The sequence below is a fragment of the Saccharothrix sp. genome (assembly GCF_031180885.1).
Classification (GTDB): domain Bacteria; phylum Actinomycetota; class Actinomycetes; order Mycobacteriales; family Pseudonocardiaceae; genus Actinosynnema.
In genome coordinates, this window is the sequence record NZ_JAPSLK010000035.1 from 1 (window position 1) to 57,671 (window position 57,671).

General features: G+C 69.9%; 40 protein-coding genes and 1 pseudogene (1 of these 41 running past the window's edge). 27 read left to right on the forward strand and 14 right to left on the reverse strand.

Annotation, left to right across the window (positions count from 1 at the left end; genetic code table 11):
* The coding region (locus RIN75_RS29790; protein ID WP_309115361.1) for an endo-1,4-beta-xylanase at positions 1-475 on the reverse strand (475 nt) is incomplete at its 3' end.
* 326 nt (positions 476-801) lie between these two features.
* On the opposite strand from RIN75_RS29790, the gene RIN75_RS29795 reads away from it, so the two are divergent.
* Positions 802-1,758 (forward strand): hypothetical protein, encoded by a 957-nt coding sequence (locus RIN75_RS29795; protein ID WP_309115362.1) that lies wholly within the window; start codon positions 802-804, stop codon positions 1,756-1,758.
* A gap of 71 nt (positions 1,759-1,829) precedes the next feature.
* Here RIN75_RS29795 and RIN75_RS29800 read toward each other — a convergent pair whose 3' ends face one another.
* Together RIN75_RS29800 and RIN75_RS29805 are read right to left on the reverse strand one after the other, a co-directional pair.
* Complete coding sequence (locus tag RIN75_RS29800; protein ID WP_309115363.1) at positions 1,830-2,360, reverse strand: hypothetical protein; 531 nt, start codon at positions 2,358-2,360, stop codon at positions 1,830-1,832.
* A 75-nt stretch (positions 2,361-2,435) separates the two neighbouring features.
* Positions 2,436-3,473, reverse strand: a complete 1,038-nt coding sequence (locus RIN75_RS29805; protein WP_309115364.1) for a LacI family DNA-binding transcriptional regulator — start codon at positions 3,471-3,473, stop codon at positions 2,436-2,438.
* A gap of 140 nt (positions 3,474-3,613) precedes the next feature.
* On the opposite strand from RIN75_RS29805, the gene RIN75_RS29810 reads away from it, so the two are divergent.
* The 6 genes from RIN75_RS29810 to RIN75_RS29835 all read left to right on the forward strand — a co-directional run bounded on the left by RIN75_RS29810 (position 3,614) and on the right by RIN75_RS29835 (position 11,737).
* Positions 3,614-4,870, forward strand: a complete 1,257-nt coding sequence (locus RIN75_RS29810; protein ID WP_309115365.1) for an extracellular solute-binding protein — start codon at positions 3,614-3,616, stop codon at positions 4,868-4,870.
* A 7-nt stretch (positions 4,871-4,877) separates the two neighbouring features.
* The gene (locus tag RIN75_RS29815; RefSeq protein WP_309115366.1) at positions 4,878-5,828 is read left to right on the forward strand and encodes a sugar ABC transporter permease; all 951 of its coding nucleotides are present in this window, start codon (positions 4,878-4,880) and stop codon (positions 5,826-5,828) included.
* Positions 5,825-6,655: a carbohydrate ABC transporter permease gene (locus RIN75_RS29820; RefSeq protein WP_309115367.1), complete on the forward strand. Its 831-nt coding sequence runs from the start codon at positions 5,825-5,827 to the stop codon at positions 6,653-6,655. Before RIN75_RS29815 ends, RIN75_RS29820 begins: the two co-directional genes overlap by 4 nt.
* 15 nt (positions 6,656-6,670) lie before the next feature.
* On the forward strand, positions 6,671-8,149 hold the full coding sequence (locus RIN75_RS29825) for a glycoside hydrolase family 43 protein (RefSeq protein ID WP_309115368.1): 1,479 nt from the start codon (positions 6,671-6,673) through the stop codon (positions 8,147-8,149).
* An 887-nt stretch (positions 8,150-9,036) separates the two neighbouring features.
* On the forward strand, positions 9,037-10,356 hold the full coding sequence (locus tag RIN75_RS29830) for a ricin-type beta-trefoil lectin domain protein (protein ID WP_309115369.1): 1,320 nt from the start codon (positions 9,037-9,039) through the stop codon (positions 10,354-10,356).
* Positions 10,357-10,420: 64 nt separating this feature from the next.
* On the forward strand, positions 10,421-11,737 hold the full coding sequence (locus tag RIN75_RS29835; protein ID WP_309115370.1) for a PHB depolymerase family esterase: 1,317 nt from the start codon (positions 10,421-10,423) through the stop codon (positions 11,735-11,737).
* Positions 11,738-11,815: 78 nt separating this feature from the next.
* Here RIN75_RS29835 and RIN75_RS29840 read toward each other — a convergent pair whose 3' ends face one another.
* Complete coding sequence (locus RIN75_RS29840) at positions 11,816-15,319, reverse strand: ThuA domain-containing protein (protein WP_309115371.1); 3,504 nt, start codon at positions 15,317-15,319, stop codon at positions 11,816-11,818.
* 99 nt (positions 15,320-15,418) lie between these two features.
* A complete protein-coding gene (locus tag RIN75_RS29845; protein ID WP_309115372.1) occupies positions 15,419-16,888 on the reverse strand; it encodes an arabinofuranosidase catalytic domain-containing protein in 1,470 nt (489 codons plus the stop codon).
* A gap of 296 nt (positions 16,889-17,184) precedes the next feature.
* On the opposite strand from RIN75_RS29845, the gene RIN75_RS29850 reads away from it, so the two are divergent.
* The 6 genes from RIN75_RS29850 to RIN75_RS29875 are packed head-to-tail and all read left to right on the forward strand — an operon-like array spanning position 17,185 to position 24,088.
* A complete protein-coding gene (locus RIN75_RS29850; protein WP_309115373.1) occupies positions 17,185-18,696 on the forward strand; it encodes a sugar ABC transporter ATP-binding protein in 1,512 nt (503 codons plus the stop codon).
* Positions 18,693-19,697: an ABC transporter permease gene (locus RIN75_RS29855; protein ID WP_309115374.1), complete on the forward strand. Its 1,005-nt coding sequence runs from the start codon at positions 18,693-18,695 to the stop codon at positions 19,695-19,697. Before RIN75_RS29850 ends, RIN75_RS29855 begins: the two co-directional genes overlap by 4 nt.
* 27 nt (positions 19,698-19,724) lie before the next feature.
* A complete protein-coding gene (locus RIN75_RS29860; protein ID WP_309115375.1) occupies positions 19,725-20,750 on the forward strand; it encodes a substrate-binding domain-containing protein in 1,026 nt (341 codons plus the stop codon).
* Between the two features lie 32 nt (positions 20,751-20,782).
* Entirely contained in the window at positions 20,783-21,922 is a 1,140-nt protein-coding gene (locus tag RIN75_RS29865) for a Gfo/Idh/MocA family oxidoreductase (protein ID WP_309115413.1), read from the forward strand.
* 16 nt (positions 21,923-21,938) lie between these two features.
* Complete coding sequence (locus tag RIN75_RS29870) at positions 21,939-22,955, forward strand: sugar phosphate isomerase/epimerase family protein (protein WP_309115376.1); 1,017 nt, start codon at positions 21,939-21,941, stop codon at positions 22,953-22,955.
* Complete coding sequence (locus RIN75_RS29875; RefSeq protein ID WP_309115377.1) at positions 22,952-24,088, forward strand: inositol-3-phosphate synthase; 1,137 nt, start codon at positions 22,952-22,954, stop codon at positions 24,086-24,088. The genes RIN75_RS29870 and RIN75_RS29875 overlap by 4 nt, the downstream gene beginning before the upstream one ends.
* Before the next feature lie 46 nt (positions 24,089-24,134).
* On the opposite strand, the gene RIN75_RS29880 is transcribed toward RIN75_RS29875, so the two are convergent.
* The 5 genes from RIN75_RS29880 to RIN75_RS29900 all read right to left on the reverse strand — a co-directional run bounded on the left by RIN75_RS29880 (position 24,135) and on the right by RIN75_RS29900 (position 31,783).
* Positions 24,135-26,969 (reverse strand): glycoside hydrolase N-terminal domain-containing protein, encoded by a 2,835-nt coding sequence (locus RIN75_RS29880; RefSeq protein WP_309115378.1) that lies wholly within the window; start codon positions 26,967-26,969, stop codon positions 24,135-24,137.
* Between the two features lie 35 nt (positions 26,970-27,004).
* The gene (locus RIN75_RS29885) at positions 27,005-28,702 is read right to left on the reverse strand and encodes a trehalase family glycosidase (RefSeq protein WP_309115379.1); all 1,698 of its coding nucleotides are present in this window, start codon (positions 28,700-28,702) and stop codon (positions 27,005-27,007) included.
* Between the two features lie 10 nt (positions 28,703-28,712).
* A complete protein-coding gene (locus RIN75_RS29890; protein ID WP_309115414.1) occupies positions 28,713-29,474 on the reverse strand; it encodes a carbohydrate ABC transporter permease in 762 nt (253 codons plus the stop codon).
* 167 nt (positions 29,475-29,641) lie between these two features.
* Positions 29,642-30,529, reverse strand: a complete 888-nt coding sequence (locus RIN75_RS29895; RefSeq protein WP_309115380.1) for a sugar ABC transporter permease — start codon at positions 30,527-30,529, stop codon at positions 29,642-29,644.
* Between the two features lie 3 nt (positions 30,530-30,532).
* Positions 30,533-31,783: an extracellular solute-binding protein gene (locus tag RIN75_RS29900; RefSeq protein WP_309115381.1), complete on the reverse strand. Its 1,251-nt coding sequence runs from the start codon at positions 31,781-31,783 to the stop codon at positions 30,533-30,535.
* 153 nt (positions 31,784-31,936) lie between these two features.
* Between RIN75_RS29900 and RIN75_RS29905 the strand changes: the two genes are divergently transcribed.
* The 6 genes and pseudogenes from RIN75_RS29905 to RIN75_RS29930 all read left to right on the forward strand — a co-directional run.
* The gene (locus RIN75_RS29905; protein ID WP_309115382.1) at positions 31,937-32,947 is read left to right on the forward strand and encodes a LacI family DNA-binding transcriptional regulator; all 1,011 of its coding nucleotides are present in this window, start codon (positions 31,937-31,939) and stop codon (positions 32,945-32,947) included.
* 554 nt (positions 32,948-33,501) lie between these two features.
* Positions 33,502-35,271 (forward strand): RICIN domain-containing protein, encoded by a 1,770-nt coding sequence (locus RIN75_RS29910; protein ID WP_309115383.1) that lies wholly within the window; start codon positions 33,502-33,504, stop codon positions 35,269-35,271.
* A gap of 101 nt (positions 35,272-35,372) precedes the next feature.
* Positions 35,373-36,818: an endo-1,4-beta-xylanase gene (locus tag RIN75_RS29915; RefSeq protein WP_309115384.1), complete on the forward strand. Its 1,446-nt coding sequence runs from the start codon at positions 35,373-35,375 to the stop codon at positions 36,816-36,818.
* 31 nt (positions 36,819-36,849) lie between these two features.
* The gene (locus RIN75_RS29920; RefSeq protein ID WP_309115385.1) at positions 36,850-39,669 is read left to right on the forward strand and encodes a PQQ-dependent sugar dehydrogenase; all 2,820 of its coding nucleotides are present in this window, start codon (positions 36,850-36,852) and stop codon (positions 39,667-39,669) included.
* 125 nt (positions 39,670-39,794) lie between these two features.
* Positions 39,795-41,381, forward strand: a complete 1,587-nt coding sequence (locus RIN75_RS29925; protein ID WP_375296044.1) for a ThuA domain-containing protein — start codon at positions 39,795-39,797, stop codon at positions 41,379-41,381.
* A gap of 110 nt (positions 41,382-41,491) precedes the next feature.
* A pseudogene (locus RIN75_RS29930) lies at positions 41,492-42,706 on the forward strand (RICIN domain-containing protein); the annotation flags it as partial.
* Positions 42,707-43,189: 483 nt separating this feature from the next.
* On the opposite strand, the gene RIN75_RS29935 reads toward RIN75_RS29930, so the two are convergent.
* Positions 43,190-44,530, reverse strand: a complete 1,341-nt coding sequence (locus RIN75_RS29935) for a PHB depolymerase family esterase (protein WP_309115388.1) — start codon at positions 44,528-44,530, stop codon at positions 43,190-43,192.
* A gap of 118 nt (positions 44,531-44,648) precedes the next feature.
* Here RIN75_RS29935 and RIN75_RS29940 point away from each other — a divergent pair, with 118 nt between their 5' ends.
* Positions 44,649-45,560, forward strand: a complete 912-nt coding sequence (locus RIN75_RS29940; RefSeq protein ID WP_309115389.1) for a PaaX family transcriptional regulator C-terminal domain-containing protein — start codon at positions 44,649-44,651, stop codon at positions 45,558-45,560.
* A gap of 1 nt (position 45,561) precedes the next feature.
* On the opposite strand, the gene RIN75_RS29945 is transcribed toward RIN75_RS29940, so the two are convergent.
* On the reverse strand, positions 45,562-45,822 hold the full coding sequence (locus tag RIN75_RS29945; RefSeq protein ID WP_309115390.1) for a hypothetical protein: 261 nt from the start codon (positions 45,820-45,822) through the stop codon (positions 45,562-45,564).
* Positions 45,819-46,625, reverse strand: coding sequence for a phytanoyl-CoA dioxygenase family protein (locus tag RIN75_RS29950; RefSeq protein WP_309115391.1), 807 nt, complete (start codon positions 46,623-46,625; stop codon positions 45,819-45,821). Before RIN75_RS29950 ends, RIN75_RS29945 begins: the two co-directional genes overlap by 4 nt.
* 70 nt (positions 46,626-46,695) lie before the next feature.
* On the opposite strand from RIN75_RS29950, the gene RIN75_RS29955 reads away from it, so the two are divergent.
* The 5 genes from RIN75_RS29955 (at position 46,696) to RIN75_RS29975 (ending at position 54,163) form a co-directional block, all read left to right on the forward strand.
* Positions 46,696-47,457: a helix-turn-helix transcriptional regulator gene (locus RIN75_RS29955; protein WP_309115392.1), complete on the forward strand. Its 762-nt coding sequence runs from the start codon at positions 46,696-46,698 to the stop codon at positions 47,455-47,457.
* Positions 47,458-47,625: 168 nt separating this feature from the next.
* The gene (locus RIN75_RS29960; protein WP_309115393.1) at positions 47,626-49,044 is read left to right on the forward strand and encodes a cellulose binding domain-containing protein; all 1,419 of its coding nucleotides are present in this window, start codon (positions 47,626-47,628) and stop codon (positions 49,042-49,044) included.
* Positions 49,041-51,098 (forward strand): alpha-galactosidase, encoded by a 2,058-nt coding sequence (locus tag RIN75_RS29965; RefSeq protein WP_309115394.1) that lies wholly within the window; start codon positions 49,041-49,043, stop codon positions 51,096-51,098. The genes RIN75_RS29960 and RIN75_RS29965 overlap by 4 nt, the downstream gene beginning before the upstream one ends.
* A 183-nt stretch (positions 51,099-51,281) precedes the next feature.
* Positions 51,282-52,727 (forward strand): non-reducing end alpha-L-arabinofuranosidase family hydrolase, encoded by a 1,446-nt coding sequence (locus RIN75_RS29970; RefSeq protein WP_309115395.1) that lies wholly within the window; start codon positions 51,282-51,284, stop codon positions 52,725-52,727.
* A gap of 95 nt (positions 52,728-52,822) precedes the next feature.
* Positions 52,823-54,163 (forward strand): cellulose binding domain-containing protein, encoded by a 1,341-nt coding sequence (locus RIN75_RS29975; RefSeq protein ID WP_309115396.1) that lies wholly within the window; start codon positions 52,823-52,825, stop codon positions 54,161-54,163.
* Positions 54,164-55,360: 1,197 nt separating this feature from the next.
* Here the strand turns inward: RIN75_RS29975 and RIN75_RS29980 are convergent.
* Positions 55,361-56,137: a FadR/GntR family transcriptional regulator gene (locus RIN75_RS29980; protein WP_309115397.1), complete on the reverse strand. Its 777-nt coding sequence runs from the start codon at positions 56,135-56,137 to the stop codon at positions 55,361-55,363.
* A 128-nt stretch (positions 56,138-56,265) separates the two neighbouring features.
* Here RIN75_RS29980 and RIN75_RS29985 point away from each other — a divergent pair, with 128 nt between their 5' ends.
* Both RIN75_RS29985 and RIN75_RS29990 read left to right on the forward strand, forming a co-directional pair.
* Complete coding sequence (locus RIN75_RS29985) at positions 56,266-57,528, forward strand: extracellular solute-binding protein (RefSeq protein ID WP_309115398.1); 1,263 nt, start codon at positions 56,266-56,268, stop codon at positions 57,526-57,528.
* Between the two features lie 35 nt (positions 57,529-57,563).
* Positions 57,564-57,671: the 5' end (the start) of a sugar ABC transporter permease gene (locus tag RIN75_RS29990; protein WP_309115399.1), read on the forward strand. The gene runs 855 nt beyond the window's last position; only the first 108 of its 963 coding nucleotides appear in the window; its start codon is at positions 57,564-57,566; the stop codon falls past the right edge of the window.

Here is a 57,671-nt window from a genome sequence, read left to right on the forward strand (position 1 = left end):
CCACGTCCCAGGCGTAGATCTTGCCCCGGTAGTAGCTCGCCACCTTCGTGACGTGGTTCAGCATCGCCTGGCGCAGCGCGGAACCCTCCATGCGCTGCATCCAGCCCGGCTGCTGCGAGTGCCACGCGAGCGTGTGCCCGCGGACCCGCTTGCCCTGGGACAGCGCGAGGTTCACGATCCGGTCGGCGTTGCCGTAGGTGAACTGGTTCTGGTTCGGCTCGGTCGCGTCGATCTTCATCTCGTTCTCGGCGGTGACCATGTCGAACTCGCGGCTGAGGATCCCGGTGTAGGTCGAGTCACCCAGCCTGCCCGCGGCGACGGCGGTGCCGAAGTACCGTCCGGTCTGCGCCGCCGCCGCGCCGAGCGTGGTCGCGGCCGAGGCCGATGGGGCCGAGTAGATCACCGCGCCACCGGTGACGGCCACCAAGGCGGTCACGAGCGCGGCTCGTGACACTGACGTCGCTGTCAGCTTCATGTGTGTGGACACCTTCTGGAGGACACCCGTCCGCCTGTCGGGCGGGTGTGGGGTGTGCGAACTCGTGAAGTTTCGAAACTCTGGCGGAAGTTTCGACGAGCAATTCGGAGTGTGGCACCAGAAGTTTCGGTCCACAAGACCGTGGCGGACGCGCGTGGAATCGCGCTCACACCCGTGGCACCCGGACCCCGGGCGATGGCCTGGATCGGGCAGCGGCCGCGGCCGTAGGGCCGAAAAAACCCCGCGGGGGTATCTGCGCGGCGGCTCGACCGCTCCCGTGGCATGGCGCCGGGACATCACCCGGCGCCGCTGACGAGGAGGCTTTGGTGCGAAGAATCACGGGGTTGACGGCGGCGTTGGGCGTCGCGGGCGCGATGCTGGTGGGCTCGCCGGCGACAGCTCAACCGACGGTCGGGACTGCTCGGACCGCCGACGTGTCCTGGCAGGGCTGGGCGGAGGTGCCGGGCGGGCAGTTGATCACCTCCAGCCCGGCGGTGGTGAACTTCCGCGACCACGAGTACGTCTTCGCCCGCCGCGCCGACGGCCAGATCGTGCACAACGCCCGCAGCGACCGCACGGTCACCTACTGGTCGGGCTGGAACCCGGTGCCCGGCGGCCGCACCACCCCCAGCGCACCGGCGGTCGCCGTGCACAACAACATGCTGTACGTCTTCGTGCGCGACGACGCCGGCCGCCTCTTCTTCACGACGAGCACCCGCACGGCGTGGTCCGCCTGGACCGAGGTGCCCGGCGGCGGCACCACGCCGAGCGCCCCGACCGCCGCGGTCGTCGACGGCGCGCTGCACCTGATCGTGCGGGCCGGCAACGGTTTGCTCGCCGAGAACGTGCACAGCGCCACCGGCTGGTCGGGCTGGAGCGTGCTCCCCGGCGGCGGTACCACCCCGGACGCGCCCGCCGTGACCGCGTACAACGGCACCCTCCGCCTGGCGGCGCACGCCGACGACGGCCGCATCTACCTCAACACGTTCGCGTCCGGCGTCTGGACGGGCTGGATCCTGGTGCCCGGCAACGGCTGGACCGCCGGCCCGCTCGGCCTCGCCGCCTACGGCGGCGAACTGCGCCTGTTCGCCCGCGGTGGCGACGACCGCCTGTACATGATCTCCTACGACGGCACGGCTTTCGACAGTTGGACCCCGTTGCCCGGCAACGGCCTGACCCGGAGCGGCCCGGCCGCCAACGACTACAGCGCCTACAACGGCGACCTGCACCTGTTCGTCCGCGGGCTGGACGACAAGGTCTACTTCAACACCGCCCGGCCCTGACGCCGACCGATCATGTGGCCGGGTACCCCCTTCCCGGCCACATGATCACTGTCGCGCGTACCGGCGGGTCGTCAGGCGAGGAACTCCCGGAGCTGCTCTTCCGTGGCGCCCGCGTCGCGCAGCCATCCCAAGGTCTCCTTGCGGAGGTAGGCGATCAGGTTTCGCTGCCACTCGACCACCACGTCCGGCGGTGCGTTCCTGGTGCAGACCGTGATCGGCAGGCTCGTGCCCCTGTTGATGGCCTTCGTCCCGGTGTGGTGCTTCGAAGCCTTGCTCTCGGCGGTGGCCTTCTCGTACGTGCCGTCGCGGCGGGTGGTCGGGGGGTCGACGGTCTTGGTGCTGATGTCGACGTCGGTGTCCTGGTCGATGAGGTGCAGGTGCTCCCTGTCCCGGAAGTGGTCGGCACCCTTGCCCACGACCTCGTGGGACTTGTACCACACGTAGAGGTGGCGTTCGGACTCGCCCTTCGCGTAGGCCAAGTCCTCTTCCTCGTTGTCGGCCTTCTTCTTGATCGTCCGTAACAGCCATTGCGCGAAGGGCAGGCTGATGGCGTCGTCGTCGTCGGACGGGAAGAACGGGATCGTGCCGGTGACCGCACCCATGGGATCTCCTGACGTAGTCGGGTTACCGGCGTATCGGCCTGCCGCCACGGGCGTTACGTAGTTCGACGATGTACGTCAGCGCGCCGGCGGTGCGGTGCTGGCGCGGACGACGAGGTCGGTGGCCAGGACCAGGCGGCTCTGCCGCGGGGGTTCGTCGCGGGACAGGGCCAGGACGGCTTCGGTGGCGGCGGCGGCCATGTCGCGCAAGGGTTGGCGGACCGTGGTGAGCGGCGGGATCATCTCGCGGCTCGACGGGATGTCGTCGAAGCCGACCACGCTGAGATCCGTCGGTATGCGCAGCCCCGCTTCGTGGGCCGCCTGGTACACGCCCAACGCGGTGCCGTCGTTGCACGCCACGATCGCGGTCGGCGGGTCGGGCAGGCGCAGCAGGTCGCGGGTGTGCTCGCGGCCGTCGGCGATCTGGAAGTCGCCCTCCCGGATCAGGGCCGGGTCGACCTTGACGCCCGCGTTGTCCAGCGCGGCCCGGTAGCCGTCCAGGCGCGCTCGGCCGGACAGCGTGCGGAACGGGCCGGTGATGGTGGCGATGCGGCGGTGGCCCAGCTCAAGTAGGTGCCGGGTCGCGGACAGGCCGCCGCTCCAGTTGCTGGTGCCTACCGACCACACCCCGCGGTCCGGCTCGTCGGTCGGGTCGACCAGCACGATCGGGATGCCCCTACTGTGCAGCCGCTCCTGCTGGGACGGGGTGGGTCCGGAGAACACCGCGACGACGCCCGCCGGGCGGCGGGCCAGGACGCCCTCGATCCAGTCCCGGTCGGGGGTGTGCCGGCCGTGCAGTTCGGAGACGACGACGGCCAGGCCGTGCGCCGCCGCGACCTGCGCGGCGCCGTTGAGGATCTCGGTGGCGTAGTCGCCCGTGATCGCGTGCAGGACGACCTCGACCAGCTGGGACCGGGTGGCGCGGCGCTTGCGGCGGTAGCCGTGCGCGCGGATGACGCCCTCGACCGTCGCCCTGGTCTCGGGCGCCACGTCGGGGTGGCCGTTGACCACCTTGGAGATCGTCGCGACCGACACGCCGGCCAGTTCGGCGAGCTGGCTGATCGTCGCGCCGGCCTGGTCGTTCGGTTCCGCTGCGGGTCGGCGCGCCGGGCTCATGCGGCGAGTGTAACCGTCGAAACGTTTCGGTCTGCTTGCGCAAACCCTTGACGGTCAGTGGATCTGCGGCCTACTTTCGCTGCCGAAAGATTCCGGCGATCCGCCGAATATTTCGAACCGCCACGGTCTGGAGGCAACACATGAAACTCCGCGCCATCGTCGCCGCGGTGCTACTGGTCACCGCCGCGTGCTCACCGGGCAGCGGCGAGGGTGGCGGTGGGGACGGCAAGTCCTTCGAGTTCTGGTCGTTCAGCGGGATCAACCAGAAGGCCGCCGTCGAGGAGTACAAGAAGAAGCGCCCCGAGGTCGAGGTCAAGCTCACCGAGGTCGGCAACGCCCAGGAGACCGCGCAGTCGCTGACCACCGCGCTGGCCGGCGGCAAGGTGCCGGACCTGGTGCTGATCCAGGGCGACGACCTGCCCAAGTTCGTCGAGCAGCCGCAGAACTTCGTGGACCTCAAGACGCTCGGCGCGGACGAGATCAAGGGCGACTACCTGGACTGGGTGATGGCGCAGAGCGTCGCCAAGGACGGCCAGATCCTCGGCATCCCCACCGACGTCGGCGGCATGGCGATGGCCTACCGCACCGACCTGTTCGCCGCCGCCGGCCTGCCCACCGACCGCGAGTCGGTCGGCAAGCTGTGGCCGGACTGGAACGCGTTCATCGAGACCGGCAAGCGCTACACCGAGAAGACCGGCCAGCCGTTCGTGGACAACGCCGCCACGAGCGTCTTCTACCAGGCGGTCAACCAGGGCAGCCAGAAGTACTACGACGACAAGCGCGAGCTGGTCTACTCGACCAACCCGCAGGTGAAGAGCGCCTTCGACCTGGGCATCAAGGCCGCGCAGGCGGGCATCACGGCCAAGCTGGCCTCCTTCGCCGAGGGCTGGAGCGCCGGCATGGCGCAGGGCAGGTTCGCCGTGGTCGCCGCGCCGTCGTGGATGCTCAACGCCATCCGCAGCAACGCCCCCGACACGGCCGGCAAGTGGGACCTCGCCACGGTCCCCGGCAAGTCCGGCAACTGGGGCGGCAGCTACCTGGCCATCCCGAAGCGCGCGAAGAACCCGAAGGCCGCGTGGGAGTACATCCGCACCATGCAGTCGCCGCAGGGCCAGTTGGAGCACTTCGTGAAGTCCGGCGCCCTGCCCACCACCCCGTCGGTCTACCAGGACCCGCAGCTGACCGCGCGCAGCGAGCCGTTCTTCTCCGGCGCCCCGATCGGCACCATCTACACGCAGTCCCTGCTGGGCCTCAAGCCGTTCTACATCGGACCGGACAGCACGACCATCGGCACCGAGTTCCTCAACGCCATCACCAACGTCGAGGAGAACGGCGGCAACGCGGCCACGGCGTGGGACGACGCCGTCCGCAACATCAAGACCGCCATCGGCAAGTGAGCCGCCCGTGAGCACCACGCTGGCGCCCGTCCCGGTCGCTCCCGCAGAGCCGCCCGCCCCTCGGGTCGGCACCCCGCTGCGGGAGCGGCTGGCGCCCTACGCCTACATCGCGCCGTTCTTCGTGCTGTTCGCCGTGTTCGGGCTGTTCCCGTTCCTGTTCACGTTCTACGTGGCGCTGTTCGACTGGAACCCGATCGGCGACCAGACGTTCATCGGCCTGGACAACTTCACCCGGATGCTGGACGACCCCAGGTTCTGGAACGCCACCCGCAACACGGTGAGCATCTGGTTCCTGTCCACGGTGCCGCAGCTGTTCATCGCGCTGCTGCTGGCCCACCTGCTCAACCACGCCCGGCTGCGGGCCGCGCTGTTCTTCCGGATGTCCGTGCTCGTCCCGTACGTGACGTCGGTGGCCGCCACCGCGATCGTGTTCGCGCAGCTGTTCGACCGCGACTTCGGCCTGCTCAACTGGCTGCTCGGCCTGGTCGGCGTGGACCCGGTGGACTTCGTCGGGTCCACGTGGGGCAGCCACGTCGTCATCGCGGCCATGGTCACGTGGCGGTGGTTCGGCTACACCACGCTGCTCTACCTGGCCTCGCTCCAAGCGGTGCCGCGCGACGTCTACGAGTCCGCCGCCATCGACGGCGCGGGCGGGTGGCAGCGGTTCCGGCACATCACCGTCCCGGCGCTGCGCCCGGTGATCATCTTCACCGTGATCACCTCCACCATCGGCGGTCTGCAGATCTTCACCGAACCGCTGCTGGTGTCCCCGGGCTCGTCGCTGACCTGCGGTTCGGTCCGGCAGTGCCAGACGCTCACGCTCATGCTGTACGAACAGGGCTTCGGCCGCTACGAGTTCGGCTACGGGTCGGCGATCGGCGTCGCGCTGTTCCTCATGGTGGTGTTCGTCGCCGCGGTGAACTACCTGCTGTCCAGTCGCATCAAGGCGGATCGATGAGCGCGCGCCACAACAACGTCCGCTGGTGGCAGTACGGGGTCCTGGCCGTCGCGTCGGCGGTGTCGCTGTTCCCGCTGTACTGGATGTTCGTGGTGGCCACCACCGACACCGCGGCGGCCACGCAGATGCCGCCGGAGATCGTGCCGGGCGGCAACTTCTTCCACCTGGCCGGGCTCGTGTTCACCACGGTCCCGTTCCTGCAGTCCATCGTGAACAGCGTCGTGGTGGCCACCGCGATCGGCGTGGGCCAGGCCCTGCTGTGCGCGCTGGCCGGGTTCGCGTTCGCCAAGCTCCGGTTCCCGGGGCGCGGCGTGCTGTTCCTGGTGGTGCTGCTGACGATGACGGTGCCGACGCAGCTGGCCGTGATCCCGCAGTACCTGATCATGTCCGAGCTGGGCTGGGTGGACACGTTGCAGGCCCTGGTCGTGCCGGGGCTGGCGAGCGCGTTCGGGATCTTCTGGATGCGGCAGCACATCGTGGCCACGATCAACGACGAGCTGATGCAGGCGGCCTACCTGGACGGCGCTTCGACGTGGCAGGTGTTCTGGCGCATCGTGTTCCCGATCGTGCGGCCGGCGGCGTTCGTGCTGGGCCTGTTCGGGTTCGTGACCGCGTGGAACGACTTCCTGTGGCCGTTCATCGTGCTCAAGTCGCCGGAGCGGTTCACCGCGCAGATCGCCATCAAGGCGTTGCAGAACAACTACGACATCGACCTCGGGCTGGCCATGTCCGGCTCGTTCCTCGCGACCGTGCCCGTGCTTTTCGTGTTCGTCCTCGTGGGCAGGCGGATGGTCGCGGGCATCCTCGAAGGTGCGTTCAAGGGCTGACCCGGAAGGCGGAACATGACGCGGAGCTTCGACAACCCGGTGGTCCCGGGGTTCTTCCCGGACCCCAGCGTCTGCCGGGTCGGCGACGACTACTACCTGGTGTGCTCCAGTTTCGAGTACTTCCCGGGCGTGCCGATCCTGCACAGCCGGGACCTGGTGCACTGGCGGCAGATCGGCAACGTCCTGGACCGGCCGTCCCAACTGCCGATGCCGGCCGAGGCGCTGGCCTCGCGCGGCATCTACGCGCCGACGATCCGGTACCACGACGGCCTGTTCTACATGATCACCACCAACGTCTCGGAGGGCGGCAACTTCGTCGTCACCGCGGAGGACCCGGCCGGCCCGTGGTCGGACCCGGTGTGGATCGACCTGCCCGGCATCGACCCGAGCCTGGTCTGGGACGAGGACGGCAACTGCTGGTGCACCGTGCACGGCGTCCAGCTCGCGCGGGTGGACCCGTTGGCGGGCAAGGTGTTGGAGGGTCCGTGGCCGATCTGGTCGGGCACCGGTCTGCAATGGCCGGAGGCGCCGCACCTGTACCAGATCGGCGACTGGTGGTACCTGATGATCGCCGAGGGCGGCACCGAACGCGGCCACACCGTGGCCATGGCCCGCGCCCGCCACCCGCGCGGCCCCTACGAACCCGCGCCCGGCAACCCGATCCTCACCCACCGCGGCACCGACCGTCCCATCCAGAGCACCGGTCACGCGGACCTGGTGTCCACTCCGGACGGTGAGTGGTGGATGGTCCTCCTGGCCACCCGCCCGCGTGGCTTCACCCCGAACTACCACCCGCTGGGCCGGGAAACGTTCCTCACCCCGGTCGAGTGGGTCGACGGCTGGCCCCGGGTCGGCCCGGTCGAACTCACCGAGCGCGCCCCGAACGCGTGGCACCCGTTCGACCCGCCACCCGTCCGCGACGACTTCACCGGGCCGGCGCTCGGCTTCGAGTGGATCTCCCCGCGCGTCCGCCCCGACGAGTCGTGGTCGCTGACCGAACGCCCGGGCTGGCTCACCCTGCACGCCACCGGCCCGACCCTCGACGAACCCGGCCACACCTTCATCGGCCGCCGCCAGCAGCACCAGGAGTCGCACTCGGAAGTGTTGCTGGACCCCGGTTCGGCGCGGGCAGGCCTGTCGGTGCGCTTGGACGAGGCCCACCACTACGACCTCGAAGTGGCCGGAGGCCGCGCCGAGGTCATCGCCCGCATCGGCCCGCTGCGCCACACCGTGGCGGCGACAGAGGTGCCCGACGGCCCGGTGACCCTGACCGTCACGACCCGCCTGCCCACGCAAGAGGACGAAGCGACAAGTGGTGGCAAGGCTTTGGGACCGGACCTGGTCGGGTTCCACGTCAACGGCACGCTCCTGACCGAACTGGACGGTCGCTACCTGTCCACCGAGGTGGCCTCCGGCTTCACCGGCCGCGTGATCGGCATGTACGTCACCGAGGGCACAGCGTCCTTCGACTGGTTCGACTACCGCCAACGCTAGCTCGCATTCCAAAGGTGAGGTGACCACCCGTTTTCCGCCGCGCAGCGGCGCTCTTCCGCCGCCTCCGCGCGGCGGGCCGGGCTCCCAGCCACAGGTGGGGCTTCGGTTCCCCCACCGTATGGCCTGCCCGAAGGGCTACCACAGATTTCCCGGGTGCAGCCAAAAAGTTTTGCGAGGAACGAGCAAAAGTTTTCAGCGGCACCCGGGAAATCTGTGGTTGGCTTTGCCAGGCCATGCGGTGGGAACCGACGCCCTTCCCTCCCCCATTGGCGGCCTCCAGGCCGCTTTTCGCTTGAGAGCGCGCAGCGCGTCGAGCTTGCGAGCGCGTCAGCGCGTTCAAGAGCGCGAAGCGCGTTCCTCCTCCAGTAGCGCGGAGCGCGTTGCGTCTACACGCGCGCAGCGTGGGCTTGAGCGCGTAAGCCAATTTCAAAGATTAAAAGCGCCTCGCCGGCGGGCGAGCCGCCAAGGATGGCACAACTACAACTGCGGGGGCTTCTTGCTTGTGTCATCCCCGCATGACCCGGCAAAGCCGACCACATTTTTGGTCGGATGCCGCTAAAAATTTTGCTCGTTCCTCACAAAATTTTCGGCTGCGCCCGACCAAAAATGTGGTAGCCCTTCGGGCGGGCCATACGGGGATGACACAAGCAAGAAGCCCAGGTTGAGGTGTGTCCGCTCGGGCGGACTGCCCGCCCGGCAAGGCGGACTGCCTCGCTTGGTTGCGGAGGAGACTCGGTTGTTCGAATTGGTTCGAAGGCCGGCATCGCTAGTTATTCGACGGTGTCGCGCGTAGGCTGACTGCCTGATCGAACCGGTTCGACAACCAGCGTCCGATCCGCCGCGGATGCCGCGATCCGGTCCCCTCACAGGAGAATCGGAGCACATCCATGCGACACACCGGCCGCCTCCGCCGATGGCGGGGGCTGACCACGGCCTTGGCCGCGTTGGCCCTCATCGGTGCGGGCGTCAACGGCCCGGCGTACGCCGCCCCCGGCGACGCCGCCCCGGCGGGAGGCACCACGCTCGCCGCCACACCCGGCTGCGGCAAGGCCCCCGGACTGGCCAGCGGCACGCACAACATCCAGAGCAGCGGCAAGAACCGCAGCTTCATCCTCAGCGTCCCGGCCAACTACGACCCCAACCGCCAGTACCGGCTGATCTTCGGCTTCCACTGGTGGGGCGGCACCGCCAACGACGTCGCCTCCGGTGGCTCCGACGGTGACGTCTACGCCTACTACGGCCTGCGCCGCCTCGCCGACAACAGCGCCATCTTCGTCGCGCCGCAAGGGATCGGCAACGGTTGGGCGAACTCCGGCGGCGAGGACGTCACCTTCACCGACGACATGATCCGGCGGATCGGCGACGCCCTGTGCGTGGACACCGCCCAGGTCTTCTCCCTCGGCTTCAGCTACGGCGGCGCGATGAGCTACTCGCTCGCGTGCTCCCGCCCGACCGTGTTCCGCGCCGTCGCGGCCATCGCCGCCCCGGGCGAGATCAGCGGCTGCAACGGCGGCACGCAACCGGTGGCGTACATGGGCATCCACGGCATCTCCGACAACATCGGCGCGGGCCGCGGGATGCGGGACCGGTTCGTCCGCAACAACGGCTGCACGCCGCAGAACGCGCCCGAACCGGCCCGCGGCAGCCTGACCCACATCTCCACCACCTACTCCGGCTGCCGGGCCGGCTACCCGGTGGTCTGGGCGGCCTTCGACGGCGGCCACCAGCAGGGCCCGGTGGACGGGTGCTCGGGTTGCGAGTCCGGCGCGCGCAGCTGGGTCAAGGGCGAGGTGTGGAAGTTCTTCACCGGTGAGACCCCGCCGGCCCCGACCACGTTCCGCCTGCGCGGCGAGGCTTCCGGTCGGTGCATGGACGTCGAGGGCGCGAACTCGGCCACCGGCAGCCCGATGATCATCTGGGACTGCCACGCCAACGCCAACCAGCAGTTCTCCCAGAACGGCCAGACGCTCCGGGTGCTGGGCAAGTGCCTGGACGTCCCGGAGAACGCGACCGCCGGCACCCGTGCCCGGATCTGGGACTGCACCGGCGGCACCAACCAGAACTGGACGTTCAACACCAACGGCACGATCAGCAACGTCCGCACCGGGCTGTGCCTGGACGTCAACGGCGCGGCGACCGCCAACGGCTCGACCGTGATCGTGTGGACCTGCCACACCGGCGCCAACCAGCGCTGGGCCAAGGCCTAGGCGTCAGCAGCACGACGGCGGCCGGGCACCTGCCCGGCCGCCGTCTTTCTTCGAGGAGCCACTGATGAGACGACTGCTCTCGACCGCGCTGGCCCTGGCCCTGCTGGCGGCCACGCTGATCACGTCCGGCACGGCGTCCGCGGCGACCCTGACCCGCGTGACGAACTTCGGCACGAACCCCACCAACCTCAACATGTACGTCTACGCGCCCGACACCGTCGCCGCGCAACCCGCCCTGCTCGTCCTGGTCCACTACTGCGGCGGCTCGGCGAGCGCGATCTTCAACGGCAACGGCCGCGACTTCGCGACCGCGGCGGACCGGTACGGGTACGTCGTGGTGGTCCCGGAGGCCACCCGCGAGGGCCGCTGCTTCGACGTGTCCACCCAGGCCGGGCTGACCCGCAACGGCGGCAGCGACTCCACCGGCATCATGGCGATGGTCACCTGGGCGCGGCAGCGCTACAACGTCGACCCGGCCCGCATCGTGGTCAGCGGCTTCTCCTCCGGGGCCATGATGACCAACGTCCTGGCCGCCCAGTACCCGGACGTCTTCGCGGCCGGCGCGGCGTTCTCCGGCGTCCCGGCGGGCTGCTTCGCCACCACCAACGGGTCTTTGTGGAACAGCCAGTGCGCCGGCGGCAACATCACCCGGACTCCGCAGGAGTGGGGCAACACGGCCCGCAACATGTTCCCCGGCTACACCGGCCGCTACCCGAGGATGCAGTTCTGGCACGGCGACCAGGACACCACCCTGGCGTACCGGAACTTCGGCGAGGAGATCAAGCAGTGGACCAACCTCCACGGCTTGAGCCAAACCCCGTCCTTCACCGACCGCCCGCAGTCGAGCTGGACCCGCACCCGCTACGGCGACACGACCACCAAGGCCACGGTCGAGGGCATCAGCATCACCGGCACCGGCCACACCCTCCCGCAGGCGGGCATGCTCGCGTACGCGATCTCCTTCCTCGGCTTGGACAACGGCGGTGGCAGCGCACCGGTGGCCGCTCCCTTGCGTTCGGCCAGCGGCAACAAGTGCCTGGACGTGGCCGGACAATCCACCTCGCCCGGCACGCGGGTCCAGCTCTGGGACTGCCACGGCGGCGCGAACCAGCAGTGGACCGCCACGGCGGCCGGCGAACTCACCGTCTACACCGGAGACTCCCGCCGCTGCCTCGACGCGGAGGCCGGCGGCACGACCGCGGGCACCCCGGTGATCATCTGGACGTGCCACGGCGGCGCCAACCAGAAGTGGCGCGTGAACACCGACGGCACGATCACCGGCCAGTCGCTGTGCCTGGAACCCGCCGGCACCGCCAACGGCAGCCAGGTCCGCCTGGCGACCTGCACCGGCCAGCAGAACCAGCGCTGGACCCGCACCTGAGGTGAAGACGCCGCCGGCGCCGGGGGTGTGGACCCGGCGCCGGCGGCTTTCCCAGTGCTTGACTACCTCCAGGGCCCGCTACCTGAGGGTCCACCTCTGGTTCGTGCCGCCGTTGCACGACCAGATGATCAGTTGCGTGCCGTCCGCCGAGCTGGCGCCGTAGGCGTCGAGGCACTTGGTGCCGTTGCGGATGGTGCCGTCGGCCTGCACCGACCAGTTCTGCCCGGGCGCCCCGCTGCACGACCACAGCTGCACCAGCGCGCCGTCGGTCTGGCTGCTGTTCGCCACGGTCAGGCACTTGCCCAGCGACTGGAAGGTGGACCCGACCTGCGTCCACTTCTGGTTGTCACCGGTGCCGCACGTCCACAGCTGGACCTTCGTGCCGTCCGTCGTGGCCGAGCCGTTGACGTCGACGCACTTGCTGCCGATGCCGACGATCTGCTTCGCCGTGGTGCCACCGCCGCCGGACCCGATGCCCGCCCCGACGTAGGTGATGGAGTCGAGGTCGAAGCTGTTGTTGGCCGACGACTTGAACACCACGAACAACTCGACCGTCCCCGAAGGCCGGGTCACGTTCACCGCGGGCAGGCTCACGTAGTTGTCCCAGCCACCGGTGGAGGTCACCGGCGCGGACGCGATCAGAGTGCCGGTGGGCGAACCCGCCCGCAGCTCGATCGTGCCGCCACCCGAGGGCGAGGACACCCGGAAGGACACCTGGTCGATCCCGGTGAAGTTGACCGGCTTGAACGAGATCCAGTCGTTGTTGGAGATGTCGCCCACGCGCCCGCCGGACTCGGCCCCGGACTGGGCCACCACCCGCACGCCCGACGAGCCGTTGTAGTGCTCGGCCTGCTTGCGCTTGGGTTGCAGCACCACCGACGCGCTGCCGGTCAGCGCCGGCAGTCCGTTGCCGCCGTTGTCGGTGTACTCGGCGGAGCCGATGATGTGCGCGTTGCCGTTCTGGTGCTCGGCGTCCGCTTCGGCCCGGAACGAGCCCGAGCACCCGGTGATCGGGCTGCCCAGCGGGTGCTTGTGCGAGTCGTGGCCGATGTTGGGCTGGGTGACCACCCGTGCGCAGTTGATCGTGCCGTCCTCGGCGTCGGTGACGGACAACGCGTAGGGGATGGTGTCGCCCCACCCGAACATGCCGCCGTCGACCGGTCCGGTGAACCGCACCGTGGGCGCGGTGTTGCCGGAGGTCACCGTGAGGTTCGCGGTGCCGGTCTTGCCGGTCGGGTCGGTCACGGTCAACTGCACGTTGAACGTGCCCGAGGTGGTGTAGGTGTGCGAGGGGTTGGCCTGGGTCGACGTCCCGCCGTCGCCGAAGGTCCAGCGGTAGGTCAGCGCGCCGCCCTCGGGGTCTCGCGAACCCGCGCTGGAGAACGCCACCGTCAACGGCGTCCCACCTGAGGACGGAGTAGCGGACGCCTGCGCGATCGGGCTGCGTTCACCGGCGTTGTAGTCGATGCGCCACAGGCCCGCGCCCGGCAGGTGGACGTTGTCGTCCCAGCCCGTGCCCCACGTCAGCAGGTACATCGAGCCGTCCGGGCCGAACTTCATGTCCATGGGCGAGGCGAAGGACATGTTCGGCAGGAAGCTGTTGATCTTCAGCAGGTTCCCGTTCGAATCGGTGCGGAACTCCCACATCCGGTTGCGCGACCAGTCGCCCAGGAACGGGACGTTGTCGTAGTAGGCCGGGAACTTCGTGGGTGACGGGTTGTTGGCGTTGTACTGGTAGATCGGGAAGCCCATCGGCCCCTCGCCGCCGGTCCCCATCTCCGGGAACTTGTTGCCCTCGGTGGCGCTGTTGCCGTACCAGACGTCCGCGGCGCGTGCGGCCGGGAGGGTGGTGAGGCCGGTGTTGTTGGGCGAGTTGTTGGTCGGTGCCGAGCAGTTGAACTTCGAACCCGACCGGTTCGTGGCGAAGTCGTAGTCGTTGTAGGGGGTGTTGTTGCCGACGCAGTACGGCCAGCCGTAGTTGCCCGGCGACTTCACGATGTTCCACTCCACCAGGCCACCCGGTCCGCGGTTGGCGTTGTCCGCGCCCGCGTCCGGACCGTAGTCGGCCACGTACAGCACGCCGGTCGTCGGGTGCACGCTGAACCGGAACGGGTTGCGGAAGCCCATGGCGTAGATCTCGGGCCGCGTGCGCGCCGTGCCGGGGGCGAACAGGTTGCCCGACGGGACGGTGTAGGTGCCGTCCGCTTCGGGGTGGATGCGCAGGACCTTGCCGCGCAGGTCGTTGGTGTTGGCGGCGGTGCCCTGGGCGTCCCACCACTTGCGGCCGGCGCGCTCGTCGATCGGCGAGTAGCCGTCGGAGGCGAACGGGTTGATGTCGTCGCCGACGCCGATGTAGAGGTTCTTGCCGGGGCCGAACGCGAGGTAGCCGCCGGTGTGGCCGGGTTCGTTCTCGCGCCAGGCGGGGATGGTGAGCAGGACCTTCTCGGTGGACCGGTCGAGGGTGTCGCCGTTCATGGTGAACCGGGACACCCGGGCGATCTGCTCGCTGGTGTCACCGGGGGAGTAGTTGAGGTAGACCCACCGGTTGGTGGCGAAGTCCGGGTCCAGGGCCAGGCCGGTGAGGCCGTCCTCGGAGTTCTGGCCGCTGCCGTAGACGTTGAAGGTCGCGGCGGTCACCGTGGTGCGGGTGTTCGGCTTGAAGATCTTGAGCTTGCCGCCGTACTCGGTGAAGAACACCCGGCCGTCCGGGGCCACGTCCACCGCGCCGGGCGCGATCGTGGTCTCGTCCAGCGCGACCTTCTCGAAGCTGCCCCACACGGTCGGCCCGCAGTCCGCCGGCACGTGCCCGCCCGCCGACTCCACGCCGCCCGCGACGTGGGCCTTGAACAGCGGTTCGGAGTAGGCCGAGGCCTGGTGGCCCATCGCGGTGGCCCAGAGCCTTCCGCCCTCGAAGTTGCGGCACCAGGAGATCGGGTGGTCGAAGCCCATCGCGTTCGAGCCGGGGTTGTAGGTGGTCTCGTCGGCCGTGACCAGGACGTGGGCGTTGCCCCGGACGTTGCGGTCGAAGTTGTACCACTCCTCGGTGCGCACCCACCGGTCCGGCAGACCCGCGCCGGAGGGGTGCTTCTTGTCCGCGACCTTGGCGGTGCCCTGGACGATCGCCGAGTGCTGGGTCATGGTCATGCCGAGGAACTGGTCCCACCACGGGAACTGCGCCTCGATGTTCATGTCCGTGGCGTTGTGGATCGCCACCACACCACCGCCGTTGCGCACGAAGGTCTGCATGGCGGAGCGTTGGGCGTCGGTGTCCCAGACCATGCCGGAGGTCTGGAGCATGACGATGACGTCGTAGGTGGCCAGGTTGGCGTTGTTGAAGACCGAGGAGTCCTCGCTCTTGGTCATCTCCCACTGGCGCTCGGCGGCGAGCTGCTCGAACATCGCGATGCCGGCGGGGATGGAGTCGTGGCGGTACGCCCCGGCTGCGGTCTTGCTGAACAACAGGACGTGCAGGCCCTCCGGATGTGCCGAGGCCACCGGAGCCGTCAGTCCCAACACCAGCGCTGCGGCCCCGATGAGCGAGGCCGCGCGCCGCAATCTGTGTCGCACCACTTTGGGGCGCATCACCACTCCCTTCACAGGCTCCCCACGCTGGAAGCCCACATCTCCCCGGCGCGGCCCGCGACCGCCGCGCCGGTCAAGCCCCCGATCGCCGCGCGGCGCTCAGCTCACGCTCCAGCGCTGGTTGGCGCCGCCGTGGCAGGTCCACAGGTGCACCGCCGCGCCGTTGGCGGTCGACGCGTTGGCCACGTCCAGGCACAGCCCCGACTGGACGCCGCGGATCGTGCCGTCCGCGTTGACGGTCCAGCGCTGGTTGGCCTGCCCGTTGCACGACCACGTCACCACCCGGGTCCCGGCGGACGTGCCCGCGCCGTAGGCGTCCAGGCACCGCAGGGTCCCGCCGCTGAACACGGTCAGCTCGCCCGACGCCGTCCGCGCCCACGTCTGGCCCGGCGTGCCCTGGCAGTCCCAGATCTGCACCGCGGCCCCGAGCGCCGTGCTGCCGCCCGCCACGTCCAGGCACTTGCCGGCGCCCACCGCGCGCACCGCCCCACCCGGAGCCGGAGCCTCGGGGGCGTAGCCGGCCGCCACGATGTTGGCCTGCACGGCGTTCTCGGTGGCGTCGGACGGGTAACCCGCGACCATCGCGCCCTCGTAGAACGTGCCCGCGCTGAGGTTCGCGCCGCCGCCGGGCTTGCAGCAGTCGCCGCCGCTGCCCAGGATGATCGCGCCCTGCTTCTTCATCGGGCTGTAGCCGTTGGGCAGCGCGCCGTCCCACAGCGTGGTCAGGGTGCCGGCCTGGGCGTCGCTGCCCTTGAGCGCGAACCGCGTGGTCCCGTTGTTCTTCAGCATGGCCGTGACGAACCTGTTCGGGAACGCGCGCTGGTTGGGGTTCCACTGCTGGCTGCCGCCCGGGAACAGGCCCCACTCGAGGTCGGCCTGCACCCACGGGCCGGTGCCCTGGCACCCGCCGAACCAGCACTGCGTGCTGAAGTTGATCGCGTCCATCGCCCCGGCGGCGTCGGCGGACCGGGTCGTCTCGCTGTTGCCGTAGTCGAAGCAGCAGCCGCTGTTGACGTGCGTGCCGCTGGTCACCATGTACATGCCCTCGGGCTGCGCGCCGGTCGGGACGCCGGTCAGGTGGCCGTCGCGCCAGTAGCTGTTGCCGGGGTTGATGTAGAGCGACCACGCCTTGTTGCCGCCGACCTTCAGCGACTCGCTGGTCGCGATCGCCGGGCGGCTCTGGCTGGAGCCGGGCACGACGGTGGAACCCTGGTACCACAGGTCGTTGCCCCGGCCGGACTGGTCGTAGACCACGGTGATCACGCACGTGGTCGCGGCGCAGAAGGTGTCCTGGAGCGAGGCGTCGGCGGTGCCGCCGGCGGTCAGGACGGTGACGTCGCGGGTGGTGTTGTCCGACGAACGCCGGACTTGGTACAGCTTCCCGGCGTACGACCCGTATAACGCCCGGGTCGTGCTGTGCGCGGCGATGCACGGTGTGCCGCCGGCGGCGTAGATGTCGCACGGCCCGGTGGTGGCGGCGGAGACCGGTGCGGTCCACGTCGTCGCGTCGAACGACAGGGCGGCGGCGCACAGCACGGCGACGGCGAACACCGCGCGCAACCGGGCCACCGCATGTGAACGCCAACGTCGAGGTGCAATGGGAACGGGTGAAGGCTGCATCGCGCGACTCCCTCGTGTCCGACCGCAGTGTTGCGCAACATCGAACCGGTTCGACCGCCTTCGGACGCTACGCGTCAATACATCAGCGATGCAACGAATTGGGAGAGCGAATCGCTTCACTGGCGAAAACTCGCCATTCGCTGTCACCGCGCCTGGCTCCGCGCTAGTCTCGCGTGCCTGTGTGTTAGCGCTCACACTGGGAGCGCTGCCACAACCCCGCCGATGAACCACCGGGAGTGCCGCCGATGACGTCCAGCCCGCCGCCCCTGCTGTCCGTCCGCGGCCTGGTCAAGCGGTTCCCCGGCGTCACCGCCCTGGCCGGCGTGGACTTCGACGTGCGCGCGGGCGAGGTGCACTGCCTCCTGGGCCAGAACGGCGCGGGCAAGTCCACGCTGATCAAGGTGCTCTCCGGGGCGCACCGCCCGGACGAGGGCGAGATCCGCAGCAACGGCGAGGTCGTCTCGTTCGCCAACCCGACCGCCGCGATGCGCGCCGGCGTGGCCACCCTCTACCAGGAACTGGACCTCGTGCCCGGACTCTCGGTGGCGGACAACGTCTTCCTGGGCCACGAGCTGTCCGCCGGCGGGTTCACCCGCCGCGCCGAGACCCGCCGCCGCACCCGCGCCCTGCTGGAGCGGTTGGGCCACTCGGACATCCCGCCCGACCGCGACGTGGGCCGGTTGACCGCCGCGCAGCAGCAGGTGGTCAGCATGGCCCGCGCCCTGTCCCGGGACGCCCGCCTGCTGATCATGGACGAACCCTCGGCCGTGCTCGACCAGGACGAGGTCCGCACGCTGTTCCGGGTCATCCGCGAGCTGACCGCCCAAGGCGTCGCCGTCATCCACATCTCCCACCGGCTGGAGGAGATCCGCGAGATCGGCGACCGCGTCACCGTGCTCAAGGACGGCCGCACGGTCGCCGCGGGCCTGGACGTCTCCGCCGTGAGCACCGCGGAGCTGATCAAGCTGATGACCGGCCGCGAGGCCCGCAACGTCTACCCGCCGCGCCGCCCGGTCCCGCCGGACGCCGCCGAGGCGCTGGTGGTGCGCGGCCTTGCGGTCGGCCGCCGCGCCGGGGTGGACTTCACCGTCCGCGCGGGCGAGGTGGTCGGACTCGCCGGCCTGGTCGGCGCGGGCCGTTCGGAGATCCTGGAAGCCGTTTACGGCGCCCGGAAACCCACCGAGGGCGAGGTCGTGGTCGACGGCCGGCGGCTCAAGCCCGGCAACGTCGGCGCGGCCGTGCGGGCCGGTGTCGGCCTGTGCCCGGAGGAGCGCAAGAGCCAGGGCCTGCTGCTGGATCAGGCCGTCTACCGCAACATCACCGTCTCCTCGCTGCCGCTGTTCGCCCGCATGGGTTTCCTCGACGAGAACGCCGAACGCACCCGCTCGGCCGACCTGACCGCCTCGCTGGACGTCCGACCGTCCGATGTGGACCGGATCGTGCGCACGCTGTCCGGCGGCAACCAGCAGAAGGTCGTGCTCGCCCGCTGGCTGCTGCGCGGCTGCCGGGTGCTGCTGCTGGACGAGCCGACCCGGGGCGTGGACGTCGGGGCGCGCGGCGAGATCTACCGGCTGGTGCGCGACCTGGCCGACCGGGGTGTCGCCGTGGTGGTCGTGTCCAGCGACATCGACGAGGTCCTGGGCCTGGCCGATCGCGTGCTCGTGGTGCGCGAAGGCCGTGTCGTGCACGAGGGACCGGCCGACGAGATCGACGAAGCCCGGGTCCTCGACCTGGTCATGGAGGGAACCGCCGCATGAGCGAAGACACCGCCACCCGCGCCGCGCCGCGCACCAACGGCACGTCGTTCCTGGCCTCCGCGCCCGGCCGCAACACCGGCCTGGTGGTGGCCCTGGTGCTGCTGTGCCTGGTGGGCGTGGTGACGGCGGGGGACCGGTTCGCCGACCTGGACAACGTCCTGACGATCCTGCGCCTGGCGTCGGTGATCGGCGTGGTCAGCGTCGGCATGACGTTCGTGATCACCGGCGGCGGCATCGACCTGTCCGTCGGCGCGATCGTCGCGCTGGCCTCGGTGTGGGCGACCACCCTGGCCACGCAGAGCATGGCGACCAACACGCACTGGCTGATCATGGTGTTCACGGCGCTGGCCGTGGGCGCCGGGTGCGGCGTGATCAACGGGGCCCTCATCGCCTACGGGCGGATCGTGGCGTTCATCGCGACCCTGGCGATGCTCGCCGCCGCCCGCGGGCTCGCCGAGATCATCTCCAACCGCCGCACGCAGATCGTGAACGTCCAGGGGTTCACCGCGTTCTTCGACGCCTCCGTGCTCGGCGTGCCCGTGCTGGTGGTGGTGTTCGCCCTGGTCGCCGCCAGCGGCTGGGTGCTGCTCAACCGCACCACGTTCGGCCGCCGGACCTTCGCCGTGGGCGGCAACCCCGAGGCGGCGCGGCTGGCCGGCATCGACGTGCGGCGGCACACCGTCATGCTCTACACCCTGCTCGGCGTGTGCTGCGGCATCGCGGCGGTCATGCTCGTCGCCCGCACCACCACCGGCAGCTCCACGCACGGCCTGCTCTACGAACTCGACGCCATCGCGGCCGTGGTCATCGGCGGCACCCTGCTGTCCGGCGGTCGCGGCACCATCGCGGGCACCGTGTTCGGCGTCCTGATCTTCACCACGCTGTCGAACGTGTTCACCCTCAACAACCTGTCCATCTCCGCCCAGGCCGTCGCGAAGGGCGCGATCATCGTGGTCGCCGTGCTCCTCCAGCAGCGGCTGGCCCGCAGAAGCACCGCCTGACCACCGCCGCACACAGGAGCGAAAACCATGTCACGCAAGGCGATAACCGGTCTCGTCGCGGCGATGGCCGTCGCGCTCACCGCCTGCACGGGCAACACCGCGCAACCCCCGGCCGGCAGCGGCCAGGGCGGCGCCAAGGTGGCCAACGACGAGCCCGGCGAGAAGGTCGTCATCGGCTTCTCCGCGCCCGCCGCCGACCACGGCTGGATGGCCGCGATCACCAACGCGGCCAAGGCCGAGGCGGGCAAGTACTCCGACGTCGAGCTGCGGGTGGTGGAGGGGACCAACGACGTCAACCTCCAGATCAGCCAGGTGGAGACGTTCATCAACGACAAGGTCGACGCCATCGTGCTGCTGCCGTTCGACGGCGCGGCGCTGACCCCGGTGGCGCTCAAGGCGATGAAGGCCGGCATCCCGGTGATCAACGTCGACCGCGAGTTCGACAGCCCGTTCGCCGCGCGCTCCACCGTGCTGGGCGACAACTACGGCATGGGCGTCTCGGCCGGCACCTACATCTGCGAGAAGCTGAAGGGCAAGACCGGTGCGGTCGTGGCGGAGATCGCCGGCATCGACTCGCTGCCGCTGACCCAGGACCGCAGCAAGGGCTTCGCCGACGCGCTGAGCGAGTGCGGGCTGAAGGTGAACAACCGGGTGGCCGCCGAGTTCACCGTGGAGAGCGGCGAGAAGGCCGCCGCGAACCTGTTGCAGGCCGCGCCGAAGCTGGACGCGGTGTGGAACCACGACGACGACCAGGGCGTCGGCGTGTCCGCGGCGATCAAGAACGCCGGGCGCAGCGAGTTCTTCCTGGTCGGCGGCGCCGGGTCGGCCAACGTGATGCGGGAGATCAAGGCGGACAACGGCCTGCACAAGGCGACCGTGGTGTACCCGTCGACCCAGGGCGCGGACGGCATCCGGCTGGCGCGGCTCGCGGTGCAGGGCAAGGCCCTGGGCGACCTGGTAGAGGTGGAGATCCCGCGGGAAATCCAGCTGTACGCCCCGGTCGTCACCAAGGACAACGTCGACCGCTACCTGCCCGCGGCCTTCGAGTCCTGAGGAGCGCTCACGTGACGGAACTGCGCATCGCGATGATCGGCCACGAGTTCATGGGATCGGCCCACTCCCAGGCGTGGCGCGTGGCACCCCGCTTCTTCGACCTGCCGGTGCGGCCGGTGATGGCCGTGCTGTGCGGCCGCAACCCCGAGCGCACCCGGGCGGCGGCTGCCCGCCTGGGCTGGGAGGAAGCGGTCACCGACTGGAAGACCCTGCTCGACCGGGACGACGTCGATGTCATCGACATCTGCTCGCCCGGCGACACGCACGCCGAGATCGCCGTGGCCGCACTGGACGCCGGCAAGCACGTGATGTGCGAGAAGCCGTTGGCCAACACCGTCGCCGAGGCCGAGGCGATGGCCGCGGCGGCGGAACGGGCCGCCGCGAAGGGCGTGCGGGCGATGGTGGGCTTCAGCTACCGGCGGGTGCCGGCGCTGAGCCTGGCCCGGGACCTGGTGGCGCAAGGCCGATTGGGCCGCATCCACCACGTGCGCGCCCAGTACCTCCAGGACTGGATCGTCGACCCGGCCGCGCCGCTGTCGTGGCGGTTGCAGAAGGACAAGGCGGGCTCCGGCTCGCTGGGCGACATCGGGGCGCACATCGTGGACGCGGCGCAGTTCATCCTGGGCGACACGATCAGCGAGGTCTGCGGCACGCTGGAGACCTTCGTGACCGAACGCCCCCTCGCCGCCGCCCACTCGGGCCTGTCGGGCACCGCCGTGTCCGACGAGACCGGCCCGGTGACGGTCGACGACGCCGCCCTGTTCCTGGCCCGGTTCACCGGGGGCGCGCTGGGGTCGTTCGAGGCCACCCGGTTCGCCAGCGGCCGCAAGAACGCCCTGCGGATCGAGGTCAACGGCTCGACGGGCAGCGTGGCGTTCGACTTCGAGGACATGAACGTCCTGCACTACTTCGACGGCGGCGAGGACTCCGCCACGGCCGGCTTCCGGCGCATCGTGGTGACCGAGCCCGACCACCCGTACGTGGGCGCGTGGTGGCCCGCCGGGCACGTCCTGGGCTACGAGCACTCGTTCACCCACCAGGCCGTGGACTTCGTCCGCGCCGTCGCCGAAGGCACCGACCCGAGCCCGTCGTTCGCCGACGGCCTGCGGCTGCAGCGCGTGCTGGCGGCCGTCGAGGCGAGCGCGGCCTCCCGCACCTGGCACACCGTCTGAGAAGGGGAACCCCGAGATGGCACGTCCGATCACCCTGTTCACCGGCCAGTGGGCGGACCTCCCGTTCGAGGAGGTCGCCCGCCTGGCCGCCGGGTGGGGCTACGACGGCCTGGAGATCGCCTGCTGGGGCGACCACCTCGACCCGTGGCGGGCCGCCGAGGACGACGACTACGTGGCCGACCGGCTCGCGATCCTCGCCAAGCACGACCTGAAGGTGTGGACGATCTCCAACCACCTCACCGGCCAGGCGGTCTGCGACGACCCGATCGACGAGCGCCACAAGGGCATCCTGTCCCCGCGCATCTGGGGCGACGGCGACCCCGAGGGCGTGCGGCAGCGCGCGGCCGAGGAGATGAAGGTGACCGCCCGCGCCGCCGCCCGCCTGGGCGCGGACACCGTGGTCGGCTTCACCGGCTCGTCGATCTGGAAGACGGTCGCGATGTTCCCGCCGGTGCCCGCCTCGATGGTCGACGCGGGTTACCAGGACTTCGCCGACCGCTGGAACCCGATCCTCGACGTGTTCGACGAGGTCGGGGTCCGGTTCGCGCACGAGGTGCACCCGTCCGAGATCGCCTACGACTACTGGACGACGACCCGGACCCTGGAGGCCATCGGCCACCGCCCGGCGTTCGGCCTCAACTGGGACCCGTCCCACTTCGTGTGGCAGGACCTGGACCCGGTGGGCTTCCTGTGGGACTTCCGCGACCGGATCTACCACGTGGATTGCAAGGACGCCCGCCGGCAGGTCGGCGACGGCCGCAACGGCCGGATGGGCTCGCACCTGGCGTGGGGCGACCCGCGCCGGGGCTGGGACTTCGTGTCGACGGGTCGTGGTGACGTGCCGTGGGAGCGGGCGTTCCGGATGCTCAACAGCATCGGCTACCAGGGTCCGATCAGCGTCGAGTGGGAGGACGCCGGCATGGACCGCCTGATCGGTGCCCCTGAGGCGCTGGAGTTCGTCCGCCACAACGCGTTCGACCCGCCCGCCGCGTCGTTCGACGCGGCGTTCTCCACCAGCCAGGACCCCGCGTGACGTCCGAACGCGTCGGCCTGTGGCTCAACGGCGGTCGTGGCTCTGTGGCCACGACCGCCGTCACAGGCCTCCTGGCACTCCGCGCCGGCCTGACCCCTCCCACCGGCTGCGTCACCGAGCTGCTGGACGCACCCCTCCCTCCGTGGGACGCCTTCACCGTCGGCGGCCACGACATCGCCACCACCCCTCTGCTCAAGCGCGCCGAATCCCTGACCCGGGACGGCGTCCTCCCGCCAGGCCTGGTCGAATCCGTGGCCGACGAGTTGGCGGCGGTAGACGCCGAGATCGTCCCCGGCTATCACCCGGGCGCCTTCACGGGCAGCCAACAGGACGCCGCCACCCGCCTGACCGGCGACATCACCGCTTTCCAGGAGCGGCACGGCCTGGCTCGCGTAGTGGTCGTGAACGTGGCCTCCACCGAACCACCGGCCACCGTCACCCACACCACGCTGGAGTCCCTGGAGGAAGCCCTCCGCACACCCGGCCCAGTCCTGCCGCCCAGCTCACTGGTGGCCTACGCCGCGTTCCAGGCCGGCTGCGCCTTCGTCGACTTCACCCCGTCGACCGGCGTAGCCCTACCGGCGTTGGACGAGTTGGCCCGAAGCAAGTCCCTGCCCTACGCCGGAAGGGACGGCAAGACCGGCGAAACCCTCCTCCGCGCCGCCCTGGCCCCGATGTTCACCTCCCGCGCCCTGAAGGTCTTGTCCTGGACCGGGACCAACCTCCTCGGCGGTGGTGACGGCGCGACCTTGTCGAACCCGGAACACGCCAGCAGCAAGTCCATCTCCAAGGCACGTGGCCTGGCAGCGCTCCTGGGTGAGGACGTCACAGCACCACTGCACATCGACTACGTCCCGGACCTGGGTGAGCGCAAGACTTCCTGGGACCACGTGTCCTTCGAAGGCTTTCTGGGCGCACGGATGTCCTTGCAACTGACGTGGAACGGCCTCGACTCCTCCCTGGCCGCACCCCTGGTGCTGGACCTGGCCAGGCTCCTGGCCGCAGCCCACGCCGCCGGCAGGTCAGGCCCCCAGACCGACCTGGCGTTCTTCTTCAAGGACCCGCTCGGCAGCACCGAACACCGCCTGGCCGAACAAGCCCAAGCCCTCCACCGCTGGGCGCGCACCCTGTGAGGTTTCCAGGCCCGCTTCTGGTCAAAGCGGGCCTGGAAACCCGCGATCACACCCGTTGCAGCTGGAAGCGCTGGTTGTTCGCGCCCGTCACGTTCCACTGCGAAATCCGCGCGCCGTCGGCGGTCGAGGCGCTCCAGACGTCCAGCGCCAGGTTGCTGGCCCGGTTGACCAGGCTGATCACACCGCCACCGTGGTCGACCACCCGCCATTGCTGGGCCGCCGAGTTCGCGTCCGGCTGCTGGACGATGTCCGCCCCCGTCGACGTCCCGGTCGCCTGCAACACCAGGCCGCTGTGCCGCGCCCGGACCCGGTAGTAGCCCTCACCCGAGGACAGGAAGTCGAACTGCTGGTTGAGGCCGCTGCCGGCCGTCCACTGGATCAGCAACGCCCCCGCCGCCGTGGACGCGCCGTTGATGTCCGCCGCCTTCCCGCTGTGCACCGCCACCAACCGGTAGTTCACCCCGGGCTCGACCACCGACCCCGAACTCGTCACGGTCACGCGGTAGGTGTGTCCGGCCTGGCCGGGGAAGGTGATGACATCGGTCTCCGGGCGCTGTGGGGTCACCACGGTCCCTGTCGTCGCGTCGGTCAGTTCGAACGTGCCCGTGAACGCCCGCCCCCGAACCTTGACCGTCCCGTCGCGGTCGGCCGCGATCGTGATCTCCGTGGCCCTGCCGGCGCTCCACTTCGCGCCCACCGTGTAACCACCGCGTCCCCGCAGGCCCGTGACGCTCCCCGCCGGCCACGCGGGCGGCAGCGCGGGCAGGATGTGCAATTCGCCGGTGTGGCTGTGCAGCAGCATCTCCGCGATGCCCGAGGTGGCCCCGAAGTTGCCGTCGATCTGGAAGGGCGGGTGCAGGTCGAACATGTTGGGCGCCAACCGGTCCGTCCTGATCAACGCCCTGATCAGCTCGTGCGCCCGCGCCCCCTCCTCCAACCGCGCCCAGTAGTTGATCTTCCACGCCAGCGACCACCCGGTCCCGGCATCGCCGCGTATTTGGAGGGTCCGCCGGGCCGCGTCGAACAGGGCCGGGGTGCCGCGCTTGGTGATCTGGTTGCTCGGGTGCAGCCCGTACAGGTGGGACACGTGCCGGTGGTTGGTCTCCGGCTCCACCCAGTCGTACAGCCACTCCATGATGTTGCCGCGCGACCCGACCTTCATCGGGGCCAATCTCGACGCGGTCGCCCGCACCTGGCTGCGGAAGTCCGCGTCGACCCCGAGCACCTCGCTCGCCCGTGCGCAGCCTTCGAACAGGTCCCGCAGGATCTGCATGTCCATGGTCGGCCCGGCGCACACCGACGCGTTGGTGTGGTGGAGGAGTTCGGGCGAGTTGGACGGGTTGGTGACCAGCACCCGCAGCCTCGGCTCCTCGACCAGCGTGTCCAGGAAGAACCGGGCGGCGCCCTTCATCGCCGGGTAGCGGGCGCGCAGGAAGTTCACGTCCCCGGTGAACAGGTAGTGGTCCCAGATCATGGTGGCCAGCCACGCGCCGCCGGTCTGCCACATGCCCCAGAGCGCCGCGTCGACCACGGACGCGCCGCGCCAGCCGTCGGTGTTGTGGTGCGTGACCCAGCCTCCCGCGCCGTACTGGGCGGAGGCGACCCGGGCGCCGGTCACGGTCAGGTCGTCGATCATCTCGAAGACCGGGTCGTGGCACTCGGAGAGGTTGGTCGTGTTGGCGGGCCAGTAGTTCATCGGCAGGTTGGCGTTGATCGTGTACTTGCTCTCCCACGACGGGGCCATCTGGTCGTTCCAGATGCCCTGGAGGTTCGCGGGCTGGGTGCCCGGCCGGGAGGAGGAGATCAGCAGGTAACGGCCGTACTGGAACAGCAGCGCGGACAACTGCGGGTCGTTCGAGGTGGCGTGCTGGGCGATGCGGGTGTCGGTGGTCAGGTCGGCGGCGGCCGTGCGGCCCAGGTCGATGGTGACCCGGCCGAACAGGCGCTGGTAGTCGGCCACGTGGCGGGAGCGCAGGGTGTCCCAGGCGACGGGCTGGGCGGCGTCGAGGTGCCGGCGCGCGATGCCCTGGTGGTCGCCGTTCACCGTCCGGTAGTCGACGTAGCTGGTGCCGATCGACACCAGCAGGGTCACGCTGTCGGCGTTGGTCACGCGCAGCGAGCCGCTGGTGCTGCTCGTGCTGCCACCGGTCGTCACCGCGCGGACCATGACCGTGAACCGGACCGAGCCCGGGATGCCCCGGTGGTCGCCGGAGACCCCGGTCAACATGATCGTCGTGCCGTCCGGGCTGGACGCGGAGGTGCGCTGGGGCGAGGTGAACGACGCGGTGAACGACACCGAGCCGGCCCGGTCGGCGGTCAGCCGGACCGCGATCACCTGGTCGGGCGCGGAGGCGAACACCTCGCGGCGGTGGCGGACCCCGTTGGCGACGTAGGTGGTGACCGTGGTGGCCGTGTTCAGGTCGAGCCAGCGCTGGTAGCCGGAGACCGTGCCCGGCGCGGGGAAGGCCAGCCGCAGGTCGCCGACGGGCTGGTAGGCGAGTTGGCCGGCCGGGTTGCCCAGCATGGTCCGGTTGATCAGGTCCTGCGCCTGGGTCCACTGGTCGGCGAACACCAGCCGGCGGATCTCGGCCAGCGCGCCCGCGCCCTGCGGGTTGGTGTAGTCGTGCGGCCCGCCCGCCCACAGGGTGTCCTCGTTGAGCTGCAGGCGTTCGGCGTCGGTGCCGCCGAACACCATCGCGCCCAGCCGGCCGTTGCCGATCGGCAGCGCCCGCAGCCAGTCGGTGCCGGCGGGCTCGTCGTACCACAGCGACATGTCGCCGGCCGGGGACGCCGCCTGCGCCGTCGAGGAAAGACCGACGGAGGTCAGGGCGGCGCTGGCCGCGCCGAGCACTATCGCTTGCCTTCGGGAGAGTTCCGTCATTGGATGCTCCACAGTGGATGGTGGGGGAGAGAGGGTCACCTCCGTGCTTCGGCGTCACCCGCCAGCAGGAGGTAGGCGGCGGCGGTCCAGGTGTAGGCCCGGTCGCGCAGGCCCTGGCCGGTGAGGGCGTCGAAGTTCTCGGCGAACCCGGACTTCTCGCACAGCGCTCGGAACCGGGCGCTGACCTCGTCGGCCAGCTCGACCGCCCCGCCCCGGCGCAGGCCGTCCTCGACCAGCACGGTCGACGGCGCCCACACCGGGCCGCGCCAGTAGCCGTCCGCCTCGTACGTGGGGGAGTCGGGCAGTTCGGTGGACAACCCGACCGGGGTCAGGTGCCGGGCGACGCCGGCCGCGACCGTGGCGCGGACCTCGGAGGGCAACTGGTCGCCCAGGACGACCGGCATCAGGTCCAGCAGGCTCGACGTCGAGCGGGGCGCGCCGTCCACCGGTCGGCTGGTGAACGCCGAGCCGTTCCACAGCCGCCGCATCAGCTCGTTCTGCAGCGTGGCGGCCTCGCGGGTCCACCGGGTCGCGGCGGCCGCGTCACCGCCCTCCCACGCCAGCCGCGCCAGCTCGCGCATCTGGAGCACCAGGAAGGCGGACAGGTCGGCGGACTGCACCGCACCCTGCTGGTGGAACACGGTGGCGTTGTCCCAGCCGCTGTCGTTGCCGTGCTCGTAGTGCGGCAGCGGTTCGCCCGGCGCGCGGCGGTGGTCCAGCCAGAACCGGGTCCACGCGGACAGCCGGTGGTAGAGGGCGGCGAGTTCGGCCTGCGGCAGCCCGCCGGGCAGGCGCTCGCGCAGCCGGGCCACCGCCCACCCGTGGACGGGCGGTTTGACAAAGTTGTAGAGGACCTCGGCGTGGGTGATCGAGTCGGGCAGTGCGCCCTCGGCGGTCTGGTGGTCGAACACCACCTGGAGCTGGTCCCAGGCCAGCCGCGGGTCGCCGGCGGCCAGCGCGAGGGCGGTGAAGCAGTGGTCCCAGCTCCACACCTTGTCCATCCAGTGCTTGGACATCAGCACCGCCGGCCGGCCGATGAACCCCGACGGGTCCACCACCGCCGACCACAGCACGTAGCAGGCCAGTTCGGCGGCGGGGGTGCGGTCGCTGCGCCAGGGCGCGATCGCGTCGGTGAAGGCCGCCACCGACCGCCGGGTCGCCGCCACGACGTCGGCGAAGGGCGGGCGGGCCGACACCGCTTCGCGGGCGGTCGTCAGCTCCTCCAGCACCAGTTCCCACGTCCCACCGTCCTCGCCGATCACGATCTCGCGGTCGGCCGTGCCCAGCGCCCACGCGCCGGACCGGTGCGCCTGCCCGGACAGGACGCTGACCCGGTAGCGGTGGCCGGTCTCGTAGGAGGTGAACACGTGCGCGGTGGAGACGGGGTCGAAGAACATGTAGGTCCCGGTGAACGGGGTCAGCGTGGGCTCGGCCGCCGCGATGCACAGCCCCAGCCCTTCACCCCGGATGCGCAGGGCGGACGGCGTCTCGAACGCGGCCTCGACCTTGCCTCCGTCCGCCGACCAGGTCAGCACCGCCGGGTTGGCGGTCACCTCGGCCGGCACCCGGCCGTCGCCGCGCACCGGGACCAGGCGCAGCACCGCGTGCATCCCGTTGCGGTGCGACACCAGGTGCAGGTCGTCGGCGTAGGTGGCGAGCCCGACCACCGGTGACAGGTCCAACCACGAACCCCGGTGGCTGAACGGGATCTCCCGCACCGAGAAGTCGTCCACCGCGCCCCCTTCAGTCCTTGACCGCGCCCGCCGTCACGCCCGCCGCGACGAACCGCTGGGCGAGCACGAGCAGGACGGCGGCCGGCACGGAAGCGACCACGGCGGTCGCCATGATCGCGTTCCACTCCTGGTTGTTGTTGCCGATGTAGCGGTATATCCCCAGCGTCAGCGGCTTGAGCGCGCCGCCGCCGTCGAGCGTCGCGGCGAACAGGAAGTCCGACCACGCCCACAGGAACGCGAACAGCGCCACCGTGACGACCCCGTTGCGGCTCGCCGGCAGCACGACCGACCAGAACGCGCGCACCGGCCCGGCCCCGTCGATCCGGGCCGCTTGCAGCAGTTCGTCGGGCACCGACGACATGAACGCGGTCAGCACCAGCACGGCGAACGGGACCGCGATCGTGGAGTCGGCGAGGATCAAGCCCCACACGGTGTTGGTGATGCCCAGCCGGACGTACACGCTGTAGAAGCCCAGCGCCATGATGATGCCCGGGATCATCTGGGCGACCAGCAGTATGAACGTGAGTGGCGCGCGCCCCGGTGGCCGCAGCTTCGCCAGCGCGTACCCGGCGGGCGCGGCCAGGACCAGCGTCACCGCGACCACGCCCAGCCCGACCAGCAGGCTGGTGCCGAAGTACGGCAGTTGCTCGCGCAGCACGCGGGCGTAGCCGTCGAAGGTGGGCGTGAGCGGGATGAGGTCCGGGGGCGACTTGCGCATCCGGTCGGCCGGGGTGAGGGAGACGGCGACCATCCAGTAGACCGGGAACAGCATCACGGCGGTGAGCAGCAGCCCCACCGCTGTGCGCCACCCTTTGACCGGGCGCCACCCTTTGACCGGGCGCCACCCTTTGACCGGGCGCCACCCTTTGACCGGGCGCCATCCTTTGACCGGGCGCCATCCTTTGACCGGGCGCCATCCTTTGACCGGGTGCCACGACTTCATGCCGCGGCCTCCTGGTGGCGTTGCAGCCGCACGTAGAGCAGGCCGGCGGCCACGGCGAGCAGGACGAGCACGTTGCCCACGGCGGCGCTGGGACCGAAGCGGGGCAGGGCGTTGCCGAAGCCCAGTTCGTAGGACCAGGTGGCGAACGTCGTCGACGAGCCGCTGGGGCCGCCGCGGGTCATGATCCAGATGACGTCGAACACCTTGAGCGTGTAGACCAGCCCCAGCAGCAGCGTCACCGCGGACACCGGCCGCAGCAGCGGGAAGGTGACGTGCCGGAACTTCTGCCACTCGCTCGCGCCGTCCAACGAGGCCGCCTCGTAGACGTGCGGCGGGATGTTCTTCAGGCCGCTGTGCAGCATCACCAGGTTGAACGGGACGCCGATCCAGATGTTGGCCGCGGTCACCGCCACCAGCGACCACTCCGGCGAGGTCAGCCAGGCGATTTTGTCGATCCCGACGACACCCAGGGCCGCGTTGACGATGCCCGCCTCGCTGTTGAGCAGCCACGCCCAGGTGGAGGCGGACACGATCAGCGGCATCAGCCACGGCACCAGGAACAGCGCGCGCAGCGTCGCCGACAACCGGAAGCGGCGGGCGAAGAAGACGGCCAGGGCCAGGCCGATCACGTACTGGAACACCAGTGAGCCGGCGGTGAACAGCACCGTGTTGACCAGCGCGGTGCGGAAGGTCGGATCGGTGAAGACCTGTACGTGGTTGCGCAGTCCTACTAGAGGCGCGCCACCGTGCACAAAGGATCGGACGGTGTGGTCGCGCACGCTCAGGTCGACGTTGGTGAGCAACGGGTAGGCGTAGCAGAGCACGAGGTAGGCCACGAGCGGGAGCAGGAACGCCCAGCCGGCGAGCCGGCGCGAGTGCCGCACGGGTCACTTCGCCGCGGTGGCCGCGGCCTCCGCCAGCGCCTCGCGCGGCGACTTCGCGCCGGTCAGCGCCGCTTGGACGGCCGTCCAGAGGGGTTGGGAGATGCGCGGGTACCTGGTGCCCAGGCCGTCGCCGGTACGGCCCTTGGCGGCCTGCACCGCGTCCACCCAGACGCGCAGGCCGGGGTTTTGGGCGACCTGCTTGTCCCGGACGGAGGGGACGGCGGAGACGTAGGTCAGGGCGGTGTCGGTGGCCAGCAGGTTGTCCGGGCTGATCAGGCAGGAGGCGACCTTGGTGGCCGTGGCCGTGTCGCCTTCGCGCTGGGTGGGGACGGTGACGAACTCGCCGCCGGTCGGGGCGGGCGCGACCCCGCCGCGGCGGCCCGGGATCGCCAGCACGCCGACCTCGAAGCCGGTCTTGGCGGCGTTGGCCATGTTCCAGGTGCCGTTCTCGGCGAAGGCGTACTCGCCGGTGGCGAACTCCTGCCAGCTGACGACCTGGGTGTTGTTGATGGCGGTGTTGGGTGCGTAACCCTTGTCCAGCCACGACTTCCACAGGCTCAGGGCGGCTTCGGCCTCGGGCGAGGCGAGGTTGGTCAGGTTGGCGCCGGCGCCCCAGAACCAGGGCAGGAACTGGAAGGTGCCCTCCTCGGTGCCGATCGCGGCGAACGTGATGCCCTTGCGGCCGGCGGCGGTGACCTTGGCCAGGGCGGCGTCCAGGGAGTCCCAGTCGGTGATCGACGCCGGGTCCACGCCGGCGGAGGTCAGGACGGACTTGTTGTAGTACAGGCCCAAGGTGTTCGCGCCGAGCGGCACGCCGTAGGTCTGCCCACCGGTCTGGGCCGCCGCGACCAGGTTCGGGGCGGCGGCGGACGCGTCCAGCCCGCTGTCCTGATTGGACTTGAGCACGCCCGCCTCGGCCAGCGTGGACACCACCGGGTTGTCCACCACCAGGACCTCCGGCGCCGCGCCCTGCTGGGCCGCGAGCAGCACCTTCCCGGTGAGGTCGCTGGTGTCGTACGACTGCCGCACGACCTTCACGCCGGCCTGCTCACCGCACCGGTCGATCACCTTGGCCCACTCCGAACTCGCGTCGAAGTGCGGGTAGGGGTCCCACAGCTCGAACGTCCCGGCGTCCCCGGACGGCCCGGAACACCCGGCCACGACGAGCCCCGCCGCGGCCAGCGCCACGGCCAGCCGGGTGGTCGGCTTGGCCGTCGGCCTGATGGTCGGCGGGGCGGTGGGTGTGCGGTGCATTGCGGAGTCCCCTTCCGGTCGAACCGGTTCGATCCGCGCGGTGTTACGCCAACGTAATGATGGGCGAGTCGGCACGCAAGCCCCAGGAAGCCGTATCATCGGCCGCAGTCGAATGCGTCGAACAGCGGGTCGAATCGGTTGGATGGTGAGCGCATGAACATCGGCGAGATCGCCAAGCGTGCGGGCGTGTCGCGCAGCACGGTGTCCTACGCGCTGAGCGGGAAGCGCCCGGTCGCGGAGGCGACCGCCAAGCGCATCAACGACGTGATCACCGAACTCGGCTACCGCCCGAACGCCAGCGCCCGAGCCCTCGCCGAAGGCCGGACCCGGACCCTCGGTCTGGTCATACCACCCGCCGGCGCCCGCCTGACCGGAGCCCAGCTGGGTTTCGTCGCGGGCGTGGTCGAAGCCGCTGCCGCGCACGACTTGGACGTGCTCGTCTCGCCCAGCGGTGGGGGGCACGACCGTTCCTTCGAGCGGATCGTGAGCGGGCGGAGGGTCGACGGGGTGATCCTGATGGAGATCCTGCTGGACGACCCGAGGGTGAGCCGCTTGGAGGAGAGCGGCCTGCCGTTCGTGACGATCGGGCACGTCGAACACCCCGGCGCTTCGTGGTGGGTGGACGTCGACTACGCGGCGCTGATCAGGCGGTGCGTGCACCACCTGGCCGATCTGGGCCACGAGGAGGTGGTGCTGATCAATCGTTCTCCCGAACTGGTCGCCTCGGGCTACGGTCCCGCCGCGCGGTCGACGGCGGGGTTCCTGGAGGCGGCGGAGCAGCGGGGCGTGCGGGCGCACGTGGTGACGTGTCCCGACGAGCCCGGGGCGGGGTTTGCTTGTTTTGAGGACATCCGCACGCGGTTGCCGGGGGTCACCGGGTTGGTGACGATCAACGAGGCGGCTTTGCCGGGGTTGCAACGGGCGTTGCACCGGGCGGAGTTGGAGGTGCCGCGGGACTTCTCGATTACCGGGGTGATCGCGGATCACCTGGCCGAGGACTTCCACCCGCCGTTGACGGCTGCCGATGTGCCGGCGGGGGAGATGGCTCGGTTGGCGTTGGAGTTGTTGCTGGAGCAGATCGGGAACCCGGGGGCTACGCCCAGGCACGCTTTGCTGATGCCCGCGGTGACGTTGCGGTCGAGCACGGGCGCTCGACGGCGGTAAGCCCGGTAGCTCGCTTTGCCTGCGCGCGCCAGTACGTCCGTTCGTGAGCGCGAAGCGCGTTCCTCCTCCAGCAGGGCGGAGTGCGTCCTGTCGTGACCCGCGAAGCGTGGACTCGGGGGTGACGCGGACCGGTCTAAAGATCAAAAGCGCCTCACTGGCGGCGAACCACCAGAGATGGGCACAACTACAACAGCCGGGCTCGAGTTGTGCCCCCCTCGGCGGCGCTGCCCGCCCGGCGCTGCCGCCGAAGAACAGCCGGGTTGACGGTGCCGGTTGCCGGTGGTGGTGGATGGTTTTGCGTAGCGTTTCGATTGGGTGAGGCCTTGTGCGGGCTGGGGGTTCGCGCGTACGGTGGCGCAGCGATCGAATCGGTTCGACCCCCGTTCGGCCGATTCGTCGGTAGTCCTCATGGTTCAACGGCGAACTAACGGCGAACACCGAACTCCGCGCCCGCCGGGGAGCCGTGGCAGCACCACGACCCGTCCCTGCACCGGGAGACTGATGTGGACACCACTCGCCGAGGGCATCGCGCCATATTTGTCCTGCTGGCTGCCATGATCGCGCAACTCTTACCCGGCCTCCCCGCCCGGGCGGCCGACGAGTCGATCAGCGTCGACTTCTCCGTCACCGGTGGCGCGCCGACCTACCGCGCTTCGGGCTGGATCTACGGCATGACCGAGGACGCCTCGGCGCCTGCCGACAACTTCTTCCGGGACGTCAAGTTCCGCTTCATGCGTGCCGGTGGCGCTCAACTGGACAGTCCGGGCGGTTGGGTCTCGGGCAAGTACGACCGGCGGTGGAACGCGACCCGCGCCCAGTTGCTGCGCACTCGCGCCCTCGGCGGTGAGTTCGTCCTGCTGCCGCACGACCTCTGGGGCGCCGACGGCTACCCGATCTCCCGCTTCCCCGGTGACAACGGCAACTGGGCCGACTACGACGCCTTCCTCACCCGCGTGATCGCCGACGTCCGGGCGACCGGCGCCCCGGTCCAGTGGGACATCTGGAACGAACCCAACATCACCCTGTTCTGGAACCGGCCCCAGGCCCAGTACCTCGAACTGTGGCGGCGCACGTACCAGCGCATCCGCGCCGAGTTCCCGAGTCACCTGATCGTCGGGCCGAGCCTGGCCGGTGTGCCGTCGACCTCGCCCGGGTGGTGGACGCAGTACCTGGACTTCGTGAAGGCCAACAACGTCGTCCCGGACATCATCAGCTGGCACGCCCTGCCCAGCGACCCGGTCGCCAACGTCGCGGCGGCCAACGCCAGCCTCGACGCGCGCGGCATCCCGCACCCCCGTCCCTACCAGATCAACGAGTACGCGGCCTCCAACGAGCAGAACCCCGCCGACGGGGCCTGGTACATCGCCCGGTTGGAACGCGCCGGTGCGGACGGGTTGCGGGCCAACTGGGCCAGCGCCGGGAACCTGCACAACGACCTGGCGAACCTGCTGGTCCGCGACTCCGCGGGCCGCCACCAGCCCAAGGGCGAGTGGTGGGTCTACAAGTTCTACGGCTCGCAGACCGGTGTGACGGCCTCGGTCACCCCGAGCGCGAACTACGACGCCTTCGCCACCAAGACGACCGGCAGCGCCAAGGTCCTCGTCGGTGGCGGGCGCACCACCGGGAACATCGCGGTGAACCTGCGCCGCCTGGACACCACGAGCGGCGTCGTGGTGAACAACCAGGTGCGGGTGCTCGCCGAGCGCATCCCGCACAACGGGGGCGCGGCGGTGGCCGGGCCGGTGACTGTTTTGAACTCCGTCGTCACCCTGTCCAGCAATGGTGTCACGGTGAACTTGCCGCATACCGCTGTCGATGACACCTTCACGATCACCCTGCTCCCGCCCACCGACCCCGGTGGCGGCTCCTTCGAGTCCACCGCGGTCGCCCAGCACTCGCAGCAGTGCCTGACCAACCCCGACCGCAGCACCGCCGACGGCACCCAGCAGCGCCAGCAGACCTGCGGCACGGGTGACGAGCAGCGGTGGACCTTCAGCCCGGTGGCCGGGTTGGCCGACACGTTCACCGTGGTCAACCGGCAGTCCGGCAAGTGCCTCGACGTCAACTCGGGGTCCACTTCGGACGGTGCCGCGGTGATCCAGTGGGCCTGCCACGGCAACCCCAACCAGCAGTACACGCTCCGGAAGGTCACCTACGCGGGCAGCGACGCGCGGGACTACCAGCTCGTCGCCCGCCACAGCGGCAAGTGCGTCGACGTCGCGAACGTCTCCACCGCGCCGGGCGCGGCCGTGCACCAGTGGACGTGCAAGCCGGTGGACCAGTCCAGTCCGCTCAACCAGACCTGGCGCCTGCCGGGTCGCTGATCACCACCAGCGGCCGGCGGGGGCACCCCTGCCGGCCGCGTTCTCGTCACCGGATCTGGGAGCGCTCCCGGAACCACTCCTCCAAAGGCGAAGGAGAACGCATGACCCGCCCGACCCGATGGCGCAGGCACTCCGCCATCGCTTCTCTCGTCCTGGCCACCGCCGCGACCCTCCTGCCGACCCCCGCCTCCGCCGCCGAGACCACCCTGGGCGCGGCGGCGGCGCAGACCGGCCGGTACTTCGGCACGGCGGTGGCCGCGGGCCGCCTCGGCGACAGCCAGTACACGACGATCCTCAACCGGGAGTTCAACTCCATCACCGCCGAGAACGAGATGAAGTGGGACGCCACCGAACCGTCCCGCGGCAACTTCACCTTCGGCGGGGCCGACCGGATCGCCACGCACGCCCGCAACAACAACAAGCGCCTGCGCGGCCACACCCTGGTCTGGCACTCCCAGCTGCCCCAATGGGTCAAGGACATCCGCGACGCCAACACCCTGCGCAGCGTGATGAACAACCACATCACCACCGTCGCGGCCCGCTACCGCGGCCAGATCGACTCCTGGGACGTGGTCAACGAGGCGTTCGCCGACGGCACCACCCAGCTGCGCCCCTCGGTGTTCCGCGACGTGCTGGGCAGCGGGTTCATCGAGGAGGCCTTCCGCACCGCCCGCGCGGCCGACCCCGGCGCCAAGCTCTGCTACAACGACTACAACGTCGAGGACTGGAACGCGGCGAAGACCCAGGGCATGTACAACCTGGTTCGCGACTTCAAGGCGCGCGGCGTGCCGATCGACTGCGTCGGCCTCCAGGCCCACTTCGGCTCCGGCGGACCGCCCGCCACCTTCCAGACGACGCTGACCAACTTCGCCGCGCTCGGCGTGGACGTCCAGATCACCGAGCTGGACATCGCCAACGCGCCCACCACCGGGTACGCCAACACCGTCCGGGCCTGCATGAACGTCCCGCGCTGCACCGGCATCACGGTGTGGGGCATCCGGGACAGCGACTCGTGGCGGTCGGGCGAGAACCCGCTGCTGTTCGACCGCTCCGGCAACAAGAAGCCCGCCTACGACTCGGTCCTGTCGGTGCTGAACGGCGGCACCAACCCCGGTGGCGGCGTGCAGGTCGGCGTGAACTACCGGCTGGTCGCCTCGCACAGCGGGAAGGCGGCGGACATCAACGGGGCGTCCACGGCGGCGGGGGCGTTGCTGATCCAGTGGACGGCCGGCAGCGGCCTCAACCAGCAGTTCGACTTCCTGTCCTCGGGTGAGGGCTACTACCGGGTGCGGGCGCGGCACAGCGGCCTGGTGTTGCAGGCGACCGGGACGTCGACGGGGGCGGACATCGTCCAGCAGCCGGACGCGAACTCGGCGGCCCAGCAATGGCGGGTGGTCGACCACGGTGGCGGTGTGATCAGCCTGGTCAACCGGGCCAGCAACCTGGCGCTGGACGTCTGGAGCGCCTCGACCGCCGACGGCGCGCGCATCTCCCAGTGGACCTACACCGGCGGCGCGAACCAGCGCTTCCAGCTCAACCGCGTCTGACCGGACAACGAGACGGAAAGTGTTGCCCACCATGAGAAACCGACTCAACGCGGCGCTCTCCGCCGCGCTCCTGGCCGTGGCGGGCGCGGTGGCGGTGACGACCGCGACCGCGCCGCCCGCCGCCGCGCACGCCGTCAACCCGGCGGACTTCCAGCAGGTCGAACTGGCCAAGGGCGTCGCCGAGATGGGCGAGCCGATGTCGATGACCGTGCTGCCCGACCGCTCGGTCCTGCACACTTCCCGCAACGGCACGGTCCGTCGCACGACGGCGTCCGGGACCACCAGCGTCATCGGGAACATCCCGGTCTACACCCACGACGAGGAGGGCCTGCAGGGCATCGCGGCGGACCCGAACTTCGCCACCAACCGGCACGTCTTCATCTACTACGCGCCCACGTTGAACACCCCGGGCGGTGACGCGCCGTCCAGCGGCAGCGACTTCTCCGCGTGGAACGGCGTCAACCGGCTGTCCCGCTTCACCCTCAACAGCGACTTCACGCTCAACATGTCCAGCCAGGTCACCGTGCTGGACGTGCCGACCAGCCGGGGCATGTGCTGCCACGTCGGCGGCGACATCGACTTCGACGCGGCCGGCAACCTGTACCTGTCCACCGGCGACGACACCAACCCGTTCGACTCCAGCGGTTACACCCCGATCGACGAGCGGTCGGGCCGCAACCCCGCCTACGACGCCCAGCGCAGCGCGGGCAACACCAACGACCTGCGCGGCAAGGTGCTGCGGATCAAGGTCAACCCGGACGGCACCTACACCATCCCGGCGGGCAACCTGTTCGCCCCGGGCACCGCCCGCACCCGGCCCGAGATCTACGCGATGGGCCTGCGCAACCCGTTCCGGTTCAACGTGGACAAGGCGACCGGCACGATCTACCTGGGCGACTACGGCCCCGACGCGGGCTCGGCGAGCAACACCCGCGGACCCCAGGGCATGGTGGAGTTCAACCGGATCACGTCGGCGGGCAACTACGGGTGGCCGTACTGCGTGGGCGGCAACACCTCCGCCGAGACCTACGTCGACTTCACCTTCCCGTCCGGCCCGTCCGGCAGCCGGTTCAACTGCGCCGCGCCGGTCAACAACTCGCCCAACAACACCGGCCTGACCAACCTGCCCGCCGCGCGGGCCGCGTGGATCAAGTACGACAACTGCTCGTTCTCCGCGTTCGGCTGCGGGTCGGAGTCGCCGATGAGCGCCCCGGTCTACCGGTACGACGCGGCGAACCCGTCCACCGTGAAGTTCCCGCAGTCGCTGGACGGGCACGTGTTCGCCACCGAGTTCGGCCGCCGCTGGATCAAGGTCGTGGACGTCAACGCGGACGGCTCCGCCGGGCAGGTCAGCGACTTCCCGTGGCGCGGCACGCAGGTCATGGACGCCTCGTTCGGCCCGGACGGCGCGCTCTACGTGCTGGACTACGGCACCGGCTGGGGCAGCGGCGACGCCAGCTCGGCGCTGTACCGCATCGAGTACATCGGCAGCGGCAACAACCGCGCGCCGATCGCGAACGCGTCGGCCGACCGCACGTCCGGCGGCGCGCCGCTGACGGTGAACTTCTCGTCGAGCGGCTCCTCGGACCCCGAGGGCGGCGCGCTGACGTACTCGTGGAACTTCGGTGACGGCACCACGTCGACCGCGGCCAACCCGAGCAAGACCTTCACCGCCAACGGCCAGTACACCGTCACGCTCACCGTGCGCGACCCAGGTGGGCTCACCGGCAGTACGAACCTGACCATCACGGTCGGCAACGCGGCTCCGGTGGTCACGTTGAACACACCGCCCAACGGTTCGTTGTTCAGCTTCGGCGACACGATCCCGTACACGATCACGGTGACCGATGCCGAGGACGGCACGATCGACTGCGCCAGGGTGAAGTTGTCCTACATCCTCGGGCACGACAGCCACGGCCACCCGATCACGTCCAAGACCGGGTGCTCGGGCACGCTCCAGATCCCGGTGGACGGCGAGCACGACACGGCGGCGAACCTGTTCGCGGTGTTCGACGCCGAGTACACCGACAACGGCGCGAACGGTGTCCCGCCGGCCACCACGCACACCCAGCACACCTTGCAGCTGCGGCACCGGCAGGCTGAGCACTACACGTCCCAGTCCGGTGTCGGGCTGTACGACAAGACCGCGGCCGAGGGTGGTCGCACGGTCGGCGACGTGCACAACGGGGACTGGATCGCGTTCCAGCCCTACAACCTGACCGGCGCCAACCGGTTCACCGCGCGGGTGTCGTCGGCGGGCGCGGGCGGCACGATCTCGGTGCGGACCGGCTCGGCGACCGGGCCGGTGCTGGGCACCGCGACGGTGCCGGTGACCGGTGGTTGGGACACGTTCACCGAGGTCTCGGCGGGTTTGACGAACGTGCCGACCACGACCGGGCCGCTCTACCTGACGTTCGCGGGTAGTGGCACGGGTTACCTGTTCGACGTGGACGCGTTCACCCTCGGGACGTCGACCGGGACGCGTACTGGTCCGATCACGGGTCCGGGCGGGAAGTGCGTGGACGTCAGCGGGGGCAGTACGGCTGACGGGGCGCGCATCCAGTTGTGGACCTGCAACAGCGGTACCAACCAGCAGTGGTCTGTTCAAGGGTCGACGTTGCGGGCGTTGGGCAAGTGCATGGACGCGGCCGGGACTGCCGATGGCAGTGCGGTGCGGTTGTGGACCTGCAACGGCGGTTCGGCGCAGAACTGGTCGGTCGGAGCGAACGGGTCGCTGGTCAACGCGTCCGGGAAGTGCTTGGACGCGAACGGCGCTTCGACGGCGGACGGGACGGCGTTGATCGTCTGGTCCTGCCACGGCGGTGCGAACCAGCGCTGGACGCTGCCCTGAGGCTTTGGGAGGTTGAGATGAGTTTTCCTTCTGCGAGAAGAGCGTTTGGTGCTGCATTTGCGGCACTGGTCGCCGGGGCGGTGGTCGCTGCGCCACCGGCGGCGGCCGTTGACACGCCCTATGACGTGTTGGTCTTTTCGAAGACCGCGGGGTTCCGGCACGATTCGATCGCCGTGGGCACCCAGATGATCCGGGACTTGGGTGCGGGCAACAACTTCACGGTGACCGCGACCGAGGACTCGACCCAGTTCAACGCCACCAACCTGGCTCGGTTCGAGGCGGTGGTGTTCCTCAACACCACCGGGGACGTGTTGAACGCGATGCAGCAGACCGCGTTCGAGTCCTACATCCGGGGTGGGGGCGGGTACGTCGGTATTCACTCGGCGGCGGACACCGAGTACGACTGGCCGTTCTACGGGGAGCTGGTGGGCGCGTACTTCTCGTCGCACCCGGCCATCCAGCAGGCGACCGTGCGGGTCGAGAACCGGGCGCACCCGGCGACCGCTCATTTGGGTTCGAGTTGGGTGCGGACGGACGAGTGGTACAACTACCGGACCAACCCGCGGTCGACGGTTCGGGTGCTGGCCACGCTGGACGAGTCGACGTACTCGGGCGGCTCGATGGGTGGCGACCACCCGCACACGTGGTGCAAGACGGTTGGTAGCGGGCGGTCGTTCTACACCGGCAGCGGGCACACGCAGTCGTCGTACTCGGAGGCCGGGTTCCGGTCGATGGTGTTGGGCGGGCTGCGGTACGCGTCCGGTCGGGCCAAGGCCGATTGCCGACCGGAGACCGGGTACACCGCTTTGTACAACGGATCCACCACTGGGTGGTCGCAGGCCGGGCCCGGGAGCTTCTCCAACGCCGACGGGACTTTGCGGTCGTCCGGGGGCATGGGGCTGTACTGGTACAGCGCTCGGGAGTTCCGGTCGTACTCGCTGAAGGCGGACTGGCGGGTTGACGGGGACGACAACTCTGGTGTGTTCGTCGGGTTCCCGGCCAGTTCTGATCCGAACTCGGCGATCGCCAACGGGTACGAGGTGCAGATCGACGCTACCGATACGCCGGACCGGACTACTGGGTCGGTGTACGGGGTCAAGGCGCCTGATGCTGCGGCTCGGGACGCGGCGTTGAACCCGCCGGGGGAGTGGAACACGTTCGAGCTGCTGGTTGAGGGCGAGCGGCTTCAGGTGTTCTTGAACGGGGTGAAGATCAACGACTTCACCAATACCGATCCGGTGCGGTCGTTGGCTTCCGGGCACATCGGGTTGCAGAACCACGGGACGGGCGATGACGTGTCGTTCCGGAATGTCCGGATCAAGGAGTTGGGCGGGACCACGCCGCGGACTGGGCCGATTCGGTCGGCCAGCGGGAAGTGCGTGGACGTGAGCGGCAACAGCTCTGCTGATGGTGCGCGGATCCAGTTGTGGAGCTGCCACGGCGGGGCGAACCAGCAGTGGACCGTTGAAGGGTCTACTTTGCGGGCGTTGGGCAAGTGCATGGACGCGGCCGGGACTGCGGATGGCAGTGCGGTGCGGTTGTGGACGTGCAACGGCGGTTCGGCGCAGAACTGGACCGCGGGGTCGAACGGGTCGCTGGTCAACGCGTCTGGGAAGTGCCTTGACGCCAACGGCGGGTCGTCGGCGGACGGGACGGCGTTGATCGTCTGGTCCTGCCACGGTGGTACCAACCAGCGTTGGACGTTGCCATGAGTGGCCGGGGCGTTGTTACAGGTGCGGTAGCGCTGCTCGTGGCCGGTGTGCTTTCCGGGTTCAGCGCGCCGGCTGCGTCGGCGGCGACCGTGGACACCAATGCCTGGTATGTGCTGGTCAACCGGAACAGCGGCAAGGCGTTGGACGTTTATGCCGCGTCGACGAGTGATGGTGCTCGGATCTCGCAGTGGACGCGGAACGACGGGACCAACCAGCAGTTCCAGTTCGTGGACGCCGGGGGCGGTTATTACCGGGTGAAGGCTCGGCACTCCAGCAAGGTGTTGGACGTGTCGGGGGCTTCGACGGCTGACGGTGCCGCGGTTGTGCAGTGGGCTGATCACGGTGGGGCCAACCAGCAGTTCCGGCTGGCCGACTCGGCCGACGGTTACGTGCGGCTGATCAACCGGAACAGCGGTAAAGCCGTTGAGGTCCAGGGATCGTCCACTGCGGACGGTGCGAACGTCGTGCAGTACAGCGATCACGGCGGGAACAACCAGCAGTGGCAGCTGGCCAAGGTCGACGGTGGCGGCACTCCGGGTGGTTCCGGGTGCGGCAAGGCGCCTGGGTTGAGCAGCGGGTCGCATACCATTACGAGTAACGGGAAGTCGCGGAGTTTCATCCTTCGCGTGCCGGTCGGGTACGACCAGAACCGGCCTTATCGGTTGATCTTCGCGTTCCACTGGCGTGGCGGCACGATGAACGACGTGTCGTCGGGCGGGACCAGTGGTACGGCGTGGTCGTACTACGGGATGCAGGAGCAGTCCAACAACAGCGCGATCCTCGTCGCGCCGCAGGGTCTCGGGAACGGGTGGGCGAACTCGGGTGGCGAGGACGTCACGTTCGTCGACGACATGATCCGGCGGATCGAGAGTGCGCTGTGCGTGAACCCCGGGCAGCGGTTCGCCATGGGGTTCAGTTACGGCGGCGGGATGAGCTACGCGCTGGCCTGTGCTCGGGCGACGGTGTTCCGCGCCGTGGTGGTGTACGCGGGGGCGCAGTTGAGCGGGTGTGCCGGCGGGACCCAGCCGATCGCGTACTTCGGCATCCACGGGATCTCGGACAACGTCCTGAACATCTCGTTGGGGCGGGGTCTGCGGGACACGTTCGTGCGGGCCAACGGGTGCACGGCGCAGAGCCCGCGTGAGCCCGGCGGCGGGAGCCTGACGCACATCACGACGGCGTACTCCGGGTGTCGGGCGGGGTACCCGGTGCAGTGGGCGGCGTTCGACGGCGGGCACATGCCGGGGCCGGTGGACGGGTGTGCTTGTGAGAGCGGGGTGCGGACCTGGACCAAGGGTGAGGCTTGGCGCTTCTTGTCCCAGTTCTAGTCCCAGCTCTGCTCTTTGATCAGCCCGGCGCTCCTTTTGGGGCGCCGGGCTTTTCTTTGGGTCTTGGGCTCGCTTCGCTTTGTGGACGCGCCGGCGCGCTCTCAAGATCAAAGCGCCTCGCCGGCGGGCAGGCCGCCAAGGATGGACACAAAAGCAACTGCGGGGGCTTGAGCTGTGACCTGGCGGAGGCCCTGCCTCGGCGCTGCGCGTCAGTCCACGACCTGCCGGCGCTGCGCGTCAGTCCACGACCTGCCGGCGCTGCGCGTCAGTCCACGACCTGCCGGCGTTGCGTGCCGATGCATCCGCTCGTTTGCGTGCATGGTTGGTGCTGTCAATAGCTTCAGTGTCACCCGAAAGTGTGAACCTGGGAGGTGGTGCGGTGGAGCGCTGCTGGGGTGAGTGGCTGGGTAGTGAGCGGCCCGGACGGGCGGCGGTGAGGCCGCCCGTCCGGGCCGGTGAGGGGGAGTGGTTACAGGTGGGTCAGGTGGTGGTGCAAGGGGTGTTGTTGAGGGTGAAGTTGGTCGGCTTCGAGGTGTTGCCGGTGTGGGTGGCTTGGAAGCCGATGGTGGTGGGCGTGTTCGGCGGGAGAGCGGCGTTGTAAGGGGCGTTCCTTGCCGTTACCTGGCCCGACGTCGGGCTGTAGGTGGCGTTCCAGCCGCTGGTGATGGTTTGCCCGCTCGGCAGGGTGAAGGTCAGGGTCCAGCCGTTGATGGTCGCGGGACCGGTGTTGGTGATGGTCAGGTTTTCCGTCAGGCCGGTGTTCCAGGCGTTGACGGTGGCGGTTACCTGGCAGGTGCCGGGGTTGGGCGTCGTCGTGGTGGTGGTCGTAGTAGTGGTGGTCGTAGTAGAAGTGGTCGTCGTCGTGGTTGTGGTGGTGGTGCCTGGGGTGGTCAGGCCGAAGAAGGTCAGGGCTTGGGCGGCCATGCCGGTGCTGGGGAGGGTGTGGCCGGCGCCCTGGATGCTGTACGCCTCCACCTGGACCCTGCCGTTGCTGTCGGCGTAGCGGCGGCGGTTCCAGTTGGGTTGGGGGGTGTCGGTGCTGGTGGGGGTTTGGGACAGGCCGAAGACGTTGGTCCACTGCTCGATGGATTCCTGGAGCAGGGCGTACGGGACGAGGGTGTCGTTGGTGCCGTGCCAGAGTTGGACCCTGGGGCGCGGACCGGTGTAACCCGGGTAGGCCTGGCGGACCGCGTCACCCCACTGTTGAGGTGTGCGGTTCGCGCCTCCGCTCCCGGTGCACTTGCTGGAGCCGGGTGGGTAGTCGGCGGCGTTCGCGAAGCAGTTGAACGGGACGCCCATGAACGCCGCGCCCGCCTTGAAGACGTCCGGGTACAGGGCGAGCATGTGGTTGGTCATCATGCCGCCGGAGGAGGAACCGGTGGCGAAGACCTTGCCGGGGTCGGCGTTGTAGCGCTGCTTGACGTAGTTGATCATGGAGATGATCGAGCTGGGGTCGCTGCCGCCGCCCCGTCGTTTGGCGGCGTCGGACCAGGTGTCGAAGCAGTTGCCGAAACCCGCTTGTTGTTGGGCGCTGGGGTAGATGACGACGTATCCGTAGCGGTCGGCCAGCGGTGAGAACTCGCTGCTCTGGTGGAAGCCCGGGCCTGAGCCGCCGCAGCCGTGCATCGCGACGACTATGCCGGGAGCCGCGGGGCGGGTGTCGGGCACGTAGATGTGCATCCGCATGCCGCCGGGGTTGTCGCCGAAGTTGGTGACCTCGGTCAGGGTCGCCGCCGACGCCGGTTCCGGAGTGGCGGTGACCAGGGCTGTGGCGGTGAGAGCGGCCACCGCGGCGAACACCACGCTCGGTAAGACCTTCATGCGCTTGACCCCTTCGTTTCGCGCACGGTCGAGGAAGGTGGCGGTGTGACACTTAGCCTGGCGACAGGACGGGGAACTGTCAAACGTGCGTCTCGATTGCGCCGGTTAGAGTCGGCCCGTGGCTGGGCCGTACGACATCGAGGAGATCTTCCCGGACGACGGGGTCCGGTTGCCGCGTACGCAGAACGGGGGATCGCCGCAAGGGTTGGCGGTCACCCTGTTGGCCGACTACACGTTGCGGGATCGGGCCTGGTTGCCGGCATCGGCGATCGTGACCTTGCTCGGTGAGGCGGGGGTGAGCCATGCGAGTGCGCGGGCCACGATCAGTCGGTTGGCCCGGAGGGGCGTGCTGGAGGGCAGCAGGGAAGGGCGGACCAGTTCGTACCGGCTGACGGCGGGTGCGGCGGCCGTGTTGGCGGCGGGTGGTCGGGTGATCTTCGCGCCGGCGCCGGACTACGAGTGGGACCGGTGGTGGACGTTGATCGCCTTCTCCCTGCCCCAAGGGGATGTGGTGGGAAGGCGGGAGTTGCGGGGGAAGTTGCGGTGGCTGGGGTGTGCGCCGCTGTACGACGGGTTGTGGATCTCGCCGCACGACCTGACCGGTGAGGCCCGGTCGCAGTTGGCCGGGCTCGCCTCCGGGGCGTTGACGGTGTTCCGGGCGCGTCACGTCGAGCTGGGGGAGTCGGTGGGCCGTGACCCGGTGGAGGCTTGGGACACGGCCGCCATCGCCGAGCGGTATGACGCGTTCATCCGGCGGTGGGAGCCGGTGCGGGGGCGGGTTGGTGGGATCACCGGGGCGGAGGCGGTTCGGACCCGGACGGAGGTGATGGACACCTATCGGCGGCTGCCTGTGCTGGACCCCGGGTTGCCCAGGGTGCTGCTGCCGGCGGACTGGCCGCGTGATCCCGCACGGGAGCTGTTCGCGGCGCTCTACGACGGGTTGGCGGCAGCGGCGGAGGACCACGTGCGGGAAGTGGCGGGGCCCGCGGTTCGGGCGCACACGGTGGCGGAGTTGGTGGCGGGGCTTTAGGTCATTCGAGCTTCTCGAACAGGAACTCGTGCTTCATGAACGACGTGTCGTACTCGTGGCCGGGGTACGGCGGGATGAGCTGGGAGGCCTGGAAGAGGCGCCAGCCGTCGCGGAGGGCGTCGACACCGGTCGCGTACGGGGGTTCGTCGCTGTCGCCGGTGGTGGGGTGGGTGCGTCCGGTGCCGTCGTAGGACGACCAGCCGACCACGCGGTCGTCCAAGGCCGAGGAGTTCAGGTAGAGCACCAGCACTCGCTGCTTCACGCGGTCCTCCCGGGGCGGTTGCTGACCCTGGTCGCCCAGTAGTCGACGTCGAAGGTGTTGTCGTCGGTGAGGGTTCGCCACAGGGCGATGCGGTTGTAGACCTCCAGGCGCCAGGTTGCGTGTTCGTACCAGGGGAAGTACGTCGACAGCTCGGCGCGGACCTCCGGGTCGTCGAGGTCGGTGGTGTCCCAGAGGCGGACCTGCGGGGTGGTCGGGTTGAACCTGATCTTGAACATGTACCGGCGTCGTGCGGAGTCGTTGCGCCGGCCGCCGTGCCAGATGCCGTGGTGCAGTAGGAGGATCGTGCCGGCGGGGCAGGTCAGGCGGATCTGGCCGCGCAGGTTCTGGTAGCGGCCGGTGTCGCTCTCGTTGGTCAGGCGGAGGTGGCTGCCGGGGACCAGGAGGGTGCCGCCCATGTCGGCGGTGACCTCGTGCGGGTAGTACATGAGCTGCACGTCGAACGCGTCGCGCCGGGTGTCGATGATGGCGTCGCCGTGCAGGGGCTGGGCCTGGCCCTCGTTCGGTTCGCGCACGTGGACGGCGATGTGGTCGACGGTGGGGTCCGGGCCCACGAGGCTGCGCAGCGCGCCGGCGACGGCCGGGAGGTTCACCAGGCGGTGGGCGAACGAGTCGTCGGGGAAGGCTTTGCCCAGCGGGATTCCGTAGGGCACGTCGGGCACGCCGTCTCGCATGGCGGCCATCGCGGCGGTGTTGATGTCGTCGGGCACGACGGAGTCCAAGCGCAGGAATCCGTGCGACGCGAAGCGCGCCATCTGCACCGAAGACAGCAAGGTGGTCTCCATGCACCAAACCCTAGGAACGCGGTGCGGCGCTGTCGTGGGTTCAGATCACCATTACTGGTAAATTTTCACCATGGAGCGCGTCTTGGTTCGTCTCGGCTCGCCGCCGGTCGTGGCGAACCTGGGCGTCGGCGTCCACGGCGTCGCGAGCCGGCGGGACGAGTTCCTGCTGCCCGAGCTGTGGCAGCTGCACGTCTACGGCTACACCGCCGAACTGACCGTGGACGGCACGACGCACCCCATCCGCCCGGGCCACGTGAGCCTCGTCCCGCCGGGCACGCGGGTGTCCTACCGCTACCAGGGCCGCTCCGAGCACCTGTACGTGCACCTGCGCCTGTCGGACGACGGCGAGGCCCTGTCCGTGCCGGTCATGCAGCACGCGGGAGCGGAAACACCGCTGTTCACCGGCTTGTTGCGGCACGCCATCACGGTCGCGCCCGCGCAGCCCGCGATGGCCGCCGCCGAGGTGTGGACCGTGCTGTGGCGGGTCGCCCAGCTCTCGACCTCCGGCGGCGCGCACGGCGCGGTGGCCGCGGCCGTCGCGCACGTCGAGGCGAACCTCGCCGGTCCGCTGACCGTGCCCGGGGTCGCCGCCGCGGCCGGGGTGTCGCACAACCACCTGACCAGGCTGTTCCGCGCGGAGACCGGGCTGACCGTGGTGGCCTGGATCCGCCGCCGGCGGCTGGAACGGGCCCGCCACCTGCTGCGCGCCTCGACGCTGCCCATCCCGGCGGTCGCCGCGGCGGTCGGGTTCGACGACCTCCAGGCGTTCAACAAGGCGTGCCGGCGCGAGCTGGGCGCGTCGCCGCGCGCGGTGCGGGCCGGGCGAAACTGAGGTCTTCACGGTTCGGGACATCTCCGCTACCTTCTTGGAAGCGTTCCCGGGAGCTGCGCGGACGGCCGGTTCGGGCCACAGTGGACACATGACCGCGCGGCCGTCCAGTCGATCCCCCTTCCCCCGCGCGCGTTCCGCGCTGCGTCGACCATCCACGGAGGACACCCAGTGCACCGGTCCCGGGTGGCGGCCACCGCCGTCCTCACCGCCGCGTTGACCGCGGCCGGCATGATCACCAGCGCCCCGGCCCAGGCGGCCGAGGGGTGCCGGGTCGACTACAAGGTGACCAACCAGTGGCCGGGCGGGTTCACCGCCGACGTGCAGGTCACCAACCTCGGCGACGCCGTCAACGGCTGGCGGCTGACGTGGTCGTTCGGCGCCGGCCAGCAGGTCACCGCCTCGTGGGGCGCGACCGCGACCCAGTCCGGCGCGCAGGTCACCGCGGTCAACGCGAGCTGGAACGCGGCCCTGGGCACCGGCGCGTCCACGTCGTTCGGCTTCAACGCCAACGTGACCGGGTCGAACCCCGCGCCCGCCGCCTTCGCGCTCAACGGCACCGCGTGCACCGGCGCGCCCGCGCCCGCCGACCCGCTCGCCCGCGCGCACACCGCGGGCCGGGTCACCCAGGACGTCCGCTACTCCTGGCCCGGCATCTACTTCGAGGGCCGCGTCCGGGGCACCGGGGTCGGCATAGTGCTGGACGACGCGAACAACGACTACGACGTCCAGGTCGACGGCACGACCGTCGCCACCCTGGTCACCCCCGGCAAGACCACCCACTGGGTGAACGGCCTGAGCAACACCGAGCACCGCGTCCGGCTGGTCAAGCGGACCGAGAGCACGTGGGCGGCCGGGCAGTTCGGCGGCTTCGTCGCCGCGCAGGGCGGGCAGGTCCTGGAGAAGCCCGCCGCGCGCACCCGGCAGATCGAGTTCATCGGCGACTCCCAGACCGTCGGCTACGGCAACATGTCCACCCAGCGCGACTGCTCGACCAACGGCGGGGTCAACCGCAACACCAACAGCGACCTGAGCTACGGCGCCCTGACCGCGCGCTCGCTCAACGCCGACTACCAGGTCAACGCGTTCTCCGGCCTGGGCATGGTGCGCAACTACAACGGCGGTTCCCCCAACGTCACCTACCGCACCTACTACGACCGCGCGCTGCTGCACGTCGAGGGTGACGTGTGGCAGAACCCCGGCACGTGGAAGCCGCAGCTCGTCGTCATCGGCCTGGGCACCAACGACTTCTCCACCGCCATCAACCCCGGTGAGCCGTGGACCCCGGAGAGCCTCGTCGCCGCCTACAAGTCCGCCTACCAGGGCTTCCTGGACAAGCTGCGCACCCGCTACGGCGCCGGCACGACGATCCTGGTCAGCGCCCACGGCTCCGGCACCCTGCCCGACGCCGCCCGCCAGGTCGTGCGGGACCGCAACAACCAGGGCGACAGCCGGGTCCGCTTCTGGGGCTACGACGGCAGCGCCGCGCTGGACCTGCTCGGCTGCGACTGGCACTTCTCGGCGCGCGACCACCGGCTGCTCTCGGGTTCGCTCGCCGACTACATCGCCCGGCTCGGCCTGACGTGGTGACGCGCTTCCAGTGGGGCAACGACGACCTGGCCGCCGAGTTCGCCCTCACCGAGGACGGCGTCCTCCGGCTGGAGCGGCTCGGCGCGCCCGGCGCGCAGCACCACCCCGGCGCGCCCGTGCCGCTGGTGGCGGTGTCCGCGACGGGCCACGGCCGGACCTGGTCGGGCAACCGGTTCATCCACACCGCGATCGGCGAACGGTTGCGCCACAAGGAACACCGTTCGACGCACGAAGACGGCCTGCGGACGCTGACCGTCGAACTCCACGACCCGGCGACCGGCCTGACCGCCGAGGTGGTCTACCGCCTCGCGGACGGCATCCCCGTGCTGCGCTCGGAAGTCGTGCTGCGCAACGACGGCCCGACCGCGCTGCACCTGGAAACCGTCAGCTCGCTCGCGGTCGGGTGCCTCACGGACGCCTTGGACGACGCCGACGTGATGTGGGCGGACAACGACTGGTTCGCCGAGTGCCGGTGGCGGCGCGAACCGCTGCGGCTGAGTTCGCCGGTGATCAGCGGACGGGTGCGGATGGGCTACGGCCGGGGCGCGTTCGTGCTGGCCGGCCAGGGCGCCTGGTCCAGTTGCGGCACCCTGCCGATGGGCGGCCTGACCGACCGCCGGACCGGCCGGACTCATCTGTGGCAGGTCGAGCACAACGGGGGTGGCTGGCGCTGGGAGTGCGGAGAGCGCGAGGGTTCCGCCTACCTGGCGGCGTTCGGCCCGTGCGAAAGCCCGCACGGCTGGCGGCACACCCTCGAACCCGGCGCGGAGTTCCGCACCGTGCCGGTCGCCCTCGCCGTCAGTGATCAAGGCCCGGACCAGGCCTTCGCCGCGCTGACCCGACACCGCCGCGCGACCCGCCGCCCGCACCCCGACCACGAGCACCTGCCCGTCATCTTCAACGACTACATGAACTGCCTGATGGGCGACCCCACCACCGCGAAACTCCTGCCACTGGTCGACGCGGCGGCCGAGGCGGGCGCGGAGTACTTCGTCATCGACGCCGGCTGGTACGCCGACGAGGCGGAGAACTGGTGGGACACCGTGGGCGCGTGGGAACCCTCGCGGACCCGCTTCCCCGGCGGCATCCACGAGGTCCTGGACCACATCCGGGACCGCGGCATGGTGCCCGGCCTGTGGCTGGAGCCGGAGGTGGTCGGGACGCGCAGCCCGGTCGCCGACGCCCTGCCCGAGGAGGCGTTCTTCCGCCGCGAGGGCCTGCGGGTCGTGGAGAGCGGCCGGTACCACCTCGACCTGCGCCACCCCGCGGCCCGCGCCCACCTCGACCGGGTCGTGGACCGCCTGGTCGGCGAGTGGGGCGTGGGCTACCTCAAGCTGGACCACAACGTCGACCACGGCCCGGGCACCAGCGACCACCCCGGCGAGAGCCCCGCCGACGGCATGCTCGGCCACCACCGGGCGCACCTTGACTGGCTGGATGGCGTCCTGGACCGCCACCCGCACCTGGTGCTGGAGAACTGCGCGTCGGGCGGCATGCGCATGGACCACGCGCTGCTGTCCCGGATGCAGGTGCAGTCCACCAGCGACCAGCAGGACCTGGCCCGGTACGCGTCCATCGCCGCCGCCGTGCCCACCGCGGTCACCCCGGAGCAGGCGGCGGTGTGGGCGTACCCGCAGCCGGAGGACTCGCTCGACGAGGTCGCGTTCACCATGACCTCGGCGCTGCTGGGCCGGGTGCACCTGTCGGGACGCATTCCCGAACTCACTCCCGAAGCGCGCGCGCTCGTGCACGAGGCCATGGCCGTGTACAAGGAGATCCGCGCCGACCTGCCGCACGCACTCCCGTCGTGGCCGCTGGGCCTGCCGTCCTGGGACGACCCGTGGCTGGCCTTGGCCCTCCACACGCCCACCACCACGTACCTGGCCGTGTGGCGTCGCGGCGGCGAGCCCACGCTGAACCTGAACAACCCGGCCGGCCGCGTGGACCTGCTCTACCCCAGCACGAGCCAGGCGGTCTGCGAACCGCACCCGAACGGACTCGTGCTCACCCTTCCCACGGCCCCGTCCGCCGTGTTGCTGCGCCTCGCGCGATAGTTTGTTCGCGTTAACAAGTAGCGCCCTGATCTGCGTATAGAGACGCAGATCAGGGCGCGTGAGCGCTAACAACGAGCCGTTGACGTCCGGTGTCCGGCTCGTTACATTGGCCCGAAAGTTAACAGCTTCCCTGCCGAAAATTTCGAAACTCCCGCCTGCCGACCGATCCAGGAAGGTCTGGTCATGCTCTCGATACGACGCTTCTCGTCGCGGCGGGCCAAGGTGGCCGTCGCGGCGCTCGCGCCGGTCGCCGCCCTGTCCGTGCTGACGGCGGTCTCCGCGCCGGCCTCGGCCGCGCCGGGCTGCTCGGTCGCCTACACGTCCCCGTCCCAGTGGCAGGGCGGGTTCACCGCGAACGTGGTGATCACCAACGTCGGCGACGCGGTCGACGGGTGGACCCTCACGTGGTCGTTCGCCGCCGGCCAGCGGGTGACGCAGGCGTGGAACGCCGACGTGACGCAGAGCGGCGCGCAGGTGACGGCGAAGAACGTGTCCTACAACAGGTCCATCCCCACCGGCGGCAAGGTCGAGTTCGGCTTCAACGGCTCGTGGACCGGCAGCAACCCCGCGCCGGAAGCCTTCAGCCTCAACGGAACCCCGTGCACCGGAGGGGTGATCCCCACGTCCACCACGACCACGACCACCACCACGGGCACCCCGCCGGTCGGCAGCCTGCCGTCGAGCTTCCGCTGGTCCTCCAGCGGCATCCTGATCAGCCCGAAGCCCGACGCCACGCACCCCAACGTGGCGGTCAAGGACCCGAGCGTGGTCTACCACAACGGCAAGTACCACGTGTTCGCCTCGACCTACACCAACGGCTACAACCTGATGTACACCAGCTTCACCGACTGGTCGCAGGCGTCCTCCGCCCCGCACTACTACCTGGACCGCACGGCCATCGGCAGCGGGTACAAGGCCGCGCCACAGGTGTTCTACTTCGCGCCGCAACGGTTGTGGTACCTGGTCTACCAGACCGGTGACAACGCCTCGTACTCCACCAACACCGACATCGCCAACCCGGCGACGTGGTCCGCGCCGCGCGGCTTCTACGCCAACGGGATGCCGCAGATCATCCGCGACAACATCGGCAACGGCTACTGGGTGGACTTCTGGACCGTCTGCGACAGCGCCAAGTGCTACCTGTTCTCCTCCGACGACAACGGCCACCTGTACCGGTCGGAGACGAGCCTGTCGCAGTTCCCCAACGGCTTCACCAACACCGTGATCGCGATGCAGGACGCCGACAAGAACCGGCTGTTCGAGGCGTCCAACGTCTACAAGATCGCGGGCAAGCAGCAGTACCTGCTGGTGCACGAGGCCATCGGCACCGACGGCCGCCGCTACTTCCGCTCCTGGACCGCGCCGCAGATCACCGGACCGTGGACCGCGCTGGCCGACACCGAGGCCAACCCGTTCGCCCGCGCCAACAACGTGACGTTCCCGAGTGGACAGTGGACCCGGGACATCAGCCACGGCGAGGTGGTGCGCACCAACGTCGACCAGACGATGGAGATCAGCCCGTGCAAGCTGAGCTACCTGTACCAGGGGCTGGACCCCAACGCAGGCGGTGAGTACAACCGGCTGCCCTGGCGCCTGGGTCTGCTGACCCAGACCAACTCCACCTGCTGAGGGCGCGCGGGTCCCGCCGTCCCTGCCCGGCGGCGCCCGCGCCCTCATCCGCCGCCGCACGCAACCCCTAGTAAACGGCAGAAAAGAGCTGCTCAATGTCGAGGCACAGACTCTTCGGGCCGGCATCGGCCGCCGTGCTCCTGGTCGGGGCGCTGGTCGCCACGGCGGTCGTCGCCGGCGTCAGCCAGGCCACCTCGTCCACCTCGTCCACGTCGGTCGGCACGCTGGCGGCCAGCGCCGGCTGCGGCAAGGCGCCGACCCTGCGCAGCGGGACGCACACGATCACCACCAGCGGCAAGAGCCGCCAGTTCGTGCTGCGCGTCCCCGACGGTTACGACAACACCCGGCAGTACCGGCTGATCTTCGGCTTCCACTGGCGCGGCGGCAGCATGAACGACGTCGCCACGGGTGGCAGCAGCGGCGCGGCCTGGGCGTACTACGGGATGCAGGAGCAGTCGAACAACAGCGCGATCCTCGTGTCGCCACAGGGCTTCAACGCCGGCTGGGCGAACTCGGGCGGCGAGGACGTCACGTTCGTCGACGACATCATCCGGCGCGTCGAGAGCGACCTGTGCGTGGACACCAGGCTGCGGTTCGCGATGGGCTTCAGCTACGGCGGCGGCATGAGCTACGCGCTGGCGTGCGCGAGGGCGACGGTGTTCCGCGCGGTCGTGGTGTACGCGGGCGCGCAGCTGAGCGGGTGCGCCGGCGGGACCCAGCCGATCGCGTACTTCGGCATCCACGGCATCTCGGACAACGTCCTGAACATCTCCCTGGGCCGTGGCCTGCGCGACACGTTCGTCCGCAACAACGGCTGCGCCGCGCAGAGCCCCCGCGAACCCGGCGTGGGCAGCCGGACGCACATCACCACGACGTACTCGTGCCGGGCGGGCTACCCGGTCCAGTGGGCGGCCTTCGACGGTGGCCACGCCCCGGCCCCGGTGGAGGGCTGCGGCTGCGACGACGGCGCCCGGACGTGGACCAAGACCGAGGCGTGGCGGTTCATCTCCCAGTTCCAGGGCGACACCCCGCCCACGAGCACCACCACGACCTCCACCACGACCACGACGACGACCTCCACCACGACCACCACGACGACGACCGGCAACCCGCCCGGTGAGACCTGCCGGGTGACCGACACCGTCAACGCCTGGAACACCGGCCTGACGTCGGAGATCGTCATCACCAACACCGGCAGCACGCCGATCAGCGGCTGGTCCCTGGTCTTCACCCTGCCGGGCGGCCAGACGATCACCAGCGGCTGGAACGCGACCTACTCGCCCAACTCCGGCCAGGTGACGGCGCGGAACGTCGGGTACAACGCCGACATCGCACCGAACGCGTCGGTGAGCATCGGCTTCCAGGCAACCCACACCGGCAACACAGCCGAGCCGACCACGTTTACCCTCAACGGCGCCAACTGCACAGTGGCCTGACCAGGACGCTTCGCGCGAGGGGTGGCGGACGCCGCCCTTCGCGCGAAGCGCTGCTCGTCGCTTTCGGCGCGCAGCGCGTGCTTCAGGCGCGCAGCGCCCTTGTTCTTCGGCGCGCAGCGCCGTCGGGCAGTGCCGCCGGGGCACACACCTCAACCCGGGCTTCTTGCTTGTGTCATCCCCGTATGGCCCGCCCGAAGGGCTACCACAGATTTCCCGGGTGCAGCCGAAAAGTTTTGCGAGGAACGAGCAAAAGTTTTTAGCGGCACCCGGGAAATCTGTGGTCGGCTTTGCCGGGTCATGCGGCAATGCCGCTAACTTAAGGTTTCGGCTGGTCAGAGCCCGCTTCTTGGGTGCTCCGGGCCCTGTGCGGGCCCGTAGCAGTGTCCACTTAGGACGCATGGGGGCCACGCTGGCGCAAAGTCCCTGGTCGAGTCTCGCGCCGACTGGCATCACCCTCAGGAAGTTGATCAATCTGAACTTGATCTGAATCAGCGCTGACGTGCGAAGATCATCCTTAAGTTAGCGGCATTGGGTCATGCGGGGATGACACAAGCAAGAAGCCCCCGCAGTTGTAGTTGTGTCATCCTTGGCGGCTCGCCCGCCGGCGAGGCTCTTTCAATCTTTAGACCGGCGCTTCGCTGCTCAAATCCACGCTTCGCGCGTGGTCACGCAACGCGCTCCGCGCTGCTGGAGGAGGAACGCGCTTCGCGCTCTCGAACGCGCTGACGCGCTCTCGGGACGTACGCGCTGGCGCGCTCTCAAGATCAAAAGCTTGAAGGATCAAAAGCTACAAGCGGCGCTCGCCGCGCGGCAGGCCCCCGGGGGTGGACGGGCGTCGGTTCGTCCCCCGTACGACCTGCCGGAGGCAACCACCCTTTGGTCTTCTCCGCAACCGGAAAAGCTGGTTGCGGAGAAGACCAAAGCGCGGTTGGGCTGCGCCCAGGCCGTACGGGGGACGAACCGAGGCCCTTCCTGTGGCTTGGCAAGCCCGACCAAAAGCAGCGCCAGCGGCGCAAAAGCAGCGGCTTCGCCGCAATGGAGTCGGCTTTGCCGTAGAGGAGTCGGCTTCGCCGTAAAAGCGCGCGGCCGGTTGCGTTGGTGGTGCGGTGTGCCTGCGGGTGGCGGCCAGTGATGGGAGGGGTGGTGTGGGCGGCTGGTGATCGAGGCGGGTGTGGGTGGTCGGGGAGTGGTGGGTGGTCAGGGGTCGGGGGTGGCGGGTCGGTCCAAGCGGGTCGGGTCGCCGGAGTTGTCCCGCCGAACCAGCCAGGCCTCGGTGATGTGCGTGAACATGGCCTCGGCTGCCCCCGTCGGGTCCTGGGCCGCGATCCGCTCGTACACCGCCCGGTGCCCCATGTTGGACGCCACGCACAGCGCGCGTTCACTCCGACCGGTGTACCGGGCCGTGTTGATCACCTGACCCTCCAACGCCCGCACCACACCACGCGCGATCCGGTTCCCCGACGCCTGCATGACCGTGTCGTGGAACGCCCGGTCCTGCTCCCGGTAAGCCACCGGGTCGTCCACCAGCTCGTCCATGCGCTCCACCAACATCCGCAGCCGCTCGACGGTCTCCTCGTCCGCGGTGCGAGCGGCCACGGCGGCCATGTCGGACTCCAACAGCCGCCTCGTCACCACGACGTCGTCCAGCACCGCCAGGCTGTCGTCCTGCGCGATGGTGGCGGCCAGGACGAGTTCGTCGAGCAGGTTCCACAACGCCGGCGGTGTCACCGTGGTGCCGGACCCCTGGCGGACCTGCACCAAGCCCTTCTCCTGCAACACCTTCACCGACTCGCGGACCACCGTCCGGCTCACCGAGAACGTCTCGCACAGCACCGGTTCCGGCGGCAGCGCGGTCCCGGAGGGGTAGACGCCGCGCACGATGCGCTCCACGAGTTCGGCCGTGACGGCCTTGGCCAGGCTGGCCGGGCGGCGAGCCCAACTCGGGGCGCTCGGGGCGTCGTCGGTCGCCGTCATCGTTCGTGCCTCCGGTTTGCCAAGGGTCCGGACAGTATACGTAGGACCATTGACGTAAGACGTCATACGAGTTATGTTCGCGTGCGATCTTCGCCCGATCGGTCGATCATTTCCGGGAGCGAGCAGCGATGAAGCAGCGCGCACTGTGGTCCGTCGTCCTTGCCGCGGCGGTGCTGGTCGCCGGGTGCGGCAGTGCCTCCAAGTCCTCGTCGGGGGGTGGGGACGGGAAGCTCGTCGTCTGGGACTGGAAGTCCGGTGACGGCGACGTCGCCGGGTACGTCGAGAAGGCCAAGGCCGACTTCGCCGCCAAGCACCCCGGTGTCGAGGTCGAGTTCGTGGCCCAGCCGTTCGACCAGTACTACACGCTGCTCGGCGCGGCGATCCAGGCCGGGAAGGGGCCCGACGTCATCCTCTTCAACGGCGGCGGCCAACTCCGCGACCGGGCGGACGCCCTGCTGCCGTTGGACGAGCACGTCGCCGCCGACCGCTCGCGGCTGGCCGGGTGGGACGCGTTCACCAAGGACGGCAAGACCTACGCCGCCCCGGTGACCCTGCAAGGCCACCCGCTGTACTTCAACAAGGCGCTCTACAACAAGGCCGGGCTCGACCCGAACGCCCCCGCCAAGACCTGGACCGAGTTCGTCGAGGACTGCCGGGTCATCACCGAGAAGACCGGCGCGAGGTGCTTCGCCCAGGGCAACAAGGAGGGCATCGGCATCCAGTTCTTCCTGTCCGCGATGGGCTCGGCCGTGCTGACCCCGCAGGAGTACGACAGCTGGATCGCCGGCAAGCGGAACTGGTCCTCGCCGGACGTGAAGCGGGTCTTCGAGCTGTGGAAGGAGGCCGGGGACAGCGGGTTGAACAACGACGGCGCCAACTCCACCGCGATGTTCAACGACGCGTTCGCCGTCTTCCAGTCCGCCAAGGCCGCGCACGTCATCGGTCTGGTGTCGGACGTGGGGCACTGGAAGGACTTCGGCGAGTTCATCGACCCGGCGGACCTGGGCGTCATGCCCGCGCCCGTGGTCAACCCCGCCGCCACGCCGAGCCTGCCCTACGACGGCGGCATCGGGTACGGCGTCGCCAAGTGGACCAAGGACCCGAAGCGCGCCGCCGACCTGGTCCGGTCGCTGACCTCGGCCGACGCGCTGAAGGCCTTCCACACCGGGGCCGGGGCGATCGCGTCCGACCCGGGCATCGACGTGTCCTCCGCGGGTCCGGCGGCGACCGCGATCGTCTCGGCGATCAAGACCGGCAAGCCCGCGCTCCACGTCGCGCTGCCGGTCAAGACCGTCGACCTGATGGGCCGGCTGTCCCAGCAGCTGCTCAGCGGCTCGACCACGGTGGACGACGTGGTGGCGCAACTGGCCGCCTCCGACACGACGGGCTGACCGGGGTGCCGAGCCGACAGGCCGGGCCGGCTGGCGTGCCGAGCCGACGCGACGGGCGGCCCGGTGTGCCGAGCCGGCAGGCGGGGCCGATCGGACGGGTCCGGCGGGCCAAGCGGGCGGGGCGGGCCAGGCGGGCGGGGCGG

Bases quoted from the DNA above. Each gene is read 5' to 3' on its own strand.
- RIN75_RS29920 (WP_309115385.1), top strand. From the start codon at position 36,850: ATGAGAAACCGACTCAACGCGGCGCTCTCCGCCGCGCTCCTGGCCGTG.
- RIN75_RS29860 (WP_309115375.1), top strand. From the start codon at position 19,725: ATGTCACGCAAGGCGATAACCGGTCTCGTCGCGGCGATGGCCGTCGCG.
- RIN75_RS29910 (WP_309115383.1), top strand. From the start codon at position 33,502: ATGATCGCGCAACTCTTACCCGGCCTCCCCGCCCGGGCGGCCGACGAG.
- RIN75_RS29935 (WP_309115388.1), bottom strand. From the start codon at position 44,530: ATGAAGGTCTTACCGAGCGTGGTGTTCGCCGCGGTGGCCGCTCTCACC.
- RIN75_RS29855 (WP_309115374.1), top strand. From the start codon at position 18,693: ATGAGCGAAGACACCGCCACCCGCGCCGCGCCGCGCACCAACGGCACG.
- RIN75_RS29915 (WP_309115384.1), top strand. From the start codon at position 35,373: ATGACCCGCCCGACCCGATGGCGCAGGCACTCCGCCATCGCTTCTCTC.
- RIN75_RS29950 (WP_309115391.1), bottom strand. From the start codon at position 46,625: ATGGAGACCACCTTGCTGTCTTCGGTGCAGATGGCGCGCTTCGCGTCG.
- RIN75_RS29985 (WP_309115398.1), top strand. From the start codon at position 56,266: ATGAAGCAGCGCGCACTGTGGTCCGTCGTCCTTGCCGCGGCGGTGCTG.
- RIN75_RS29975 (WP_309115396.1), top strand. From the start codon at position 52,823: ATGTCGAGGCACAGACTCTTCGGGCCGGCATCGGCCGCCGTGCTCCTG.
- RIN75_RS29825 (WP_309115368.1), top strand. From the start codon at position 6,671: ATGACGCGGAGCTTCGACAACCCGGTGGTCCCGGGGTTCTTCCCGGAC.
- RIN75_RS29800 (WP_309115363.1), bottom strand. From the start codon at position 2,360: ATGGGTGCGGTCACCGGCACGATCCCGTTCTTCCCGTCCGACGACGAC.
- RIN75_RS29810 (WP_309115365.1), top strand. From the start codon at position 3,614: ATGAAACTCCGCGCCATCGTCGCCGCGGTGCTACTGGTCACCGCCGCG.
- RIN75_RS29970 (WP_309115395.1), top strand. From the start codon at position 51,282: ATGCTCTCGATACGACGCTTCTCGTCGCGGCGGGCCAAGGTGGCCGTC.
- RIN75_RS29900 (WP_309115381.1), bottom strand. From the start codon at position 31,783: ATGCACCGCACACCCACCGCCCCGCCGACCATCAGGCCGACGGCCAAG.
- RIN75_RS29955 (WP_309115392.1), top strand. From the start codon at position 46,696: ATGGAGCGCGTCTTGGTTCGTCTCGGCTCGCCGCCGGTCGTGGCGAAC.
- RIN75_RS29980 (WP_309115397.1), bottom strand. From the start codon at position 56,137: ATGACGGCGACCGACGACGCCCCGAGCGCCCCGAGTTGGGCTCGCCGC.
- RIN75_RS29905 (WP_309115382.1), top strand. From the start codon at position 31,937: ATGAACATCGGCGAGATCGCCAAGCGTGCGGGCGTGTCGCGCAGCACG.
- RIN75_RS29835 (WP_309115370.1), top strand. From the start codon at position 10,421: ATGAGACGACTGCTCTCGACCGCGCTGGCCCTGGCCCTGCTGGCGGCC.
- RIN75_RS29865 (WP_309115413.1), top strand. From the start codon at position 20,783: ATGATCGGCCACGAGTTCATGGGATCGGCCCACTCCCAGGCGTGGCGC.
- RIN75_RS29870 (WP_309115376.1), top strand. From the start codon at position 21,939: ATGGCACGTCCGATCACCCTGTTCACCGGCCAGTGGGCGGACCTCCCG.
- RIN75_RS29830 (WP_309115369.1), top strand. From the start codon at position 9,037: ATGCGACACACCGGCCGCCTCCGCCGATGGCGGGGGCTGACCACGGCC.
- RIN75_RS29820 (WP_309115367.1), top strand. From the start codon at position 5,825: ATGAGCGCGCGCCACAACAACGTCCGCTGGTGGCAGTACGGGGTCCTG.
- RIN75_RS29805 (WP_309115364.1), bottom strand. From the start codon at position 3,473: ATGAGCCCGGCGCGCCGACCCGCAGCGGAACCGAACGACCAGGCCGGC.
- RIN75_RS29840 (WP_309115371.1), bottom strand. From the start codon at position 15,319: ATGCGCCCCAAAGTGGTGCGACACAGATTGCGGCGCGCGGCCTCGCTC.
- RIN75_RS29880 (WP_309115378.1), bottom strand. From the start codon at position 26,969: ATGACGGAACTCTCCCGAAGGCAAGCGATAGTGCTCGGCGCGGCCAGC.
- RIN75_RS29850 (WP_309115373.1), top strand. From the start codon at position 17,185: ATGACGTCCAGCCCGCCGCCCCTGCTGTCCGTCCGCGGCCTGGTCAAG.
- RIN75_RS29890 (WP_309115414.1), bottom strand. From the start codon at position 29,474: ATGCTGTTCCCGGTCTACTGGATGGTCGCCGTCTCCCTCACCCCGGCC.